Source organism: Ensifer sp. NM-2 (genome assembly GCF_003024455.1).
Taxonomy (GTDB): domain Bacteria; phylum Pseudomonadota; class Alphaproteobacteria; order Rhizobiales; family Rhizobiaceae; genus Ensifer; species Ensifer canadensis.
In genome coordinates this window covers 53,717-108,512 of record NZ_PVZR01000015.1, presented here as the reverse complement: position 1 = coordinate 108,512, position 54,796 = coordinate 53,717, and the positions used below count along the sequence as shown (strand labels likewise).

Here is a 54,796-nt window from a genome sequence, read left to right as displayed (position 1 = left end):
ATCAGGGTTGAGGTGAGCGAAGGCCGGTGCCGCGGATGCCATCAGCACGGCCGCTGCAATCAGGATGCGTCTGTTCATATCTGTCCCCATGGATCGACAGGACCTGGGAGGGAGCCCTGTCCTTGCAGTTTTTTGACCGGCTCGATCTTATTGGGCTCTGTGTCTCTGTCCATACGGCATTTGGCGGTGGCGCCGTTTACCATAGGCGCAGTGCAATCCGCTTCGCCCTTTGTCGCCCTTTCGGTTTGTTGCATTGTCTTCGCTGTCGAGTCGCATTATCTGACTTTGACAAAGAAATTCATGAGACGCCGGAGAACAACGGATGAGCGACGAGGAAGACAAGAACACCGAACTGCCCTTGGGCAAGGAAACGGAGGCGAACCTTTTCAAGTCGCGCTCGATTTTCATTTACGGCACCATCACCCAGGAGTTGGCGCAGAAGGTTTGCTCGCAGCTCGTGGCGCTTGCGTCGGCCAGCGATGACGACATCCGCCTCTTCGTCAGCTCGCCAGGCGGCCACGTCGAATCCGGCGACAGCATTCACGACATGATGAAGTTCGTGAAGCCGAAGGTCTGGACGATTGGCACCGGCTGGGTCGCGTCCGCCGGCGCGCTGATCTATGTCGGCGTTCCCAAGGAGCGTCGTCTCTGCCTGCCGAATACCCGCTTCCTGCTTCACCAACCGTCGGGCGGCACCCGCGGCATGGCTTCGGATATCGAGATCCAGGCCCGCGAAATCATCAAGATGAACGAGCGCCTGAACAAGATCTTCTCCGAAGCGACCGGCCAGACGGTCGAAAAGATCGCCAAGGATACCGAACGTGACTATTGGCTGTCGGCTGAAGAGGCCAAGAACTATGGCCTCGTCTCGCGCATCATCACCTCGGTTTCGGATATCTGAGACCGATATACCGTCGGCAACGGCGTTGAAATTGCAAAGGGCATCGGCGGCAGCGCCGGTGCCTTTTTCGTTTGGCGGGGCTCGCGCCAGAGGGATGGTCGCACTCCTCACGTTTCCGCACGGGCATGCCTTGCTCCGGTTCGGCAAGCCGTGTATAGGCTTTGTCATGACCAAGGCCAGCGCATATCGGATCGCTACGATCTCTGCCGCACACGATGACAATCGTGCGCCGCTGCACGCCTTCGCCTCGCTTCTTCTTCTCGGCCTTACTCGCGGTTGCCGGGTTCGCTGAGGAGCGCCCGGCGGCCGAAAAAGCCACGCCGGCAGATGCTCCTCGAATCCAATAGAGTTTTAGGACAAACGCGCGCCCGCCACGGCATTTGCCATCGCAATCCGATCCCCGATCGGTTATGGCAAAGCGGCCAGAGCGCTCAGTGATGAAGAGAAGCTGCAATGATCCAGAAATCCCATTCCATCAAGAACGGCATGCCGGAAGCGGCGGTGAAGTATCAGCCTTACCCGCAGATCGCGCTCGCCGACCGGACCTGGCCGTCGAAGACCATTTCCCAGGCGCCGATCTGGTGCTCGGTCGACCTGCGTGACGGCAACCAGTCGCTCGTCGACCCGATGGGCCATGACCGCAAGGCGCGCATGTTCCAGCTGCTCCTGGACATGGGCTTCAAGGAAATCGAGATTGGCTTCCCCTCGGCCTCGCAGACGGACTTCGACTTTGCCCGCTGGTGCATCGAAGAGGGCAATGTCGCCGAAGACGTGTCGCTGCAGGTGCTGGTGCAGTGCCGGCCGGAGCTGATCACCCGGACCTTCGAGGCGCTGCAGGGCGCCCATAAGCCGATCGTGCATTTCTACAACTCGACCAGTGAGTTGCAGCGCCGGGTGGTGTTTGCCAAGGATGTTGCCGGCATCAAGCAAATTGCGACCGATGCTGCCAAGATGATCACCGACATGGCCGCCAAGGCCGGTGGCGATTTTCGCTTCGAGTATTCGCCGGAGAGCTTCACCGGCACCGAGCTGGAAGTGGCGCTGGAGATCTGCAACGCGGTCACCGCGATCGTCAAGCCGACGCCGGATAACAAGCTGATCCTCAATCTGCCGTCGACCGTCGAGATGGCGACGCCGAACATCTATGCCGACCAGATCGAGTGGATGTGCCGCAACCTCGACAATCGCGAGAGCCTGATCATTTCCCTGCACCCGCACAACGACCGCGGCACGGGCATTGCGGCGACGGAGCTCGGCCTGATGGCCGGTGCCGACCGCGTCGAAGGCACGCTGTTCGGCAATGGCGAGCGCACGGGCAATGTCGACGTGGTGACGCTGGCGCTGAACATGTTCACGCAAGGCGTGGACCCGCAGCTGGACTGCTCCGACATCGAGCGGATCAAGGAAGTCTACGAATATTCCAACCAGATGGTGATCCCCGAGCGCCATCCTTACGTCGGCGAACTGGTCTACACGGCCTTCTCCGGCTCGCACCAAGATGCGATCAACAAGGGCATGAAGGCGATCAAGACCGCCAACAAGCCATTGTGGGAAGTGCCTTACCTGCCGATCGATCCGCGTGACGTCGGCCGCTCCTACGAGGCGATCATCCGGATCAACTCGCAGTCGGGGAAGGGCGGCATCGCCTATATCCTGCAGGAAGACTACGGCATCAACCTGCCGCGCAACCTGCAGGTGGAGTTCCGCGAGGACATCCAGCACATCACCGACGAAGAAGGCAAGGAGCTACCCTCCAAACGCATCCATGAACGCTTCATCGAGCGTTATGTCGAGCAGCCCGGCGCGCGCATCAAATTCGTCGATCACAACACCTATCCGGTCGGCGAGCACAAGGGCGTGCGTGTGGTTTCGGCCGAGATCACCGACAACGGCGAGCTCAAGCGCATCGAGGGCAAGGGCACCGGTCCGATCGACGGTTTCATTAACGCGCTGTCGATCTATCTCGGCGTCGATCTCTCGGTCGCCGACTATTCCGAGCATTCGCTGCAGCACGGCTCGAACGCAGCCGCCATCGCCTATGTCGAGATGGAGCACCCTGATGGTAAGCTGTTTGGCGCCGGCATCAACACCAACATCGTTGCAGCCTCGCTGGAAGCGATCGTCTCGGCTGCCAACCGCGTGTTGGAAATGAAACGTAGCTGATCATCAAAACGCCGCGCGCCCTGAGGACGCGCGGCGTTTTCGATCGGTACTTGACGCTACCCTCAATCACGGCTCGCCATGGTGGGGGCTTCAAAGTCCATTTGCGGGCTGCGGTTAAGCCTGCCGCGCCTTGCGGTTGGCGTAGCGCCGGTCGCGCTCGGCCTTGCGGGCAGCCTCGTCCTCGATCACGCGTGAAATGCGGTTCTTGTCGGCGGCTTCGCGCGCTTCGGCCTCAGCTCTTGCAGCAGCCGTGAGTGCCGCCTCGCGCTCAGCGGCCTCGGCCTGCAAGCGCTCGCGCTCCTCATTCTTTACCCGTTCGCGTTCGATGCGCCGCTCTTCGCGGGCTGCAGCGACCGCCTGACGCTCGGCCTGGCGGGCGAGTTCGGTCGGTTCTGCGGCTTCCTTTGCCGCGCGGTAGGCTTCAAGAAGCGCTTTCTTCGCATCGGCCGCGGCGCTGCGACGGTCGGTGAGTTCACTGTTTCTGATGTTTCTCAAGTCTCTATTCCAGTTGAGGTGTCACCCTGACTGAAAGTCAGGTTTTTCTGACGCGTTTCGAAGCGGGGGCGGCAGCCGCCGCCAGGCGGTCCTGCAATTCCTTCGCCAGCCGCGCTTCGCGCAGACGCAGGGTCTTCTCTTCGCGAGCCTGGACGATGGAGTCGAGTTCTTCAACGGCGCTGTCGCGGGCAAAGAACTGCGATTGCTCTTTGGCAAAGGCGATCTCGGCCCGCTGGCGCGATTTGTTGTGTGTCTCTGTCATGGGATATCCCCGACGTTGGCGCGCGTCTACGGTGTTGCACGTCACTCCCGATGCATAATGCAGTTGCGGGATCGTGCAGTCGGCGCGCGGAAATAAAAAAGGCCAGGCATGTTGCCTGACCTTGATGGGTATCATGCTCTCGACAGTGCCAGTACATCCGTGGTCAAGGGAGAGCCGATACCGATTTAGGCTGCCTGCAGATTGCAGGCAGACATCTTGCCCGACTTGTTGTCGCGCTCCATGTCGTAGGCGATCTTCTGGCCTTCGACGATTTCGCGCATTCCAGCACGCTCGACGGCGGAGATGTGGACGAATGCGTCCGGACCGCCGTTGTCAGGCTGAATGAAGCCGAAGCCCTTGGTGGAATTAAACCATTTAACTGTGCCAGTGGTCATGATGAACCCTTTCATAGCATATTGAATGACCGCCGCGCACAAGCGCTGCGGATGAAGATAGCGATTTTTGAAAGGAAGGTTCGTCAGGGCGCAGTTGCTAAATGCGCGGTAACCAAAGTTCAGCAAGCAAATATCGATTTGTCAGAGATATAGACAAAGTATTGATATGTCAACCGTTGGTTTTTTCTTGCCGGGTTTTGCCAATTTTGCGGGTGTTGCGAAACGGCAATTCGGAGCGAAATTTTTTTCGGTGCAGCATATGTATTTTAGGCCGGGAAAGCAGGTGTAACTATTTGGTTGCCTGCAAAAATTTCCGCTTGAGCTAACATCAGCCCGGCTCGGCATAGGGCCGCTCGCGCGGATGATGCAGTCTGCCGCGCTGCGGTCGATGTCTGATTTTGACGGCAACACGATCCACCCTGGCAACAGGCGCTGCCATGGTTCCGTTGCCTGGTTCAGGCGGAGGTCGCGGCTCAGATTGTCGTGGAGACCGCTTCGGCCAGATCGTGCAGACCGATGCTGGCCGACGGGCCGACGAGCACGAAAGACGCGCCGCCGCGCTGCCAGGAAACCATGCCGAGATTGTCGCGGATGCTTTCGGAGAACTTGTCTGACTGCGGGCTGTCGCTGTCCTTGAGGAAGCAGATGGCAAACACGTCGCCATCGGCATTGCGATAGATAAGTTGCGCGACGGGTTTGCTGTTGGCGACGAGCAGACGCGCACCCTCGAAGTTCAGACCCTTGCCGGTGAGGTTGGGAATGGTGAACGGGACGCCGACGCTGGAGGCGAGCCAAGTCTCGATCTTCGGCGCTTCGGAGGCCGGGACCTCGACGAGCCGTTCCTTCTGGCGGGAATAAATGCGGTGGTAGTCGGCGATGTCGTCAAGCCAGGTGCGGGCGGAGGCGACCCTTGTCGGCTCGCCGGCGTGGTTGGCCGTGCCGATGATAAACCCGGTGAAGCCACCGACCAGCACCAGCGCCACGGAAGCAGCCATCACCCGCGGCCAGATGCGCACGCTGCGCACATTGGCGGCAGCGATCGTCACGCGTTCCGCCTTGGGATTGATGCCGGAGCCCTGCTTGATCTGACGCACCAGCGCCAGCGGCACGGGATCATGAAGGAAATCCTCGAATGCCGTGTTGCCGAAGGCGCTGCCGGCCTTCAGCTTTTCAAACAACGCCTTGGCTTCCTCGTCGCGGGCGAGGAGCGTCTCGAGTTCAGTCTTTTCTGCCTCGCCGAGTTCGCCATCGATATAGGCGCACAACCGGACTTCGAGCGCGTGACCTTTTGTTTGCTGCAACGGTCATGCCCTCCTTTCGGTGTTTTCGGAGATCATCGCGGCGAGCCTCAACCGCGCGGTCGACAGCCTGCTCATCACCGTGCCGATCGGGATACCGAGGATATCGGCAGTCTCGCGGTAGCTGTGGCCTTCGACATTGACCAGCAGGAAGGTGCTTGCCAGGCCCTCAGGCATCGAGAGGATCATCTTCTGCAATTGGTTGGCGTAGACGGCTTTCTCGGCGGAGGCCTCGATGCTCAGTTCGTCCTGGTCGGACACGTCGACCGTACCGCTGCCGGTGCGGACTTTCCGTTTGCGGATCTCGTCGATCCAGAGGTTGCGCGTCATGGCGTAGATCCAGCTTTCGAGCCGGCCTTCTCCGTTCCAGAGGTGACTGCGCGTAATCGCTCTTTCGCAAGCTTCCTGGACAAGATCATCGGCATCATGTGCATTGCGCGTCAATGTCATCGCGAAGCGGCGCAATTTGGGCAGCAAGCTGACCAAGTCGCGTCTGAAGTCCTTCGTTTCTGCCGCTGGGCGCATTGCTCTTCCAAATGAAACGTGCGGGATCGTGTCTTTATTCGCCAGGTAATTCCACGGTGAATGATATGAAACATTTGACCGTTAGTCTGCAAGGGAAGTCACGGATCGGAAAGCGAAATCTGCTCTTTCTTTCGCCGTTATCCCAAAAACCCTTGCCGATCCGCATGTCGTCTCGCAGGGCGGTCGTTACCGTAAACTGCAAGGGTGGGCCGGCATTGCGTCAAAGTTCGGCCCGAATCTGATCGGCACTCATCCGCACAACTCCAGGTCGATCACAGAGGACGCGTCAATGAACGAGCATGCATGCGGCGAGAGACGAAATGACGGTCGACCTTCCACAGGGCGACCGCGTGATGGCGGGTGGCGCCCCGCTCCGAAATTCTTGCGGGTGGCCGGCTTGACCGTATCCCTGGCGGGCCTCGCCGGTTGCCAGAGTGCGTCTCTCAGCGAAACCGGTTCGCTGTCCTCCTACAAGGATTTCGTCGCAAGCGACGGGATGGTAACCAAGACCAAGTATCGGGTGGATGCCGCTTCGACCAAGACGGTCAAGACCGTGCATCTGATCCCGACGACCTTTGCCTCCAATGCCGATGTCGGCACCCTCGGCGACCCCCAGAAGAAGCTGGTGGCGACGGCGATCGACCGCTCGCTGTGCGAGGCGCTAAGCGCGCATTTCGATGTCGTTCCGGTGTCGAAGCCGGCGGATATGGCGGTGCGTTCCGTTGTAACGAAGGTGAAAGCCACCAACGCCGTCGTTGCCGGCGTGTCGAGTGTCGCTTCGAAAGTCTCGCCTGTCCCGGTTCCGCGCCTTCCGATCGGTCTCGGCAATCTATCGGTCGAAGCCGAGGCCTTCGATGCCAGAGGCAAACAGATCGCGGGTCTGACCTGGGCGCGGGGGGCAAACATCGTCACCAGCGGTTCGCGCGCGTCGACTGCCGCCGACGCCTTCGAGCTTGCCGGAGACTTTTCCGACGATTTCAGCGCGATGCTGGCAAAGTCGAACGATCCGATGAAGTCCGACTTCGAGCTGCCGTCGATGAAGAACGTCTCGAATAGCGTGTCCTATGCGGTTACCGGCAAATCGACCGATCCCGATTGCGCGGTTTTCGGGCGTGGCTCGGGGGTCACGGGCATTGTCGGCGGCGCGCTGGGCTTGCCGCCGGAATGGACCGAGAAGAAGCGCAACTGAGGAGACGCTTCAAGGATCGATGCCGCGGCTGCCTTCCCAGGTTCGGGAAGGCAGTGGGCATGCATCAATATTGCCTGACGCCGCCCAAAGACTGCAGCAGCGAGCGATAGGCCCAGGTGTCTTCGCCGCCGCGATCGCGAATCTCGACCAGTTGCACGCGGGCATCCTCTACCTGACCCTGTTCGATCAGGGCCTGGCCCATGTAGGAGCGGGCGAGGATATAGTTCTCGTCGGCTTGGAGCGCGCGCTTGTAATACTGCATGCCGAGCTCCATGCGCCCGGCCTTGCGGTTGGCATAGCCGAGATAGTTCAGCACGCGGGCGCTCTTCTGATCCTTGACGGCGCCGAGGACCTTGATGGAGTTCTCATACTGGCCGGCATAGGCAAGCTCGCGGGCGGCCTCGAAGAGGATGTCGTCGCTAAGATCGCTCTTCTTGGCATTGACGCAGGCGTTCTTCTTGGCATCCCAGATCTTGCCGTTGGTGCATTCGCTGCTCGTCTTGGTTTTCTTCGGCGGTTCGCTGGTGTCCTCGCCGGCGGCCATGGCGGTCTGCCCTGCAAAAACGGCCGCGCTGGCGGCAAACAGGGCGCATAGAATGGTCTTGCGGTTCATCATGCCTATCTCCCAACATATGCAATGGCGCCGAGCACACCATTCACGGCACAGAGGATAGATCGCTCTGCCGGTCGTGGGAACCCGAACGGGAGTGTGACGCACGAATAGGGGCATTTATTCGCCCGGCGATGGGATTTCGGCGAAAAGTCGGGCGAGCGGGCCTAGAAGCGGGTGGTTTCGACCAATGTGGCGCCGGTCGCATCGGCGTTGAGCGCGTAGCGCTCGCGGGTGAGGAACCAGTTGCCGGCCTCGCCGGCAATCGTGAACAGATTGTAGGCAGCCTGTGGCTTGTGTCCGCCCGGACCCTGCGACGCCGAGGAGATACCGACGACCGGCACCGGGCCATTCGGGCCCTGCAGCGAGTAGACCGTATTGAGGTGGGTGTGGCCGTGGATCACCAGCTCGGCGCCGCCCGACGAGATCGTTGCCGCAAACCGGCGGATGCCGAGCATGCGCTTGTGCAGCGAGGCGGCGCCGTGGATCGGCGGATGGTGGATCATCACCACGCGGAAAAGACCGGCGTCAGCGGCCTGGCGAAGCAGGTTGACGGTGGCGCGCGCCTGCCGCTGGCCGAAATAGCCGCTGGCGGCAAAGGGCGGCGTCGCGACCGCAGTCGAGCAACCGATCAGCGCCACCGGGCCGCGCACCCGCAGATAGGGGAAGCAGCGATGGCCCTCATGCCACTCGGCCGGTGCGCCATCCGCCCGCATAAAGGGATACCAGGCGCGCGTCGTCTTCTCGTAGGCGCCGGGCACATAGGCATCGTGATTGCCCGGGACGATCGAGATGTTGGCCGGGTCGCCAGCGTCCTCGAGCCAATCGGTCACCGTTGCGATCTCCCGCGACGAGGCGAGGTTCACCAGGTCTCCGGTGATCGCCATATGGTCGGGATCGCGCTTCTCGATATCGGCCATCAGGCAGTCGAGCGTGCCCGTGAACAGGTGCCGGCTGCGGTTCCGGTGCCAGTTGACGAAGCCGGTGATGCGCTTGGAGGCAAGTTCCCTCAAGGAGAGATCGGGCAGGGGGCCGAGATGGATATCGGAGATATGGGCAAGTTTGAACATCGTCCCCGTCTAGCGCATATTCCGGTTGAGGGGAATCATGTCGCCGGATTAATCCGGTCTGACAGTCAATGCGGAAGGATAGGCATCTGAAGCAGGAGCGGCCACCGGAGATGCGACGCTGGTATCTCCGCGTCCTGATGCGCCTGGTGCACGGCTATTACGCGTTGTCGCGCGGCATGACGATCGGCGTGCGTGCCGCTTGCTTCGACGTTGAAGGGCGCGTCTTCCTGGTGCGGCATTCCTACCTGCCCGGCTGGCATTTGCCGGGTGGCGGGCTCGACCGCGACGAGACCGCGCTCGAAGGGTTGCTGCGGGAGTTGCGCGAGGAGGGCAATCTGGAAACGACCGCCCCGCCGACACTGGTACAGGTCTATTACAACAGGCGCACGAGTCGCCGCGATCACGTGGTCTTCTACCGTTGCGACGGCGTGCGCCAGACCTTGCCGAAGGTGCCGGATCTGGAGATCGCCGCGAGCGGTTTCTTCGCGCTTGATGCGCTGCCTGACGATACGACGCCGGCAACGCGCCGCCGGCTTGGCGAGCTTGCGGGCAGCACGGCTTTCGACAGCTACTGGTAGGGCCGGCCGCGCGCCGCCGCACGCGTGAACGCGCGGCGGCGGCTTAAGGCTCTTTTTTTGCGCATGTCATGATCGCAAAACCGCTACACACTTTTGCGCGACATGCGTTAGGCAGCCTGCCGCCCATGCGGCGCATCCAGATCGATGATCGGGCCGACGGGTACGACGCCGGTCGGATTGATCATCGTGTGGCTGCGGTAATAGTGTTCCTTGATGTGGTTCATGTTGACCGTCTCGGCCACGCCAGGCACCTGGTAAAGGTCACGCAGATAACCCTGCAGGTTCCTGTAATCGGCGATCCGGCGGATGTTGCACTTGAAGTGCCCGACATAAACGGGATCGAAGCGCACCAGTGTCGTGAACAGCCGCCAGTCGGCCTCGGTGAGCCTGCTGCCGGTCAGGTAGCGCCGGGTGGCAAGCCGCTCCTCCAGTTCGTCGAGCATGTCGAACAATGGGGTGACGCCTTCCTCGTAAGCTTCCTGGCTCGTGGCGAAACCGGCCTTGTAGACGCCGTTGTTGACCGCGCCATAGATGCGGGTGTTCAGCTCGTCGATTTCGCCTCGCAGTTCCTCCGGGTAGAAATCGTCGTTCGAGCCTGTCAGTTCGTTGAAGGCGGAGTTGAACATGCGGATGATTTCGGCGGATTCGTTCGAGACGATCGTGTTTTTCTGCTTGTCCCACAGGACGGGCACGGTCACCCGGCCGGAATAGGTTGGGTCGGCGCGGGCGTAGACCTGCCAGAGGGCGTGGAAGCCGTAGAGGTGGTCGACAGTGCCGCCATCCTTGCCCTTGAACTCCCAGCCCTTCGTCAGCATCAGCGGATCGACGATCGAGACCGAAATCAGGTCTTCGAGCTTCTTCAGCTTGCGGAAGATCAGCGTGCGGTGCGCCCAGGGGCAGGCAAGCGAGACGTAGAGATGATAGCGCCCGGCCTCGGCCTTGAAGCCGCCCTCGCCGGATGGGCCTGCCGACCCGTCGGCGGTGATCCAGTTGCGAAACTGCGATTCGCTGCGCTTGAAATGGCCTTTCGTCGCCGCCGTGTCATACCAGACGTCCTGCCAGATGCCGTCTACAAGCCTGCCCATGGGCGATCTCCTTTGTCGTTTCGTCGTTCATAGATAGCGTCTTTGCCGGTCTTCGATAGGTATCGATTTCTGAACAGTGCGTTTTGGGCTTTGACATCGGGCAATTTTCTGGTATCGGCGATTTCAGAAAATTTCTCTGTGTCCGGAACGAACCGTACTCATGACCTTCTCGGGAAACCTGCGACGACGCTGATGCTGCCAACGCCCTCTTCGGGTGACGCCATCCCCATGTCCGTTCGTATGCCTGGTTCCTGATCCCATGAAAAAGCACGACCTCGTCTACCTGACCGAAGACGCGTCCCATGACGCAGCCATCGAAATCATCAACGAAGAAGCCTTTGGCCCCGGCCGGTTTGCCCGGGCGGCTGCGCGCATTCGCGAGCAGGGGCCGCACGATCGGTCGCTGTCCTTCATCTGCGCCGACAATGGCGGGACGATCGCCTCGGTCAGGATGACGCCTGTGATGGCCGGTTCGATCAAGGGCCACCTGCTTGGACCGCTTGCTGTCAGGCCGTCGCACAAGAACATGGGCATCGGCCGGGAACTCGTGCGCATCGCCGTGGAGGCGGCACGGCGGAAGGGGTCGCAGGCCGTCATCCTCGTCGGCGATCCGCCCTATTATCAGCCGCTCGGCTTTGAAAAGGTCCGTTACGCCGCACTGGAATTTCCGGGCCCGGTCGATCCGGCACGGGTGCTGGTGGTGCCAATGGCTGAAGGCGTTCACGCCGGCCTTGCCGGCGTCATCGGCTGGCGGGACGACGCGGCCGCCCATGACGCGGCCGAGTTGGCCGATATCGAACTGGCGCTTGCCGTTTGATGGCCTTCGGGCCTTACTGCGAAACCAGCAGCTTTTTCAGGAAGACGCGGCTGCGGCCCGGTGGAAAGTCGGGCAACTCGCCGAAGGTCTCATAGCCCTGGCGCTTGTAGGCGCGCAGCGCCTGCGGGTTGAACGTGTCGATCCAGGCGCCGTGGCAGCCGCGACGAATGGCCTCTTCCTCGGCCGCCGTCAGCAGCTTGCCCGCAAGGCCCTGTCCGCGCAGGTCTTCCGGTAGCCACAGCCATTGCACGAACAACCAGCCCCAGGCGGTGTAGCCGCTGAGGCCGCCGCGTTTGCCCGCCGCATCGGGTCCACCGACGAGCACTGCCAGCGGCCGCCGCTCGGATGGGCCGACATCGGCGGCGTTGAACGCCGTCAGCCCGTTGCCGATCGCCTCGAGTGCTTCGGCCGGCGGTGCGTCGGTGATCTCGAACATCACTGCTCCTCCTTTGCCAGCCGTTTGGCTATCGGTTCGAATTCCGGTGTCGCCGTGCGCTTGACCGGATCCGGCGTGCCGGCGTCGATCGCGTCCCAGTATTTCCAGTGGACCTTCTTCGATCCCAGTTCGTAGTCCATGCCGTCCCAGCTGTCTTCGCGGAAGCTGTAGAAGGCCCAGTGCAGGCTGTTCTTGTCGAGCGTCGTCAGCACGTCTTCGAGGTAAGCCTTGCAGCCGGTCCAGCGGCGCATGCAGCCGAACTCGCCGGCAACGACGCGATTGAGCGGTATGCCCTTGTCTTTCGCCCATTGCACCGGTTGGTCGAGATAGGATGCGACCCGCGCCTTGTCCCAGTCCTCATCGCCTTCGCCGAAGGGCACCTTGCCGGGATAGGTATAGGGCTTCTCGCGCTTCATGTTGGGTGCGCTCGTCGCGGCGTAGGGCTCATACATGTGGAAGCTGTAGACCACCTTCTGGTCGCTGAGGCCCGACGGCCAATAGGTGAAGCCGTCGGCTGCCGCGTACCATCCGGCGTCGGCCATGATCGGGGTGGCCGGATCGACCTCGCGGATTGCGGCGATGACCGTTTCGTAGAAGGCCACGAGGTCGGATGCGCTGCCTTTCTTGCCGGCATACCAGTCGAGCATCGCCTTCCTGTCGGCATGCTCGGCAAGGCCGTTTTGCTTTTCAGGCGCCGGTTCGTTGATGATGTTGTAGGCGGCAACGCCAGGATGATCCCTAAGTTCGCGCGCGAGATCGCGCCAGAAGCTTGCGGCCTCAGCCCACCAGGCCTTGTCTTGCCAGATGCGCCCATCGAACTTGTTGCCGTTGTTCTGCGACCAGCGCATGCCGGGCAGCGACAGGGGAGTGATGACGACCTTCAACCCGGCCTTGTCGGCCCGGTCGAGCGTTTCCTTCAGCATCTTAAGGTCGGCCGCAGGAATGCCCTCGTATTTGTCGGCATCGCCGATCAGATAATCGCGCTTGGCCGGCTTCCACTTGTCGTAGGAGAGCCGGACCCAAGTGGCGCCGTAACCGGACAGCGCCTTGAAATAGGCCTCGTCCGGCGGCAGCCGGTTGAAGCTGTTGCCGCCGTGCTGCGGCTTGTCCCAGAAGCCGATGAGATCGGCCGCATGAGCGGGCCCGGTGACGACAGAACCGGCTACGGTGAGAGCGAGGAGGGAGGAGACGATCAAACGCATGTACAGGGCTCCTAAAAACTATCCCTGCGATTTCGACAGTCATTGTGGCCTAAATCAGGAACGGCGCATGCTGAAGACGTCGAGCCGGCTTTCACCCACATCGTTTTCGTCGAGCTGCCAGCCGCCGCGTTGATAGAATGCTCGCTTCTCCGGCAAGGAGCAGAGATGCACGCTCTCGACGCCGGTGGCCAAAGCCGCGTCCGCGGCATGGCGAACGATGCTCGCGCCGATGCCGAGTCCACGAAAGGTCGGCTCTACCCAGACCGCCGCGACCCAGGGACGAAGTGCCGGCCGCTCGTCGAGATCGGATTCGATTACCGATGCGGTGCCGATGAAGGTCGCGCCGCGATGGGCGACGATGGCAAACGGGATGTGCTGGTCGCCAAGGCTTCCGGCAACCAGTTCGGCGATATGGCCAAGCGGAAAGCCACGCGGCTCCCACCAGGCCCGCCAGACACGGTCGGCGATATCATCGGCGAAATAGGGCACATCGCGCAGGTTGCTGATGGCGACGCTCGGATCGGTCATCGACCCTCGCGGTACCAGGTCGCCGATATCAGGAAGAGCAGGACGGCAAGGCCGAAGAGACCGGTAAACAGCGACAGCGAGTTGATGCCCCTGAGCACGGTTTCATCCGTCATGCGCAGCGACAGCCGCTGGTCGTCGGCGACACGGACGGCGCCGCGCACCGGCAGGATCGATGGCAGGTCGATGGCGCCATCGGCACTTGCCAGCCGGCGCACAAGCCCCTTGGTCTTGTCAGCCCAGGGGCGCAGCTTGTCCTCGGTCGAGATCGCCGCCCTGAACTCCGGTGCGTCGACATTGCCGACATGCACAAGCGTCGTCAGTTCGTCGTTGGCGACTTCGAACAGGCCGGTTTCCGTGGTCTTGATTTCGGCGCTGTAAAGACCCGGCTCGCGCTGGGCGAGCGTCAGCTCCTCGGTCTTGCCGGACGGGTAGGTGAGGGTCGCATGGCCGGGGTCACCTTCGATGGTCTGACGGGTGATCTCCAGCGTGCGGCCGGCGGCACGCGCGGTCAGCGCTTCTTCTTCCAGCGCCGGCTCCTGCATCAGCCAATGGGCGGTGCGGCGATAGAGCGAGACGTGCGGACCGCCGCCCTCGAAACCGCGCGCCCAGAGCCAGCCCTGGTCGGACAGCAGCATGGCGACACGGCCCTTGCCGACGCGGTTCAGCACCAGCAGCGGCTTGCCGTCAGCCGCTTCCATCACGGTCTGACCGAGCGGCCTGTCGACGTCGACGGTGCGGAACCAGCGGCCCCACTGCGGCGGTTCGCTTGCCGCACCTTCGAGGCCACGGGTGACCGGATGCTTCTTTCCCTCGTCCGACAGGCGGGGGTAAAAGCCTTTTTCATTCATCACGCCGGTCGGGTTTGCCGGCAGCACGGCCGACAGGGGCGTTGCGGCAATGGAATCGTTGCCGGCATGTTCGGGACCGGCGGCGATCAGCAGCGCACCGCCGTTCTGAACATATTGCGCGATGTTGTCGTAGTAGAGGATCGGCAGGACGCCGCGGTGCTGGTAGCGATCGAAGATGATCAGGTCGAACTCGCTGATCTTGTCCACGAACAGTTCGCGCGTCGGAAAGGCGATCAGTGACAACTCGTTGATCGGGGTCCCGTCCTGCTTTTCCGGCGGGCGCAGAATGGTGAAGTGCACGAGATCGACGGCGGCATCAGATTTCAGCAGATTGCGCCAGGCGCGCTCGCCCGCATGCGGCTCGCCGGAGACGAGCAGCACGCGCAGGTTCTCGCGGATGCCGTCGAGCACATGGACGGCACGATTGTTGGTCTCGGTGACTTCACCGGGGACGCCGTTGACCGCGAATTCGAGAATGTTGTTGCCGCCGCGCGGCACGGTGAAGCTGAAGGGCACGTCAGTGCCGGGCTCGACCACTTCGGTTGCGATCTCGTTGCCGTTGAGGCGGATGGTCACCTGCGCGGTTCCGCCCGGTGCCGCACCGTCATCAACGACGCGGAAGGACAGCTTCTGCTGTTCGCCGACGATGCCGAAACGCGGCGCGCTGACGATCTCGATGCGGCGGTCGAACTCATCCGGCTTGCCGCTGATCAGCCCATGGATCGGCGCGTCGAAGCCGAGCTTCTGGTTGATATCGGGGACGTCGTGGATCTGGCCGTCGGTGATGAAGATCGCACCGCCGACCCGTGCCGGCGGCACATCGGCAAGCACGGAGGTCAAGGCGGAGAAGAGCCGCGTCGATGGCGCTTCGCTCTCTTCGCTGTCGGCAGCCTCGACGATGCGGGTCTCGATCTGCGGGAAGCGCGACAGCCGGTCCTTGAGATCGGCAAGCGCCTTGTCGGTCTGCTCGCGCCGGCCGGCATAGTCCTGGCTCTGGCTGCGGTCGACGACAACAGCGACGATGGTCGACAGCGGCTCGCGCTCCTCCTGGAAGAGGATCGGATTGGCCAGTGCCAGGCAGAAGGCGGCAAGGGCTGCGGCACGCACCCAGGCTCCGCGCACGCCGCGCCAGATGCCAAGCGCAGCCAGAATTGCGGCTGCAACGGCAAGCACCGCCAGATAGGGCCAGGGGATGAAAGGCGAGAAGTCGGCGGTCATCGATCGGCCCTCATTGTCCGAGCCGTTCGAGCAGGGCCGGCACGTGCACCTGGTCGGCCTTGTAGTTGCCGGTCAGCATATACATCATGATGTTGACGCCGGAACGGAAGGCGTATTCGCGCTGCATTTCGTCCGGCGGCACCGTCGGCAGCAGCGCGACGCCATTGGCGTCCACCGCCCAGGCGCCGGCAAAGTCGTTGCCGGTGATCATGATCGGCGTCACGCCGTCGCCCGAGCGCGCTGGGCGGTTGCTTGGCTCTTCGCGATTGTCGAGCTGCGCCTCGATCCAGAGCGGGCTGCCGGTATAACGGCCTGGGAAGTTCGCCAGCAGGTAAAAGGCCTTGGTCAGCACGTGGTCGGTAGGAACCGGCTCCAACGGCGGGATGTCGAGGTTGGCAAGGATCGCCTGCAGCCTCTCGGTGTTGGGGCTGGTGCCACCGGATGACGCGCCGAGCGAGGAGAACTGGTCGCGCGTGTCGAACAGCACCGTGCCGCCGGCGCGCATATAGGCGTCGATGCGGCTGACGGCCTGTGGGCTCGGCATCGGCGCCGAGGCGGAGACCGGCCAGTAGATGATCGGGTAGAACGAGAGCTCGTCCTTGGTGATATCGAGGCCGACGGGCGTGCCGGGCTCCAGCGTGGTGCGATAGGTGAGGAAGTCGGTGAGCCCCGTCAGCCCGCGCTCGGACAGGCGGTCGACTTCACTCTCACCGGTCACCACATAGGCCAGATGCGTGGTGTCGAGGCGCTCGAGAATGGCGGCGTCTTCCGGTCGACTGTCATCGGCCAGACTATCCGGCGGCGAAACGAGAAAGGCGCTTGCCGCCAGCAACAGGACCGCGGTCATGGCCTTTGCTGCGCGCAGCCGCGAGAAGGCCCCGCCCATGAACAACACGATCAGCGCGTCGACGAGCAGCAGCAGCAGGGCCAGTGTGAACAACGCCGGCTTCAGCGACCAGCTCTCGGACCCGGCCAGTTGCTGGGCGGTGTGAGCGCCGGCGGCCGTCATGTCGATCGGCTGCAGCTCGGCATTGCGTGGCAGCAGGTTGAGCGCGGTGAAACCGTCTTCGGAGCCATAGAGACCCGGAGGGTTTTCCGGTGTGGCGACCGGCACCTTGCCGGGGATGACGTCGAGCGGCCGGGCGTTGCCGGTCTCGGCCACGAGCACGCCGTCGGCATTGAGCAGCCGATAGGGCGCGAGCGTCTGCTGTTGCGCCTTGCCCTCGTTGGCAACGCCGCCGCCGCGCGAAAGCTGGACGCTGCGGCGAAGCATTTCGACGAAATCGCCCGAGATCGGCAGGTTCGACCAGGTGGCCTCGGCGCTGACATGGAAAAGGATGATGCGACCGGCGCCGTGAGCTGAGGTCGTTACCAGCGGCGTGCCGTCGGCAAGGCTTGCCCAGGTGCGCTCGGCAAGATCGGAGGTCGGCTCGGCCAGCACCTGCCGCTTGACGAGAATGTCTGTCGGGCGTGCCATGCCGGCAAACGGGCTGTTTCCGGGGTAGTCGGCAAGCGGCTGCGGTTCGGACCAGGACAGCGCGCCGCCAAGCGCGCGTTCACCCTGGCGCAGCGTCACCGGCACGAGCGGATCGTCTGCGGGGGCAGCGGCAAGCCGCGGGCCGGCAAAGCGGATGAGCATGCCGCCATTATCGATCCACTTCGACAGCTTCGGATAAATCTCCTCCGGCAGCCGGCCGATATCGGCCATGATCAGTACGGACGGCTTCTGCTCCAACAGTTCCGGAATGGCGACGGCGAGATCCGTCTCGTGCGGTTCGACGAGATCCGCATAGGGGGTGAGCGCACGGTTGATGTAGTAGAGCGGCGATAGCAGCGGCTGCGACAGGTCGCGGGCCTCGCCGCTCAGCAGGGCGACGCGGCGACGGCGGAAGCCATCGTCGAGCAGATGCACGCTGCCGGCGGTCGCTGCATTCTCGATGCCGATGCGGGCAAAGTCGTTGCGCAGTTCGAAGGGCGCTTCGATGCTGCCCTTGGCAACGCCTTCGCCCGAGGCGAAGGCGATCTGTCCATCGGCGATCGCGCGCCCACGCGTATCGTAGGCGACGATCGGCAGGGTCAGCGCGCCGTCCTTGCGCAGGCGCGTTGCCGTCACCGACATGCCGGTCGAGCCGTTGCTGGTATCGGTCAGCGCTACGGTGCGGCTACCATCGGCCTCGACGACCCGCAGTTCGGCAGCTCCCACGTCAGCAAGCGCTGCCATCGTCTTTTGATCCGCAGCCTCGATGCCGTCGCTGACGAAGGCGAGCGTGCCGGGATTCGTGCCCTCAAATGCGGTTTTCAGCGCGGCTATCGCCTGGGCTCGGTCGACGGCAAGGGGAATGGGGGCGGCAGCGGCAAGCCTGTTGCGCGCGGTTGCTGCCGAGCCTGGCGTGGCGTCGTGCTGGCGATCACCGGTGAAGGCGATGGAGACTGCAAGGTCGCGCGCTTCCGCGTCGTCAATCAGCGTGCTCACGGCATCGACGCGCTGTTCCCAGTCGGTGGCGGTTGCCCAGCTGTTGTCGACGACGATCGCCAGCGGGCCGCCGGTAGCAAGTGTGTTCTGACGCGGGTTCACGACGGGATCGGCGATCGCGAGGATGACGGCGGCCGCCATCAGCATGCGCAGCAGGGTCAGCCACCACGGGCTTTTCGATGGGGTTTCCTCGCGCTTCAACACGGAGGCGAGAATGCGCAACGGCGGGAACACTTCGGCCGCCGGTTTCGGCGGCGTCATGCGCAACAGCCACCAGATCACCGGCAAAGCGATCAGGGCTGCCAAGAGTGCCGGATTGGCGAAGAGGAAGGGAAGGCCGGTCATAGCTGGCCTCCATGCGTAGCGCGTCCTGGCATGCCGGACAGATACATGTGGACGGCAACCAGCGCCTCGGAGGCGGGCCGATCGGTCCTGTGCGGCGTGAAGGTCCAGCCGAGATGGCGCAGCGTGACGCCGAGGCTTTCGCGGCGGGCGAGGTAGGCGCGCTGATAGTCCTCGCGCAGGACCTCGGCGCGGCCGGCCGTCAGTTTCTGGCCGGTTTCCGGGTCGCTGAATTCAGTCCGCCCGGCATAGGGGAAGACTTCCTCCGCCGGATCGGCAACCTCGACGACATGACCGCGCAGGCCGCGGCGGGCGAGCGGGCCCAGCCGCTCCATGATCCTGTCGGTCGGATCGAGAAAATCGCCGATCAAGACGAGATCGCTGGCGCTGCGGATCATCCCCGTCTCGGGCAGCCCTTCGGAGAGCGGGCTCAGCATGATCGCGGTTGCCAGCCGTTCGGCGGCGTTGCGGGCGGAGATCGGCTCCATCACGCCGGGGCATCCGATGCGTTCGCCGGAGCGGGCGAGGATTTCGGCGAGCGCCAGCATCAAGACCAGGGCCCGGCTTTCCTTTGACACCGAACCGAGCGTTGACTTGTACATCATCGACGGAGACAGGTCGGCCCAGAGCCAGATGGTGTGGGCCGCTTCCCATTCGCGGTCGCGCACATAGGTATGGTCGTCGCGGGCCGAACGGCGCCAGTCGATGCGCGACAGGCTTTCGCCGTCGCTATAGGGGCGAAACTGCCAGAAATTCTCGCCGATCCCGCGCTTGCGCCGCCCATGCCAGCCGGAGATCACCGTATTGGCGATGCGGCGGGCCTCGACCAGGCAGTCAGGAACGAGCATCGCGCGCTGCTGCGCACGGGAAAGAACCTCACCAGCGGGGGTACGCGCAACTATGTGCCCGATGGAGGCCATTCTTTATCCCTTGGCTTGCTTCACCAGCTCGGCGACGACATCGCGCACGGTCATGCCTTCGGCACGGGCAGCGAAGGTCAGCGCCATGCGGTGCTGGAGAACGGGCTCGGCGAGCGCCAGAATATCGTCGATCGACGGCGCCAGGCGACCGTCGTAGAGCGCACGGGCGCGGGCGCAGAGCATCAGCGCCTGTCCGGCGCGCGGACCCGGGCCCCAGGCGACGTTCTTGTCGGTGGCGGCATTGCCGTTGCCGGGGCGGGCGGAGCGCACGAGATCAAGGATGGCATCGACCACCTTCTCGCCGACCGGCATCTGCCGGATCAGGCTCTGGATCTGCTGCAGGCGGGCGGCGTCGATCACCGGCCGGGCCGAGGCCTCCGTGACGCCGGTGGTCTCAAGCAGGATCTGTCGTTCGGCGGCAAGCTCGGGATAACCGACGTCAACCTGCATCAGGAAGCGGTCGAGCTGGGCTTCCGGCAGGGGGTAGGTGCCTTCCTGCTCCAGCGGGTTCTGGGTGGCCAGCACGTGGAACGGCTGCGGCAGGTCCTTGCGGGCTCCGGCAACGGTGATGTGATACTCCTGCATCGCCTGCAGCAGCGCCGACTGCGTGCGCGGCGAGGCACGGTTGATTTCGTCGGCCATCAGCAGCTGCGTGAAGATCGGACCGGGGATGAAGCGGAAGGAGCGGTGGCCGGCGGCATCCTGGTCCATCACTTCCGAGCCGAGAATGTCCGATGGCATCAGGTCGGGCGTGAACTGCACGCGGCTGGAATCAAGGCCGAGAACGGTGCCGAGCGTCGCGACCAGCTTGGTTTTCGCAAGGCCGGGAACGCCGACGAGAAGGGCGTGGCCGCCGGACAAAACGGCAAGCAGCGTCTGCTCGACCACGTTCTCCTGACCGAAGATGACCTTGCCGACTTCGGCCCGCACGAGCGCGATCTCCGCGAGCGCGTTTTCCGCCGCGGCAACGATCGCCCTTTCGTCGGTCGCTTCCGTGGCGCCCTTCATCACACTCATGGTCGTACTCCCCGGTCGCCCGTTGTTGAACCGAATCGCCCCGCGGGGGATTTTCAGTTGCCTTATTCCAATTTAGACCCTGGCTGACGGCTGACAAGTCGCCGCAGACGCACTATCTCGTGACAGCATACACGCCGCATCTCGCGACGACATACACGCCTCCGGTGCAAAATCGGGGCCAATCGGGACGGAACGATGGCAGAAGCCGAAATTCAGCGAACCGGGGACGCGGCCGGACTGGCGGCCCTGATCGCGCGTGCGGCCGGCCAGACGGGCGACCGCAAGCGTGGCCTGCCGCCGGTGGAGCGCTGGAATCCGCCGTTCTGCGGCGATATCGACATGGAAATCCGCGCCGACGGCACCTGGTTCTATCTGGGCACGCCGATCGGCCGGCAGCCACTGGTGCGGCTGTTCTCCACAGTTTTGCGCAAGGACGAGGATGGCGTCACCTATCTGGTGACGCCTGTGGAAAAGGTGGCGATCCGCATCGTCGACGCGCCCTTCGTTGCCGTCGAAATGAGCGTGACGCAGGCGGACGGCGTGCAGGTGCTGACCTTTCGCACCAATGTCGGTGACGTTGTCGAGGCCAGGCCGGAGCATGCCCTGCGTTTTGTCATTCATGGCGAGAACCGCGAACTGAAGCCGTACCTGCACGTGCGCGGCCGGCTCGAGGCGCTGGTTTCCCGGCCCGTCATGTACGATCTCGTCGAACTCGGCGAGACCGTGGTGGTCGACGGCGTCGAGATGTTCTGCGTGCGCTCGGGTGGGTCCATCTTCCCGATCATGAAGGCTGCCGAACTGGAAGCGCTGTCGCGATGAACCGGCATCCCTATTCTGCCGACGAATTTCGCCGCCGGGCCCTGACCCAGATGGGCGGGCCAGTGGAAAGCGCGTGGCGGGAACACGGAGATTTCCTGCTCAATCCCAGTATCGTGCCGCATCTTGAAACCCTGCATCTGAAGGATGCGGCCGTGCTGGTGCCGGTGGTCGACGACGGCGAGGATGCGCATGTCATCTTCACCCAGCGGACCGCAAGCCTGCGCAAGCATTCCGGCCAGGTGGCGTTTCCCGGCGGCGCGGTCGACCCGGAGGACCGCTCGATCGAGTCCGCCGCCCTTCGCGAGGCGCAGGAGGAGATCGGTCTTGACCCGCGGTTCGTCGAGACGATCGGACGACTGCCGCACTATATGGCGTTGTCCGGTTTCAAAATCACGCCGGTTCTGGCGGTGGTGCAGCCCGGCTTCGAGCTGGTGCCCAACCCCGACGAGGTCGAAAGCGTCTTCGAAGTGCCGCTGTCCTTCCTCATGAACCCCGGAAACCATGGGCGTGGAAGCGGCCACTGGCAGGGTGAAGACCGGCATTTCTATCGCATGCCCTATGGCGACAGGAATATCTGGGGTATCACCGCCGGCATCGTCCGAATGCTTTATGAAAGGCTTTATGCATGACCTCGGTTGCCGGTGAGAGCTGGTTTTCGGCTCCATCCCTTCGTCGCGTCTTCGATCTGCTGAATGTCGAGGGCGGGGAGGTGCGCGTCGTCGGCGGCGCCGTGCGCAACAGCCTGATGGGGGTGCCGGCCGGCGATGTCGACATGGCCACCACCTGGCATCCAGACGAGGTCGTTGCCCGCGCCAAGGCAGCCGACATCAAGGTGGTACCGACAGGCATCGACCACGGCACGGTGACGCTCGTCATCGACGGTACGCCCTATGAGGTGACGACGCTGCGCCGCGATGTCGCGACCGACGGGCGCCGCGCTGAAGTTGCGTTCGGAACCGACTGGAAGGTGGATGCCGAGCGGCGCGACTTCACCATCAACGCGCTCTACGCGGACCATGAGGGCGAGGTCGTGGACGACGTCGGCGGCCTTGCCGATATTAAGACCCGCACTTTGCGCTTCATCGGCAATGCTGCCGAGCGGGTGGCCGAGGATTATCTTCGCATCCTGCGCTTCTTCCGCTTCTTCGCCCATTACGGCAACGGTCGCCCCGATGCCGATGGCCTGAGGGCCTGCGCCCAGGCGCGTTCCAAGCTGTCGACACTTTCGGCAGAGCGGGTTTGGGCCGAGACGAAGAAGCTGCTTTCAGCCGAGGACCCGGGCCGGGCGCTGCTCTGGATGCGCCAGGCGGGCGTGTTGACCGAAATCCTGCCCGAGACCGAGAAATGGGGCATCGACGCCATTCCGGAACTGGTTGCTGCCGAGAAGGCCTTTTCTTGGGCACCGGATCCACTGCTGCGCCTTGCGGCAATCGTGCCGCCGGATGAAGATCGGCTCGAAGCCATGGCCGCGCGGCTGCGCCTGTCGAAGGCCGAGGCAGCGTATTTTTCGCGCTTTGCGAATGCGCCAGCGCTACCGGCAAAGACTGTGGATGCGGCGCTCGATCGCTTGCTCTACCGCCACGGCGCTGAGGGGATTTCCGTCCGGCTTCGCCTCGCGCTCGCCTCGGCCAGACGCAAGTCCGAAAACGATCCGGCCTTGCTTGCCGAGACGGCGGCGTTCCAGCGCCTCTTGACGCGCACCGAGGCATGGAAGCGCCCGAGCTTCCCGCTGACGGGCGCCGATGTGCTGAAGGCCGGCATCCCCGCCGGGCCTCGCGTCGGCCAGATCCTCGGTGAGCTGGAGGCCCTGTGGGTAGACCGCAATTTCAGTGTCGACCGGGCAAACCTTGTCGCCCGCCTCGAGACGATGGTGCCGCGCGCGTAAAGCGCGTGGCGCGCGACCATGTTAGAGGTAGATGACCGATCTTTCCTGGCACCAACTGCCGGTATTGAGCAAGCTGTGGGCTCGTAGAGCGAGGGAGCCGAGAGGCTGTTACTTGGTCGGCCTCACCAGCGAGACGACCCGTGGCTTCGATGGGGCGTCCAGCCATTCGATCCATTTGTCCCTTTCCTCGAGCGTGTCGAAGAACCGCCAGAGCTTGTACTCTTCGTCGGTGGTCTGCAGCATCTCGCCGATGGATACGAGCTCCAGAGGCAGCATTACCTCGTTGCCGTCGAAGCGAATGAAGTAAATCCCTTCGGCAGCGAGGCGAATAACTTGACCCGTGCCGTAACTTCCATCGGGATCGTCGACCGTGAAGTACATGCCGGTCAAAGTGTCAAAAACTTTGTCGTTCATAGGTTCCGAATGCCAGTTAAAAAGAATGAGGGCATGAGACGTTGGCGCAGCCCACCGGTAAACGCAAGAGATCGCCATACAGGTAAGGACAACAGGCCACGTGCTATAGAGCGTGAGCACCGCGCGGGTCAAATCTTCCTTCGCGTCATTGCCATAGCATAGGGATCGGCGAATGCGGTGCCGTGTGCCTCAGATCCAGACCTGGATGACGGTCACGGTCAACTCGGCCTGAAAGCGGGCGGCTCGCCGGGACAGACTTGGTCCCTCGCACCGGTTCGATGCGACGCACCATCATTCGGTGTCAGGGCAAACGGCACGCGTCGCGGGCGTTGTCATTGCAAGACCCGCGCGCGTTCGGAGTAGATGTAGTTTCGTCAGGCGGCCTTGGTTTCTTCGACGATGCGGGCCTTGATGTTATCGATCATGTTTTCGCGGATCATCGTTTCACCGTGGGCCTGGCGCATGTGTTCCACCACGCGGCGGACGATTTCGGCGTCGTTATCGGCGCGGGTGTGCCATTCGCACCCCGGGACAAGAGAACCGCATTCAAACAGGCGCATGATGTTCCTCCTTCCGATGTGGGCTCAACGTGAGGCATGCGGCGCGCGCATCTCCTCCGCGTGCCATGGGCCTCAGCGTAGCATCAACCCCCGGCACGACCAAATTGTTCCAGCCATCCGTGCGGCAGAAACCGTTATAGACATGCGGGTCGATGGTGTTATGGGTTTGCGGTAACAAGAGACACAAAGGCCTTCTTTGCCCATGACCACTACCGTTCAATCGGAACTGATCGCCGCCATCCGCAACATTCCGGACTATCCGAAGCCGGGCGTCATGTTCCGCGATATCACCACCCTGCTCGGCAATCCCAGGGCGTTCCGCCGTGCGATCGACGAACTGGTGCACCCCTATGCCGGTACCAAGATCGACAAGATCGCCGGCATCGAGGCGCGCGGCTTCATTCTTGGCGGCGCGATCGCCCACCAGCTTTCCTCCGGCTTCGTGCCGATCCGCAAGAAGGGCAAGCTGCCGCACGACACGGTGCGCATCGCCTATAGCCTCGAATACGGCGTCGACGAGATGGAGATGCACAAGGACGCGATCAGCCCGGGGGAGAAGGTCATTCTGGTCGACGACCTGATCGCGACCGGCGGCACAGCGGAAGCGGCCGTCAAGCTGTTGAAGCAGATGGGCGCCGATATCGTCGCGGCCTGTTTCGTCATCGACCTGCCGGAACTCGGTGGCCGCAAGAGACTCGAGGCGCTCGGCGTCAATGTCCGCACGCTGATCGAATTCGAAGGTCACTGACACCGCTCAGGCGCGGTTGATCGTCGGCAGCATCAGTTGCACCTCGCGCTGCGTTGCCGGCGTCAGTGTTTCCACCTCTTTCCGCCAGAAGGCGTCGGCTTCCGGCGGTTCGTCTTCCCAGCTTCTGATCGAGGTTTCGTTATCGTCGATGGCCACGCGCCGGTGGCCGCCGAGGCGAAGATATTCCTCCGCCAGTTCGCGAACATGGGTCTTTTCCATCGATAGCCCTCCGTTCCTTTCTGTCGAAGTTCCCACGCGTGCTGGCCTTTCGGCCACTGGCGCGGAACTCTGAAGGTCCGAACGGATTTTACGCCCAAATCGTTCCTGATTTAAGGAATAACGGGGACGCGCGTCGTTTGGACGGGCGACGGTCGCTCAACAGAGCGTTTCCGGGTTAACCGGAGTTACGGAAACGCTCTATCTCTTTATTTCCAAGCATTTCTTGACTGAAAGCCTCTTGGCGTTTTTCCTGGAGATGCCCTGGCTAAACGAACTCGATGACCTTGCTTTCGAAACGGATGACCGCCTCGCCGTGCTGGTTTTCGCCTTCGCAGAGGATCGTGTTGATCCGCCAGCCCGGCCGCGAAGCGAGCGTGCGGCTTTCGAGGAACGTGACGGCATAGGTCACGGTATCGCCGGCATAGACCGGCTTCAGCCATTTCAGATCCCGGAAGCCGGGCGAGGGGCCGAGCCGTGGCGCGTGCAGGCCTTCGGCCGCAAGCCGCCGCTGTTCGTCCTTCCAGAACCGGACGAAACACTGCATCCATCCGGCCGCGGTGTGCCAGCCGGAGGCGCATAGACCGCCAAACAGCGAATGCCGAGCCTCTTCCGCGTCGAGGTGGAACGGCTGCGGATCGAAGTCACGGGCGAAGCGGACGATATCCTCGGCGGTAAAGGCCAGGGTGCCGATGACGGTCCTGCGACCGGTGGCGTAAAACTCCTCCATCGTCATCATTAATTCTGACCTTTGTCGCGGCAGCGGAAGAGCACGGTACATTCCGAAACCGCCACCGGTTCGCCGGTCTGGTTGACGATTTCGTTGCGGAACTTGACGATGCCGAGGCTCGGCTTGGACTTCGACCGGCGCGCTTCGAGCACCTGGCTGAAACCGGTGAGCACGTCGCCTGCTATCACCGGCTTCTTCCAGTCCATGAAATCGATGCCGGGAGAGCCTTGAGACGAAGAATGGCCCATGAAGGCGTCGAGCATCATGCGCATGCCGACGGCGCTGGTGTGCCAGCCGGAGGCAGAGAGGCCGCCAAGGATGCTGAGTTTGCCAGCTTCCTCGTCGAGATGCATCGGCTGCGGGTCGAATTCACGGGCAAAGGCGATCATGTCCGCAGGCTTCATTTCGACCGGCTTGTAGTCGAAGCGTCGCCCTTCGGAAAAATCCTCGAAATACAGCATGCTGAGTTGTCCCGTCTGATTTGCTGACGCTTTACGTACTGCATAATTTCTCAAACCGGAATCGATTTAAGCGGGAAATTAAGCAGTGGCTTTCAAACGTTAGAGCGTGCCTCATTCGTCATCTCTGACCTGTGGCGCTCTCGTGTCGGTTGATGCCACCGTATCGTGGAATTTCCAGGTTGCGCATGCCGATTGTTCATGCAACCACCTGATTTATGGGTGTATCGACCGGCTTTTGATTGAGGAATGCTCGTGACCGAACTGAACAGGGCGCTCGCAGGCGCTGCCGAAAAAGGGATCATCTCTGCCCGTCAGGTGAGCGATCTCGAAGCCTATCTCGCTGACCGTGGCATCAGCTTCGGGCCGGTGGCACCGGATGCTGCCGCCGACCGGGACGATGCGGCGTTCGATGCCCGCGCCGCCGAAGACAGCGAACAGCCGCGGTTCGTCAGGGGATTTCACGATATCCTGATCACGATCGGCGTCGTTGTCGTGCTGATCGGCCTCTGGGGCTTGGGCGGCCCATTCGTAACGCTGCCGGTCATTCTTGGGCTCGCGGAAATCCTGGTGCGGCGCCAGCGGCTGGCGCTGCCGTCGGTGGCGCTGACGGTTGCTCTCGTGCATTGGGTCGGGACGACGTCACTGTTGTTCGTGAGCGAGCATGATGATGCCTGGAAGCCGATGGTCTTTGCACTCGCCTATCTATCAGCGTTCCCGATCCCGCTTGGTCTGTTCTACTGGCGCTATCGCGTTCCGCTGGCGCTGGCCGGTCTGATGGTGTCGGTCGCACTCATCTGCGTGGTCGCGATCCTTCTTGCCTTCGAGAGGAGCTTGGGGATCGACCTCGCCAACGACGACCATTTCATGCTTCTCGCGCTCACCGTTCTTGTCGGAGCCCTGGGTCTCTTTGCGACCGCCATGCGCTACGACGTTTCCGATCCACAGCGTGTGACGGCGCGCTCCGATACGGCGTTCTGGCTGCATCTGGCCGCCGCGCCCGCATTGCTCTACTCGCTGATCGGTCTGGTCTTCGTGTCGAACGGCCGCGGCACGTGGTGGGACGGGCAGGCCGGGCTTGGCCAGGCGATTGCCGCCATTCTGATCGTTGCCCTGTTCATGCTGGTCGGATTGGTCATCGACCGCCGCGCCTTCGTCACTTCAGGGCTGTTGTCGCTCGGAGGCGCGATCTGGACGATGCTCAACCAGACCGGCGCGTCGCTTGACAACTACGTCTTCGTTGCCTTCGCGGCGGTCGGCGTCACCGTGCTTTTCATCGGCATTTTCTGGCAGAAGCTGCGGCGCATTGTCATGAACCTGTTGCCGGAAATGATTACGGCGCGGTTGCATGCCGCGCCGTAATATCGGGTAACGCGCGTTGCGATCTTTCAGATCGCTTTCTGCGCTTTAAGCTCTTGTTCTTTGCGCATGTCGTTATCGCAAAACCGCAGCACACTTTTGCGCGACATGCTTCAATGGCTGCGCGCGTGAAGCGCGCCTCATCTCATTGTCTTACGTGTTGAAGCGGAAGTGGATGACGTCGCCGTCCTGGACGACATATTCCTTGCCTTCGTCGCGGGCCTTGCCGGCTTCCTTGGCGCCGACTTCGCCGCCGAGCGCAATGTAATCGTCGAAGGCGATGGTGTTGGCACGGATGAAGCCGCGCTCGAAGTCGGTGTGGATGACGCCGGCGGCCTGCGGTGCCTTGGTGCCGCGCGGGATCGTCCAGGCGCGCGTTTCCTTCGGACCGACCGTGAAATAGGTGATGAGATCGAGCAGCTTGTAGCCGGCGCGGATCAGGCGGTCGAGACCAGCCTCCTCGAGACCGAGCGCGCTCAGGAACTCCTTGGCTTCCTCTTCCGGCAGCTGCGCCACTTCGGATTCGATCGCCGCCGAAATCACGACGCTTTCAGCGCCTTGGGTCTTTGCCATTTCGGCAACCGCGCGGGTGTGCTCGTTGCCGTCGACGGCATCGCTTTCCGCGACGTTGCAGACGTAAAGCACGGGATGGGCGGTCAGGAGATTGAGGCCCTGCAGAATGCGCAGTTCTTCGGCATCAAGCTTGGCAAGCAGCGTGCGCACCGGCTTGCCGTCCTGCAGCAGCTTCAGCGACGCGTCCATGATCGGCAGCTGTGCCACCGAATCCTTGTCCTTGCCGCCGGCGCGCTTGCGGGTCTGCTCGGTGCGGCGCTCCAGGCTGTCGAGGTCGGCGAGCATCAGCTCGGTCTCGATCGTCTCGGCATCGGCGACCGGGTTGATGCGGCCTTCGACGTGGGTGATGTCGTCATCTTCGAAGCAGCGCAGCACGTGCACCACCGCATCCACTTCGCGGATGTTGGCGAGGAACTGGTTGCCGAGGCCTTCACCCTTCGACGCGCCGCGCACCAGGCCGGCGATGTCGACGAAGGAGATGCGCGTCGGGATGATTTCCTTCGACTTGGCAATGTCGGCCAGCTTGCGCATGCGCGGATCGGGAACCGCGACTTCGCCGGTGTTCGGCTCGATCGTGCAGAACGGATAGTTGGCAGCCTGAGCCGCCGCCGTCTTGGTGAGTGCGTTGAAGAGGGTGGACTTGCCGACGTTCGGCAGCCCGACAATACCGCATTTAAAGCCCATGGCTAAAACCTGTCGTTCTCGAATTCGTTGGGCGTGGCTATGGGATAAAGGAGCCGAACGGTCAAGCCTTCGCGCGTTTCGGCGCGGTGAAGGAGCGGGCTTTTGCTTGATTGGCGGTGTCTGGCGTACGATATTGAGTGGCAGCGTCCTGGGGCCGGATGGCCAACCGCGACCGCCTTCCTGTCATCAACGGGTGGATTTCCGATGAGTGACGACGATCTTGCCGCAAAACCGAAGCTGAAGCCGAAACCGAAGCTGGAGCGGCCGAAGCTCTACAAGGTCATTCTCGTCAATGACGACTACACGCCGCGCGACTTCGTCGTCATGGTACTGAAGGCCGTGTTCCATATGAGCGAGGAGGCGGGCTACCGGGTGATGATGACGGCGCACAAAATGGGGGTTTCCGTCGTTGTCGTCTGCGTGCGCGATATCGCCGAGACCAAGGCAAAGGAGGCGACCGACCTCGCCAAGGATGCCGGCTTCCCGCTGATGTTCATGACCGAGCCGGAGGAGTGACGGTCAGGGGCGGCGGATCTGATAGCCGGTCTTGTCCTGCCGGAAGCCACAATTTTCGTAGAAACGCAGCGTCGCGGGATCCTTCGACCCCGTCAGCAGCATGACTTTGTAGCAGCCGGCGGCCCACGCATCGCCGATGGCATGCAGGATCAAAGCGCGGGCAAAGCCGCGCTTGCGAAAGGCGGCCGAAGTGACGACGTTTTCGATGAGAGCGTAGGGTGCGCCGCCCCGCGTCAGGTTCGGCACGACGACCGACGTGACCGATGCGGCGGCGACATCGCCGGCAAACCCGATGAAGACCGTCATGCCGGGTTGTGCAAGGATTGCCTGAAAGCGATCGGTGGCGAGGGTTGTGTCGAGCGAAGGGTCGTCCGGGTTCAGTTCGCCATAAAGCGCAAGAAGTCCCGGCAGATCGTCTGCCGATGCCGCACGGATCGCGAAGGGCAGGGGCGACACCTGTCAGTCGCCCTTGGGGCCGAACAGCTTCTTCAGCATGTCGGCCATCGGACCGCTCGTAGGCAGCTTCTTCGGCTGAGCCGAATTGCGCGCCTGATGAATATGGGATTGCGCGCCCTGCTTCTTTTGCGCCTGCGGCTTGTCCTCGTCCGGCTTGCCGCCGGTCGCAAGCGCGATCTTGTTCAGAAGCTGCGAGTCCTCACCGCGCACCAGCATGTCGGCATTGTCGGCGATGGCGTCGAGCAGCGGCACCAGCCAGGTCTGGTCGACCTTGGCGAAATCGCCGAGCACATGGGCGTGGACGAGGTCCTTGACGCCAGGATGGCCGATGCCGAGCCGCAGACGGCGATACTCCTTGCCGCAATGGGCGTCGATCGATTTGATGCCGTTGTGGCCGCCGTGGCCGCCGCCGACCTTGATGCGGGCTTTTGCCGCCGGCAGATCCAGCTCGTCATAGATGACGGTGATATCCTTCGGATGCAGCTTGTGGAAGCGCATGGCTTCGCCGACCGCCTCGCCGGAGAGGTTCATGAAGGTCTGCGGCTTCATCAGCAGAACCCGTTCGCCGCCGATTTCACCCTCGGCGATCTCGGACTTGAATTTCTTCGACCAGGAGGAAAAGTTATGGCGGCGATGGATGACGTCGACAGCCATGAAACCGATATTGTGGCGGTTTGAGGCATATTTCGAACCTGGATTGCCAAGTCCTGCAATGATCAGCATGTCGTTACGCTCCGTCGGGCTTTCCCCGCTTCACGAGCGCGAAACGCCATCAGAGTCAATCCTTATTTCGTTGCCTGTTCGCTTCCGCTCGGCCGAACGCCGTAACGATCGAAGATCGCATCCTGGGTGCCGTTGCCGATCAGGCGGTCGAGTTCGCGCTGCATCTTCTCGACCGTTTCCTTGTCCATGTCGCGATGGCAGGCGATGCCGTAATATTCTCCTTCCAGCATCAATGCCGCCTCGACGGGCTTGCCCTCGGCACGCATGCTTTCGAAGGTCTTCTCCGATGTCATCATCAGGTCGATGCGGCCGCCGATCAGTTTCTTCAGCGTCGAATCGAGATTGGTCGCATAGTCGATCTTCTCGAAGCCGTGTTCCGTGAGGTAGGTGGCGGAAAAATCTTCCCGCTGGGTGCCGATGGTGAACCGCTTTGCCGCATCGATCGAACCGGGGGCGGTGTCAGATCCCTTGCGCCGGACCATGATCATGTGGTCGACGAGCAGCGGCTGCACCCACTGGAACAGCTTTTCGCGCTCGGTGTTGCGGCCGGTGGTGAAGACGCAATAGGACGCATCGGTTTCTGCCAGCATGTAGGCCCGCGCCCAGGGCAGGACTTCGATCGTATAGGGAAGCTTCAGCCCCTCCATGATCGCGGTTACCTGCTCGACCGAGGCGCCGCTTGCGCCGCTCGAAGTCGAGAAGTTGTAGGGCGGGTAGTCCTCGGTGACGAATTTGATCGTCTGTGCTTCGGCGGCGGTGGAAAGGCCGAGGAACAATGCCAGGATCAGCTCTTTCACGCCTTGCTCCTTCGCGCCAGTGTCTGGCCGTTATGCCTGGATGTTGGCCTTGACTTCGGAATCGCTCTCCAGCATGGCCAGCATCTTGCCGATCGGCATGGGGCGGCTGAAAAGATAACCCTGCCCACAATCCACACCAAGCTTGCGCAGGAGTTGCCACTGCTCCTTGGTCTCGATGCCTTCCGCGACCACGGTGCAGCCCATCTGGTGCGAGATCGTGCGGATGCCCTTGATCAGCATCCGGCTCTTGCGGCGGATATCGGCGGTGCCGGAGCTGAGCGAACGGGTGAAGGACTGGTCGACCTTGACGATGTCGACCGGGAAGCGGTTGAGGTAGCTCAGCGACGAGTAGCCCGTTCCGAAATCGTCGAGCGCGATCCGGCAGCCGAACTCGTTGAGCTGCTTCAGCACCGCGTGCACTTCCGGATTGTCGAGCATCAGCACCGCCTCGGTGATTTCGATGACGATCCGGTTCGGCGAAATATGGTGCTTGAGGAGCAGGGCCGCGAGCTTGTGCGGCAGCGTAAGCTCGAACTGCAGCGGCGAGAAGTTTACCGCGAGATAGGTGTTCTGCGTGCCGTCGAGGGCGGAGATATCAGCCAGATGCCGGATAGCCTTTTCGAGAATGCAATCGCCGATGCGGGCGATCGTTCCCGTTTCCTCGGCAATGCCGATGATCTTGCCCGGCGGCATCACGCCCTTTTCCGGGTGGTTGAGGCGCATCAAGGCCTCGAAGCCGGCGATCTGGCCGTCGCTGAGGCTGACGATCGGCTGCAGCCACGCCTCGAAGTGATCGTCCTTGAGGGCCGCTTCGATGCACTGTTCGATCTCGTGGCGCTCGCGCGCGGCATCGAGCATGCTGGCGTCGAAGACCTGCAGACCGTTCTTGCCGTCGCGTTTGCGCGCATACATCGCCATGTCGGCGTTGAGCAGCAGGTCCGAAGCATTCTCGGCGTGCTCGGGATAAACGGAGATGCCGACGCTGGCGCTGACGAAAAGTTCGTTGCCGGCAATCGGCATCGGCTCGCGCAGGGCACTGACGATGCGCTCGCCGATTTCAGACGCAAGAGTGGCGACGTCCTTATCCGATACCAGGATCGCGAACTCGTCACCGCCGAGGCGTGACATGACATCGTCAGGGCGCAGGGTTGCGCGGATCAGCTCGACCGTGTGGCGCAGAACCTCGTCGCCGGCGGCATGGCCGAAATTGTCGTTGATCCACTTGAAGCGGTCGAGGTCGATGAACAGGCAGCCGACCTGGATGCCGCAGGCATCGGCGGTGACGATCGCCTCGTCGAGTGCCGCCTCGAAGCCCTGGCGGTTGAGAAGGCCGGTGAGGTGATCTGTGATCGCCTGGGCATGGTTGCGGCTTTCGGCCTGCTTCAACGCGGTGACGTCGGTCATGACGGATAGCGACAGGTCGCCATCGCCGGCCGTTTCCGTCTCCAGGATCAGCACGGTCATGAACGCGCCGTCTGCTTTGCGGAAGGGGACTGTGACCTCGCAGATGTCGTGGTCGCCGACGGCAATCGCCTTGGCGTGGCTGCGGTAGGTCTCGTGCCAGTGCGGGTCGATGAAATCGGTGAAATCCTCGCCGATCACCTGTTCGCGGTGATAGCCGGTTGCCAGCAGCCAGTAATCGCTGACGGCGCAGAGGCGGTTGTCGGTGTCGAGCGAGAACAGCATCGCCGGGGTCAGGTTGTAGATGTCGGTGGCGCGCTCATGCGCGCTCTTCAGCTCCATCGACTCACGCTCGAGCCGGTCCTGCATCTCGTTGAAATTGGCAGCCAGCGCGCCCATTTCGTCGTCCGAGGTCCAATCGACCCGGTGGCGCGAGCCCAGGCGCCGGGTCGCCTCTATGGCGGACGTCAAGCGCATCAGTGGGCGAATGACGGTGAAGCGGTTGCCGATGAGCGCGGCGGCAAAGACGGTGGCTACGGCAATCAGCAGGATGGCGAGGATAGCCAGCTCGTCCTTGCTGAACTGCGATAGCAGGCCGGGTGTCGGCGCGCGCACTTCGATGCTGCCGATTTCCTTGATGCCGTCGATCGAGTCGTAGGAAATGGGTGTTTTCAGGCTGCGGCTGTCGCTGTCGATGCCGAGGCCGCCGGAGGGCATCTGCGCGAGGATCGAGCCGGAGGTGTCGCGGATGGTGACAGCGACGATATCGGTGTCGTTCATCAGCGAGCGGGCGATGCGCTTGATGCCGTCGCTGTCGAAATCCCAGATCGGCTTGCCCAACGCTTCGGCGCTTGCGCCCATCAGAAGCTCGATGTTGTGCAGGCGCTCACGGGCGGCGCGTTCGCTGGAGATGCTGAGGAAGAGCACGAAGAGTGGGGCAACGAAAACTAGCATTGCACCGCAGACAATCGCAATAAATCGGTTCTCGACGGAATGCATCACTGGACGCATCCCCCAGGCGTTGCCACTCGTGTCATTTCGGATTCTCTTTAGACGCTTGCTTACAAATTTCCCCGGCGCAAGAACATCATCAAAACCTTAAATGTTGCTGAAATTGCTACGTGACAATTCGTGAGGAAGCCTGCTCGATTGCAGGACAGGGACAGCACGGCGGCAACCGGTGCGTTCAACGCAAAAGGCCCGCCTCGTTTGACGGGGCGGGCCTTTCAATGGGTACCGCAGGGTATCCGGCCGATGCCGGATCGCCGCTTCACCTCAAGGTGAATCAGGCTTCTGCTTCGCCTTCTTCTTCTTCCTTCAGACCGCCAGCCGGAGCAGCGATCGTGGCAACCGTGAAGTCGCGGTCGGTGATAACCGGGGTCGCGCCCTTCGGCAGCTTGATGTTGGAGATGTGGATCGCGTCGCCGACCTTGTGACCCGACAGGTCAACGGTCAGGAATTCCGGAATGTCGTCGGCAGCAACGGCCAGTTCGACTTCGTGGCGAACGATGTTGAGAACGCCGCCGGCCTTGAGGCCCGGGGACTTCTCTTCGTTGACGAAGTGAACCGGAACCTGAACGGTGACCTTGCTGTCCTTGGAGACGCGCAGGAAGTCAACGTGCATGGTGAAGTCGCGGACCGGATCCAGCTGGTAGTCCTTCGGCAGGACGCGGATCTTTTCGCCGTTGACGTCGATGACCGCAACGGTGGTCATGAAACCGCCGGCGTGGATCTTCATCGTCACGTCCTTGGTGGACAGCGCGATCGAAATGGGGGCCTGCTTGTCACCGTAGATGACAGCTGGGATAAGACCGTTGCGACGGAGTTCACGGGAGGACCCCTTACCAACCCGTTCGCGCGTCTCGGCCTTGAGCTCATAAGTTGCGTGGCTCATAGGTAGACCTTTCTATGTCTAATTCTGGAGAGTTCATCCGCAATGCGGAAAAACCGAAGCCGCATGGGCTTCATCCGCGTTGCCTCCAAGGGTGTCTACGCGGACGGGCGGTGCATAGACGAGATCACCCGCAAATGCAAGCTTTGCCGCGGTTTTAAAGCATGTGGCGCAGAGTGCACAGCGGTTTTGCGATTGACTTGCGTGAAATCAAAGTGCGAAGGCGCGTCGCGCTCAGGCCTTTTTGCGCGTGAAGCGCGCCAGCGCCAGCATCAGGCCACCGGCGATCAGCCCCCAGAAGGCGCCCGAAACGCCGCCGAAGCTGACGCCGGAGGCGGTGACCAGGAAGGTGATTGCGGCCGCCTCGCGTGTCCTGGCGTCGGTGAAGGCCGCCATGGCGGAGCCGGCAAAGGCGCCGACAAGCGCAAGACCGGCGACTGCCTCGATCAGCACCGATGGTGCGAGGCTGACGAAGGTGGTGACCGCGCCGGCGAGCAGGCCGAAGATGACATAGAAGATGCCGGCATTGATCGTCGACCAGTAGCGTCGCGCCGGATCCGGATGGCTGTCGGCGCCGGCACCCATGGCCGCCGTGATCGCCGCAAGGTTGACCGCATGGCCGCCGAAGGGCGCGCTCAGCATCGAAAACAGGCCGGTCGTCGCGAACAGCGGGCCGGGGGTGGGGTTATAGTCATTGACCTTCATGACGGCGATGCCGGGAATGTTCTGCGACGCCATTGTAACGATGAACAGCGGCAGCGCGATGCTGATCATCGCAGGCGTCGTGAAGGCGGGCATCACGAATTCCGGCCGCGGCACCAGAGCCGAAGACAGCTCGGCCAGGGCATCAGCAGGCATTTCGACGCCAAAGGCGATCACCAGCACGAAGGCGAGCAGGGCGGCCGGCACCGCATAGAGCTTGTTGACGCTGCCGACGATCGCCCAGGCCAAGAGGATCGGCAGGCCGAACAGCGGATTGAAGCCGATCGCCTTGACCGGGGCAAAGCAAAGGCTGAGCAGGACGCCGGCCAGCATGGCATTTGCCAGTGTCGCCGGAATGGACGAGACCATGCGGCCGAGCGGCTTCCAGAGGCCGGCAATAACGATGAGCAGGCCGCAGACGAGGAAGGCACCGACCGCGGCGTTGAAGCCGCCCTCGACCATGCCGGAACTGGCGAGCAGCGCGGCACCAGGCGTCGACCAGGCGACGCTGACCGGCAGCCGGGTCACGGCACTGAGGATGACGGCGCATACGCCCATCGAGATCGACAGCGCCATCAGCCCGGATGCGGCCTGTGCTTCTGTCGCACCGACGCCGCCAAGGCCGTGAAGGACGACGGCGAAGGAGCTGGCGAAGCCGACAAAGGCGATCAAGAGACCCATGAAGAGGCTCTGGAGCGAGAAGTCACGAAGCATGGCTGGCAACCGGTTGTTGTGAATGAGTGTCGGATGATGCTCGAACTCGCGTATCATATTCCGCCGGCGTGTCGATACCGCCGGCGTGATGAACGCATCAAACGCGCTGATGCGGGCATGAAGGTGGACCTTCGTCTTGCTGGACCTCTCATCCAATCGATGCCTATAGTATGGCCAAAGCAGGCTCAGCCGTTTGGGAGATCGGGTGGGACTTGCGTTGCCGGACGTGGCTTGCAGGGAGGAAACCGATGCCTGCCGTCAGGGATCATACGGAATACGTCTATCAGGTTGCGCACCGGTCCTCGGCGGCTGCAAGCTCGCCGGTGGCCGCATCCTGGCGCCGCTGCATGACGCTCCATGGCCTGGCACCTGAGGATCGGCGCACACCGGTTCGACTTTCCGATAGCGAGTTCCGATTGGCGCGGCAGCGATCGGCCGAACTGATCGCCGAGGCGGGCGGCGAACTCGACCGGCTGTTTGCGACGGTCGGCAAGGCCGGCTGCTGCCTGCTTCTGACCGACGACAAGGGCGTGGCGCTGGAGCGGCGTGGTGCGGTCGGTGACGATGCGGATTTCCGCGATGTCGGACTGTGGTCAGGAACTATCTGGAGCGAGGCCAGCGTCGGCACCAACGGCATCGGCACGGCGATCGCCGACGAGCGCGCCGTCATTATCCAGCGTGATCAGCATTTCCTCAGCAGCAATATCGGGCTTAGCTGCACGACCGCGCCGATCCGCGATCACCTCGGCCGGCTGGCGGCGGCGATCGACATCTCCACCTGCCGCGATGATGCGTCGGAGATCACCGTCTCGCTTTTGTCACAGGCCGTGCGCGATGCGGCCGCGCGTATCGAGGCGGGGCTCTTCCGTCGAGCCTTTGCCGGATCGCGGATCGTGCTCGTGCCGATCGACCGGGCAGGGCCGGCACTTCTGGCTGTCGATCGCGACGACCTCGTCAAGGGCGCGACACGCGCGGCGCGGCAATGGCTCGGACTCGACGACAAACGCATCGCCTCGGGCATTCCGGCATCCGATCTTCTCAAGGAGGATCCGTCCGGCGACGGGAGCGAGCTTCCCGATGCCGAGCGGGCCGCGCTTCGGCGCGTGCTGTCGCGCGCCAATGGCAATGTGTCGATGGCAGCCGAACTGCTCGGCATCAGCCGCGCCACGCTTTATCGCAAGATGAAACGGCTTTCGGTTAACTGAACTTTTACCTCAAATGAGGCTGCCCCCTCATCCTAACCCTCTCCCCGCTGGCGGGGAGAGGGTCCCGGCAGGGGGATGAGGGGCCGAAGCGGCTCGAATCACTCATCAACGCGCCGCTTATTGCGCTGCAGCACGCTGACCTCAGCCCAGGTGTCTCACATCTGAAACAGATCGCGTCGCTGGCGATCGTGCCTCACTATCGAACACGCACGTTCGGCTTCACCTTCCTCTCACAGCTTTGGTTGCTGTTCACAGGGAGGAATGAACATGTTGCATCAGAAGATCGTCGAGAGCCCGTTCAAGCAGAAATACGGCAACTTCATCGGCGGTGAATGGCGCGAGCCGGTGGCCGGGCGCTATTTCGACAATACGACGCCGGTGACCGGCGGCGTGCTGTGCCAGGTCGCGCGCTCGGATGCGGCCGACATCGAGCTTGCGCTCGACGCTGCCCATGCCGTCCGCGAGAAGTGGGCGCGCACGTCGGCTGCGGAGCGGTCGAACATCCTGATGAAGATCGCCAGCCGCATGGAAGACAATCTGGAGCTTCTGGCGCGCGCCGAGACCTTCGACAACGGCAAGCCGATCCGCGAAACCATGGCCGCCGACATTCCGCTGGCGATCGATCATTTCCGCTATTTCGCCGCCTGCATCCGCGCCCAGGAAGGTTCTATCGGCGAGATCGACCACGACACGGTTGCCTATCATTTTCACGAGCCGCTCGGCGTCGTCGGCCAGATCATCCCCTGGAACTTCCCGATCCTGATGGCCGCATGGAAACTCGCGCCGGCGCTGGCCGCTGGCAATTGCGTGGTGCTGAAGCCGGCCGAGCAGACGCCGGCCTCGATCCTGGTCTGGGCAGACCTCGTCGGCGACCTGTTGCCGGCCGGCGTGCTCAACATCGTTAACGGTTTCGGTCTTGAAGCCGGCAAGCCGCTGGCCACCAGCCCGCGCATCGCCAAGATCGCCTTTACCGGCGAGACGACAACCGGGCGGCTGATCATGCAATATGCCAGCCAGAACCTCATTCCGGTCACGCTCGAGCTTGGCGGCAAGTCGCCGAACATCTTCTTCGCCGACGTGCTGGCCGAGGACGACGACTATTTCGACAAGGCGCTCGAAGGTTTCGCGATGTTCGCGCTCAACCAGGGCGAAGTCTGCACCTGCCCGAGCCGCGCCCTGGTCCAGGAAAGCATCTATGATCGCTTCATGGAGCGGGCGTTGAAGCGTGTCGAGGCGATCCGACAGGGCAACCCGCTCGACAGCGCCACGATGATCGGCGCGCAGGCGTCGAGCGAGCAGCTCGAAAAGATCCTCTCCTATATCGACATCGGCAGGCAGGAGGGCGCTGAGGTGTTGACCGGCGGCGGCCGCAACGTGCTCGAAGGCGAGCTGGCGGAAGGCTTCTACGTCAAGCCGACCGTCTTCCGCGGGCACAACAAGATGCGGGTGTTCCAGGAAGAGATCTTCGGGCCGGTGGTGTCCGTCACCACCTTCAAGACCGAAGCCGAAGCGCTGGAGATCGCCAACGATACGCTCTACGGCCTTGGCGCCGGGGTCTGGAGCCGTGACGCCAACCGTTGCTACCGCTTCGGCCGCGAGATCCAGGCGGGCCGGGTGTGGACCAATTGCTACCATGCCTATCCGGCCCATGCGGCCTTCGGCGGCTACAAGCAATCGGGCATCGGTCGCGAGACCCACAAGATGATGCTCGACCATTACCAGCAGACCAAGAACATGCTGGTGAGCTACAGCCCGAAGGCGCTCGGCTTCTTCTGAGGCTTCGCCATCGTTCCCTCTCCCCTATGGGAGAGGGCCTCCCAGGTGTGGCCGAGGGCTCATCTCCAGCTCTCGCCCTCGGTCCACCCCGACTTTGAAAACGCAAGGCGCGGCGCTTGTTTCAAGGCGCTTGATTCGCGCATATCGTCATCGCAAAACCGCTGCACACTTTTGCGCGACATGCGCAAGGAGGCTCAACATGACCACCACCGAACCGCGCGTGCTGGCGACCGACGCGGCGCTCGAGTTCATCGCCGAGATCAGGCGCGATCATCCCGACATCCTGTTCCATCAATCGGGTGGCTGCTGCGACGGCTCGTCGCCGATGTGTTATCCCGCCGACGACTACATCGTCGGCGACAATGACGTGAAGCTCGGCGAGATTGGCGGCGTTCCCGTCTATATCAGCGCCAGCCAGTTCGAAGTCTGGAAGCATACGCAGTTGATCATCGACGTGGTGCCGGGCAGGGGCGGGATGTTCTCGCTCGACAATGGTCGCGAGCGACGCTTCCTGACGCGTTCGCGCCTCTTCGGTGGTGGCGAGGCCTGCCCGCTGGCGGCCACAGCCACGGCGACAAGCGCCGGCGCATGACCGCTACTTCCGCCAGCGTGAGCTGACAGCCGTGTCCTCTGTTGCGCTGCCTTCGCGACCGTTTTTCGTCCGATCCGCGCGCGTTCTACTGCAGACTGCCGTCGCCGCCGCGGTCGGCCGCCTTGAAATCGGCCATCACGCTGTTCAGGAACTCGCTTTGGGTGATCTTGCCGTCGCGGTTCACGTTGATGGCGGCAAACTGTTGGGCGTTAAGGACAGGCGCTACCTCGTCGGCGCTTAGAGTGCCGTCCTTGTTCTTGTCCAGATTTGCGAAAGCCGTTGTCATGAAGGCCTGATATTCGGACCGGCTGATCACGCCGTCGCCGTCGCGGTCGAGCCGATCCATTTGCCCCTGATACATCGCCGCAGGCTTATCCTGTGCGGCGACCGGAGCGAACTGGCAAAGCACGGATGCCATAAGGAGAGTCACTTTTCGCATCTCGTAGCCTTTCGCAATCAGCGGCAAGTCAAGGCATTACCAACCGCACCGCCAAGGGTGGCGCCGCCGCCGACAGCCCAGAGCTGACCGGTGCCTGCGCCGATGGCCGAGCCGGCGAACCCGCCAAGGATTGCGCCGCTGACGGTCCCGGCAAGGCAGCCGAAATCGCCGGTGCTCGTCCGAGAGTACGTAGCAGATTGGCAACCAGACAAGGCGAGGCCGCCTGCAAGAATGAGGGTTAGCGTACAGTTACTCATCTTTTCCTCCAAAATTATCCGGGGTGATCGGGATAGATCGGGGAGCCGCCATTTGCGTGGCGCTGCATGGAAGTAACGTTCCGATTATGTTCTTCTAAGAATCAAAAAGGCTTCTGTTCGATCAGAAGCACGTCATTGATGAACAATGCTGTCTGCAGAGAAAGGTGTCAGCAACAGCGGGCAGATGTTACCCCTTGGGATGGAAGATGACAACTCTCGGGGGCCGTTGCTACAGCGCCGCGCCTCCAACTAGACGCGCAAAGATTGCTGTAGCGCTTTGATTTACTGCATAATTCTTTCGCTAGACCGTTTTCGATTTAACGAAAGAATTATGCGCTAAGGCATGTCGCACAAGAGTGCACAGCCGTCTTGCGACAACGACATGCGTGAAATCGAGCCTTGGAAGCGCGTTGCATAGGGCTGCCTAAACGCAACGCGCTTTTCAGGAACGACAGAAAATGGGCGCCAAATCCCGCTTGACGAAGACGGATGCTTTTGCGGGCGGCCGAGCCTCTCTCAGTCGAAGAGGCTCGAAACCGATTCTTCCTGGCTGGTGCGGTTGATCGCCTCGCCGAGCAGAGTTGCCGTGGTGATGACGCGGATGTTGTGCGCCGACTGAACCGCCGTCGTCGGCTGGATCGAGTCGGTGATGACAAGTTCCTTAAGCATCGACGAGGTGACGCGGGCAACCGCGCCGCCGGAAAGCACGCCGTGGGTGATATAGGCGGTAACGCTCGTTGCGCCGTTCTTCAACAGCGCTTCGGCCGCGTTGCAGAGCGTGCCGCCGGAATCGACGATGTCGTCGATCAGCAGGCAGTCCTTGCCCTTCACGTCACCGATGACGTTCATCACTTCGGATTCACCCGGGCGGTCGCGGCGCTTGTCGACGATGGCAAGCAGACAGTCGAGACGCTTGGCGAGCGCACGGGCGCGTACCACGCCGCCGACGTCGGGCGAAACGACCATGACGTTCTTCAGGTCGTAGTTTTCCTTGACGTCGCGGGCGAGGATCGGGATCGCATAGAGGTTGTCGGTCGGAATGTCGAAGAAGCCCTGGATCTGGCCGGCGTGAAGATCGAGGGTCAGCACGCGATCGGCGCCGGCCTCGGTGATCAGGTTGGAAACCAGCTTGGCCGAGATCGGCGTGCGCGGACCGGGCTTACGGTCCTGGCGGGCGTAGCCGAAATAGGGCAGCACCGCGGTGATGCGGCGGGCCGAGGAGCGGCGCACCGCGTCGATCATGATGAGCAGTTCCATCAGGTGATCGTTGGTGGGGAACGAGGTCGACTGGATGATGAAGACATCCTCGCCGCGCACGTTTTCGCCGATCTCGACGAAAATCTCCTGATCGGCAAACCGCCTTACGGTCGCTTTTCCAAGAGGCAGGTTGAGATAGTTGCAGATCGCTTCGGCCAGCAGCCGGTTCGAATTGCCTGCGAAAACCTTCATTGACGGACCGCCTTGAGCTGGCGCGGCTACCGTCCGGGTTCATTTCCGGGAGCGGCATTTTCCGCGCAGATTCCGAGAGCCATTCCAATCGCGGACATTCATTGCGGATGGCCGCCGTTCAGAGCTGATCGGCCGCTTTTTAGCGACACTGAACTTGAATGCAAGGGGAATGCTGCGCCGCGAAGCGCATTATCCTAAAAACTTTGTATCAACCGGGTCTGGATTGCCGCCATTCGAGGTAGGCGCTGATGGTTTTGGTGGCGATTGCCTGCATGGTTTCGGCCGGAATGCCCTCCCAGAGATCGGCACCGACAGTGGCAACTGAGTCCTGCCCCTGAATGCGGTGCAGCCGATTGCCGCTGCCGTCGAGCACATCCCAGACGTAGACGATCGTGGTCTTGCCATTGTCCTTCAGGGCCGAGAAGTAGCCCTTGAGGATATGTTCGCTGCTGGCATCGGCCGAACCCTTGATCGTCAGGCCATGGCTGCGCGCCTCGGCGCCGAGCTGTTTCGACAGCGGCGTGACGGCGGCGACAGGCGCGCCGATGATCGGCAGGAAGCGGATCGTCCCGCTCGTCGCCGTGCTTGCGGAAGGCACGGAGGCAACGGCCGGCTGCTGCTGCTGAACCTCTTCGGCAACAGGTTCGGATGTTTCCACAGGCGCCGGCTCGGCGAGCATCGTCGTGTTCTGCACCGGTTCCACACCGGAAGCCAGGCGACTTGCCTGCGCCTCAAGCGAGCCGGCGGGATCGGTGTAGGTGCTGTCGCCGGTCGCATATTCCGTCGGCATGCTGGCAGGTGCCGGCTGGGAGGCGAAGGCCCGGGTCCGCTGCACCGGCGAGCTTTGCACCGGAACGACGGCGGTCTGCGTCGACATCGATTCGAGGTCGGACTGCGTCACCGGCGGCGAGCGGAACGTTCCGCCGCCGACATCGACCTGCGGTATCAGCGCGTCCGTGCTGTTACAACTTGCCAGGGCCGCTACAAGGCCAAGGCTTGCGATGGGCGTGATAAGCTTTCGCATCGTTCAAACCGTCCGTCTTTCCTTCGCGGCAGTTCTGTGAAGTCATCTCCTGTTGTCTGCCATTTCAGCGCGAGTGTAGGCGGATTTCCCTAAGCAGAAATGAAGTCCAGCCCATAACGGGAAAGAGCACGCGGCGTATCGGTGGTTGTGATGTAGGTCTGGCCGAGCGTCATGGCCGTGCCGCTGTCGGAATCCATGATGATCATGTGCACGAACAGCGACATGTCAGGCTCGATCTCCTGCGGGTTGCCGACATGGAACATCTGGTGCTCCATCCAGGACGGCGAGAAGCGCGCGCCCAGCGAATAACCGCAGGTGTTCAAGCGGTGCCGGGCCAGGCCGCGCTCGTCCATGATCTTGGCGTGCACGTCGAAGACCGTGCCGAAGGTGTTGCCGGGGCGCAGCACCATCTCGATCGCCTGGATGGTCTCACGGCAGGCGCTGTAAAGCTCGCGGTGGCGGTTGGTCGGTTCGCCGATCACGACGGTGCGCATCATGGCGGCGTGATAATGGGCGCTGACGCCCGCCCATTCCAGCGTCAGCTGATCCTGGCTGTCGAGCAACCGGCGGCCGGCCTTGTAGCGGCAGAGCAGCGCGTCGGCGCCCGACCCGATGATGAACTCGTTGGCGGGGTAGTCGCCGCCGCCGGCAAGGATCGCTCCCTGCATCGCGGCAAGGATGTCAGCTTCGTTGCCGCCGGGGCCGATCAGCGGCAGCGCGGCGTCGAGCGCGTCATCGGCAAGGCTTGCGGCCTTTTCCACATGGGCGATTTCGGCCGGGCTCTTGATCAGGCGCAGCCGGCTGACGAGCAGCGAGGCATCGACGAGCTCGCCGAAGGTCGAAAGCTGGTTGTCGACAAGGCGTGCGGTGCGGCCGGTCATGCCATGGGTGTCGTATTCGACGCCGATGCGGCTGCCGAGCAGGTCCATTTCGCTCAAGAGGTTCTTCAGGTCCATCGTCGGGTCGGCGTTGACACGGTCGACCCAGATCTCGATGCGCTCGATATTGGAGGTGTGACGGGCCTGGCGCAGGTCGGCCGAGCGCGTCAAAAGCACCATTGAACCGTCCTTCTTGACCACCAGCGTCTGGAAGAAGCAGTAGCCGAAGGTGTCGTAGCCGGTCAGCCAGTACATGCTTTCCTGGGCAAAGAGCAGAACCGCGTCGAGCTTGTCTTCGCGCATCTTCGCGGTCAGCCGCTCAAGGCGGGCGGCATATTCCTCCTGGGCAAATTGAAGCGCCATGTCAGGTCTCCCGTATGCAAATTGCGGATATCTGCCGGCCGTAGTCCGGCTCCTGCCGATGCGTGGTGCGGCGGTAGGAGAAGAAGCGATCCTCGTCTGCATAGGTGCAGATGTCGAGGTTTTCGGCGGTAACGCCGGCTGCGGTAAGGCGTGCGATGGTCAGGCCCGGCAGATCGAACATGGCGTGGCCGTCGCGTTCGGATGGGTTGAAGAATTGCGCATAGCTGCCATCGGTCGCCAGGAACCGATCGACGAACTCGGCGCCGACTTCGTAGTTGCGCCGGCTGATCGAAGGTCCGAGACAGGCGACGATGCGTTCGCGGCTGGCGCCGAGCGTCAGCATCGCCTCGATCGTGCTTTCGAGCACGCCGCCGAGCGCGCCCTTCCAACCGGCATGGGTCGCGCCGATAACACCGGCGTCGGCATCGGCAAACAGAATAGGTCCGCAATCGGCCGACAGAACGCCAAGCACGATGCCGGGCGTCGCCGTCACCAGGGCGTCGGCCGTAGGTCGGCTGCCGTCGTAGCTTGCGTCCACGACGATGGCGTCGGGGGAATGGACCTGATGGACGGTGGCAAGCTGTTCCGGAGCGGCGCCGAACCAGCGGCTGACACGAGCGCGGTTCTCACCGACCCGCTCCTTGTCGTCATTCGAGCCGAGACCAACATTCAGTCCGCGATAGATGCCTTCGGAAACGCCGCCTTGGCGGGTGAAATAACCATGTGCGATCGCCGGACCGGCCTTGTCGCTAAAGAGCGAGCTTTGCACGGGGGAAAGCGCGGCATCATGCTGCATCGGTGTTTTCGCCCTTTGCTTTGACGTGAGTTTCAATGGGGTTGGGGGCACGTGTGGCCCGGTGGCTGGCGGCTGATTTGCCAGCGCGATGTTGACCCGCGATGGCGGGGCTGTCAATTGCCGAACGACAGGGGTGCCGTTCGGCGCGGGCTTAGGGCCGATGGCGCAAGGCGCCAATCCCAAGGCTCAAGGGGCGCAGGAACACCCCAGGCCCTCTATATGATTTTCACCCTTGGCCGGCCACGCCCGAAGCAATCATGCCTTGGGTTTGCGAAACGGCGGAAGCGCGATTGGCGGGCTGCTGACGGCGAGCACCTTGAAAAGTTCGCCCATCTTGCCTTCGCCGGATCCGGCAAGCCTTTCGACGTCCTGGCGGATGCCTTCCTGGATCATTGCATCCTTCTCGCGGCCCAGCGCCGCGGCGCGCTCCAGAAGACCAAGGCCGATCAGGAAATCGCCCTGGTGAGCAAGCCCATTGATCTGCACGCCGTCGTTCTGCGCGCGCCGCGCCAGTTGCTCGAAGTCGACATGGCTGGTCAGGTCGGCGCGTCCAGGGTTGGCAAGTGGCGGATCGTACTGATGGTCGAGCAGCGCTTGCAGCGTGTCGCCGTAGTTCGTCGCCAGGTGCCCGTAGTCGATGATGACGGCGGTGCCGCCGCCGATCTTCAGCCGTTCGCAAAGGGCGGCCATGACTGCGTCGCGGGCAGGCGCGATCTCGAAGATCGTGCCTTCGGCAACTGCTTGTGCGGGCGTCGGCAACAGTGTCGGGTCGATGCCGGCAATCCCCGCGGCAAATGTCAGCTCGTCCTCAGCGTCGAGGCCGACCATGCGTTCGCGAAACCCTTGCGGCGTTCGCACGAACTGGCGGATCGGGATGGCATCGAAAAGCTCGTTGGCCGCCAGGAGCACAAAACCCTCCGGCAGCGTTTCGAAACTGGTGTGCCATTCCACCTTCTCGCCATGGGCGGCCAGTGTTTCCGCCTGGATCTTGCGCAGGCGATCACTCGTTTCGACGAGATGGACGCTGGCGGTGGCATAGAGTTCGGGGGACAGGCGCCTGACGACCCGTAGGACGTCGGACATCATCGTGCCGCGGCCGGGGCCGATCTCGACGATCACGGGCTGCTCCGGCGCGCCATGCTGCTGCCAGGCATGAACCAGGAAGATGCCGATCATCTCGCCGAAGAGCTGGCTGATTTCAGGCGCCGTGGTGAAGTCGCCCGCTTTGCCGAAGGGTTCGCGAACGCGATAGTATCCGTGCTCCGGATCCGCGAGGCAGAGCGAGAAATAGTCGGTGACGCTGATCGGTCCGTTGGTCCTGATCAGCGTCTTTATCTTGTCCGCGAGTGGTGTCGTCATGCGCCCGTCCAATTATGCAGCAGCGACGGCGGCCCGGCACGCCCGGGCGATGGCCCAGATGCCGGCAAGCGCCATCGGCAGCGAAAGCAGCATGCCCATGGTCAACCAACCGCCGGCGAGATAGCCGATCTGCGCGTCCGGTTCGCGGAAGAATTCGACGAAAATGCGGCTTGCGGCATAACCGAGCACAAAGATGCCGGTGACAAGACCCGGCGATTTCAGCGCATGGCGGCGATAAATGAACCAGGCGATGACGGTGAGCAGCACGAGACCCTCGAGTGCCGCCTCATAGAGTTGGCTCGGGTGGCGGGCAAAGGGGCCGCCGGTCGGAAACACCATTGCCCAGGGCATGGACGACAGCCGGCCCCAGAGTTCGCCATTGATGAAGTTGGCGATGCGGCCGAAGAACAGGCCGATTGGCACCACGGTCGCGACGATATCGAACATGCTCCAGATGGCGATGCCGTTCCTGCGCGCAAAGACGATCATGGCGATGGTCGTGCCGAGGAAGCCGCCGTGGAACGACATGCCGCCATTCCAGATCTCGAGCGCGCGGATCGGGTTTTCGAGAACGGAGCCCAGATCATAGAAGAGGATGTAGCCGATGCGGCCGCCAAGCACGATGCCGCCGGCGGCCCAGAGCAGGAAGTCGTCGAGCTGCGCCAGGGTTGCCGCGGGTTCGCCATTGCGCCAGAGCGACGTGTTCTGCACGAGGCGGCGCGCGTAGTACCAGCCGATGAGGATACCGGCGACATAGGCCAGTCCGTACCAGTGGACAGCGAGCGGACCGATCTGGAAGATCACGGGATCGATTTGAGGGAAGGGGAGAATGGCGAGGCGGGTCGCGATGGTTTCCAAAATGTCTTCTCGTTCCGGACCGGTTGTTTTGCCGGAACATGGCGATCGAATCCGGCGGGGTCAAGGCCGCTTGCGGCCGACGGCCAGCCACAGTTTGGTGATTTTTCTTGCATCCGTTCGCGCCTGACCCTACCTGAAAACCAGGACCGCATCGCAGTGCGAGGCGGCGGCTGAATATGGAGATCAGAACGATGAGCACAGGCGCCAACCGCATCATGGATGATTTTGCCAAGTTGATGACCGATGCCGCAGGGGCGGCCCAGGGTGTGCGTCGCGAGGTCGAGACCGCGTTTCGCGCCCAGGCCGAGCGCGCGATGAATTCGCTCGATGTCGTCAAGCGCGAGGAGTTCGAAGCCGTGAAGGAAATGGCGATCAAGGCGCGCGACGAAAACGATGCGCTTCTGGCGCGTATCGAGGCTCTGGAAGCGCGTCTCGCCGAAAGTGGCAAGTAACGCGATTCTTGCGAAATAACGGCTTTTCAACGTTTCTACTTCGCCCGCGGATCGATTCTGCGGGCGTTTTGCTGTCGTTATTCCTTGGCGGTGTGAAACGCCGCACAGGGAGGTTAATAAAACCTGAAAAGTTTTCCACCTGTGGACACTGGCAAAAAACCCTTATGCCAGAGTCGCTTAACCACCCGCGCTGAATCGAAATGGCAACACGCAAGTGGTTGTACCCGGCTATTTTTCGGCCGGGGGGCTGGCAGCCTGACTCCGCCATTATACACTGATTTTAAATGATGATTCGAAACGGACCACGCAAGCTCCAGGCAGGGTAAGTCAGCCAGGATGGATGTGAGTTCAGCAATCATAGTGTGTTCTTATTCAGTGCCAGGTTTGCAGAGTTGCGTCTTGTAAACGTGATAACGCGCGCCTGTGTCGCGCCTACTAGGGTGATGCATGAGCCTTTTGGAAATGGAAATCGAGCGTCAGTCCAACCCGGTCGATATGATCGAGTTTGTGGCCGCCACCAATGACTGGTCATTCGAACGGTCGGGCGAGGACGAGATCGCCATGACCGTGGAGGGCAAGTGGGCGGACTACCACGTTTCCTTCTCGTGGATGGAAGAGTTCGAGGCGCTGCATCTTGCCTGTGCCTTCGACATCAAGGTTCCCGACAGCCGCGTCAACGAAGTCATCCGTCTTCTGTCGCACATCAACGGTCAGGTGCTCATGGGGCATTTCGATCTGTGGCGGCAGGAAGAGGTGGTGATCTTCCGGCAGTCGCTGCTGCTCGCCGGCGGCGCCGAGCCCACCAATCAGCAGGTCGAAGTTCTGCTTTCGAGCGCGCTTGATGCCTGCGAGTCCTATTTCCAGGCGTTCCAGTTCGTCGTCTGGTCGGGCATGGATGCGCAGCGCGCCGTTGATGCGGTGCTGTTCGAAACGGTCGGGGAGGCTTGAGATGGCAGCCGTCGCTTCCGGTCCCATCGTTCTCATCGGCGCCGGCAACATGGGCGGCGCCATGCTCAGCGGTTGGCTGAAGAGCGGCGTCAAGGGCGCCGACATTCTCGTCATCGATCCCGGCCCGCCGCCGGCGATGGCAAAGCTGATCGCCGACAATGGCGTCAGTCACGCGACCTCGGCTCCCGCTGGCGTCGAGGCTGCGGTGATTTTCATCGCCGTCAAGCCGCAGGTGATGGAGGCGGTGCTGCCGCCGCTGAAGACACTCGTCGGTGCAAGCACGGTGATAGTTTCAGTCGCTGCCGGCAAGACGCTTGCCTTCATCGAAAGCCATCTGGGTGCTACCGCCACCGTGCGCGCCATGCCCAACACGCCGGCGATGATCGGGCGCGGTGTTACCGGCGCCTTTGCCAATGCCCGCGTCAGCGACGCGCAGCGCGGCCAGGTACATGATCTCCTGAAGGTCAGCGGCCCGGTCGAATGGGTCGAGACTGAAGCCGATATCGATGCCGTCACCGCCGTTTCCGGAAGCGGTCCGGCCTATGTCTTCTACCTCGTCGAGTGCATGGCGGAGGCCGGGCGCAAGGCCGGTCTCAAGGCGGACCTCGCCATGCGGCTCGCGCGGGAAACCGTCGCGGGGGCTGGTGAACTCCTTTATCAGTCCCCCGACGACGCTTCGCGGCTGCGCCAGAACGTAACCTCGCCGGGTGGCACGACCGCCGCAGCACTCGCGGTGCTGATGGCCGATGACGGGATGCAGCCACTTTTCGACAAGGCCATTGCCGCTGCCCGCCAGCGCGCCGAGGAACTGGCCGGTTAATTCAAGAGCATTGTCATGTCGGAAACGATTACTTTCGCAGATTTCGAACGCGTCGATATTCGTGTCGGCACCATCATCGAAGCCGAGGTTTTCCCCGAGGCGCGCAAGCCGGCCTACAAGCTGCAGATCGATTTCGGCCCTGAAATCGGCATAAAAAAGTCATCGGCGCAGATCACGGTGCACTACCAGCCTGAGGATCTCATCGGCCGGCAGATCATGGCAGTGGTCAATTTTCCGCCACGCCAGATCGGTCCTGTCCGTTCCGAGGTTCTTACGCTGGGCTTTGAAGACGAGGCTGGCGCAATCGTGCTGGCCGCCATCGACAAGGCGATTCCCAACGGCCGCAAACTGATGTGATCCGATGACAATCCATGTTGATCTGATACCCGAGCGCGTCAAGGTCTCCTGCCTTTGGCGCGCGGCTGATGCTGCGCGCGACTGGCGCGCCAGCCATGTTCTCTCGCTGCTCGATCCGGAATTGCCCGATACCGACGTGCCTGTTATCGCCGAGGCGAGCCACCGCGTCGTGCGCATGCGCGATCAGGAAAACGCCGGTGCGACGCAGCATTTCCCGGATCTGGTCCTTGAAGTGTTCGAAGCGATGCGGCCGGCTGCCGACGACAGGTCGAGCCGCATTCTGGTGCATTGCCATGCCGGCGTCAGCCGTTCGACCGCTTTTGCCTATGGTTTGATCGCCCACCAGCTCGGCGCCGGCCGCGAGGACGAGGCTTTTCGGGCGCTTTTGATGATCACCAGAAAGCCCTGGCCGAACCGCCGGATCATCGAGATCCTCGATGCGTCGCTTGGTCGTGAGGGCCGGTTGCTTGCACCGCTCGACGCCATGCGCGCGCGCCATCCGCGTCGCATCGATGCCTGGCACCGCTTCAACGAGCGGCGCGGCCTGATTTCCATATATTCGCGCTAGAGCATTCCAGGAAAAGTGCGAAGCGGTTTTCCGTCAAGAAATGCGTAAAAACAAAGAGATAGAGCGTTTGTGCGGTTCCGTCTAAATCGGAAACGCTCAAGAATAAACCGGCCGAAGGTGGGCAGCGCTTTCGGGGAAAACGACTTGCTTGGGGATGCTCACGCGTCCGACAGCAACGCGTCGGCGTAGCGCTTGAGCGAGCGATTGTAGCGGGGCAGATGGCGCGCCAGACGGCCGAGCGCCAGGCCCGCCGCCTCCTGCGCTCGTCCGGCATCGACGAGCGAGAGCGCCAGAAAGCCTAAGACCGCATCGTCGAGTTCGTCGGATGGCATTGTCCGTTCGGCCTCCAGCAAGGCAATGCTCTCTTCGATCTGCCCGAGATTGCGCAGCGTGCTTGCAAGCTGGATGGTGGCGCGGCGGCGGCGAATGCCGGAGAGGCCACCGGCAAGCGCCTGCCGATACAGAGGTGCTGCATTTGCTTCGTTGCCGAGGGAATCCTGGGCTGATGCACGCTCGAAGAGGCCGATCGGATCGCCGTCCGGAAGTTCGGCGGCCAGCACATCGAGCCGTGCGATAAACGCGTCCGCGTCCATATGGCCGAAATCCGCCCAGTGCAGCGCCAGCCGCTGTTCCCAATCGTCCCAGTCTAGCGTGTCGGACAAGTCCGGAGCCTCCATATTTGCAGCGCTGACCAGATCGCCCCGCTCACGCCGGCAAACGCACGGTTGCCCGCAGGCCGCCAAGCGGGCTGTCGCCAAGCGTGACGTTGCCGCCGTGGCTGCGGGCGATGTCGCGGGCGATCGCGAGGCCGAGGCCGGTTCCCGAACTGTCGAGATTGCGCGCCTCGTCGAGGCGGAAGAACGGCTTGAACACGTCCTCGCGCGAGCGCTCGGGAATGCCGGGCCCGTCGTCGTCGACCGTGATCGTCACCCATTTGGCGCTGTGGCGTGCCTCGATATTGACCCGGTTGGCGTAGCGATAGGCGTTGGATGCCAGGTTGGCGATAAGGCGGGTGAAGGCGTTCGGGCGAACACGGACCTGGTCCTCCCCCTCGACGGAGGTCGTCAGCGTCTTGCCGTGCAGTTCTGCTTCGGCGGCAAGACGCGTCATCAGGTCGCTGAGCTTCAATTGCCCGACGTCTTCCTCAGCCTCCCCACGGGCAAAGGCGAGGTAACCTTCGAGCATGTTCTGCATGTCGTCGACATCCTGATTGAGGCTTTCGAGGTCGGGGTTGTTGCCGGCGAGCGCCAGCTGCAGCCGGAAGCGGGTCAGGATGGTTCGAAGGTCATGACTGACGCCGGTGAGCATGGCCGTGCGCTGCTCGATCTGGCGCTCGATGCGCTCGCGCATCTGGATGAAGGCAAGGCCGGCGCGGCGAATTTCATCAGCGCCACGCGGTGCGAAGTCGTCGATCTTCTGGCCCTTGCCGAAACTTTCCGCTGCCTTGGTCAGCGCCAGGATCGGCCGGATCTGCCCGCGCAGGAACAGGATGGCGATCGACAGCAACACCAGCGAGGCGGCAACCATCCAGACGATGAAGATATGGGTGTTGGAGGCGTAGGCCCGGTTGCGGCGGGCATAGACCCGGAGCATGCGGCCGTCGTCGAGCTTGATGCGGATTTCGACAAGGTTGGAATTGCCGACCGTGTCGATCCAGAAGGGGCGGCGGACCTGGTCGGAGATCTCCTCGCTCAAGATTTGATCGAGGATCTCGAAGAAGGGCTTGGGCCGCGGCGGCGGCAGTTCGCCGCCCGGTTCGACGGAAATGCTGAGATTGAGCTGGTCGCGGGCGATGCGGACGATTTCCGAAATGTCGCGATCGGCGGGGAAAGTGGCGATCAGATCGACGATTGCCGCGATATCTCCGGTCACGGCTGCCGAGAGGCGCTGTGTCACCAGTTGCCAGTGCCGCTCCATGAAGATGAAGGCGACCACCGATTGCAGCAGCACCATCGGGATGATGACGATGAGCAGCGAGCGGGCATAGAGGCCCATCGGCAACCGCCGGCGCAGCCAGCGGGTGACGCGCTTCCACGGATTGTCGCTCGGGTTTGCCGCCTCGCGCCGCATACTGTCAAAGCTTGCCATCGGTTTCCGCTGCCCTCATCGGGGTCGCCACTCTAAAGCGCGTCGCGATCTCCGGGATTCGCTTCTTGCGCTTTAATTTCTTGTTTCTGCGCATGTCGCGCAAAACCGCTGCGCACTTTTGCGCGACATGCTTTAGTCCACGCTCAATCTATAGCCGATGCCGCGGACCGTCTGTAGCCAAACGGGATTGGAGGGATCGTCCTCGATCTTGCGCCTCAGGCGATTGATCTGGACATCGATGGTGCGCTCGCCGACCTCGGCATCGTCGCCGATCAGCTCGTGGCGCGGGATCGTCTCGCCGGCGCGTTGGGAGAACAGCGTCATGATTTCCTGCTCGCGGTCGGTAAGGCGGATGTGATCGGCGCCGCGTCGAAGCTCCTTGCGTACCACGGAGAAGGTGTAGGGACCGAAGATCACCTGATCGATCTTGGGCGCCTGGGCCGGCTGGTTGCGCCGCAGGATATTGCTGATGCGCAGCACCAGTTCGCGCGGCTCGAACGGCTTGGAGAGATAATCGTCGGCGCCGGCTTCGAGGCCCTCGATGCGAGAATTCGATTCCGCCAGCGCCGTCAGCATCAGGATCGGCACGGTCTTGATCTGGCGCAGGCTCTGCGTCAGGGAAATGCCGCTTTCGCCGGGCATCATCACGTCGACGATCAACAGGTCGAAATCGAGACCGACCAGCTTGCGTCGCGCTTCATCGGCGTCGGCGGCGGTCGTGACGCGAAAACCCTGTTCGACCAGATAGCGGTTGAGCAGATCGCGGATACGCCTGTCATCGTCGACGATCAGTAGATGGGCTGCATCGTCGGAGACTGTCGCTTTTGTTGTCATGCCTAGCTTTCCCCCGTCGCCCGCCGATAGCGGGCTTTCGACATTTCAGTCCCCGGCGCCGTTCTTCATGCAGGCAAGGAAGCGCTTGACGGTTTCGCGCGCGCCGGGACCCGTCTTTGCCAATGCATCGGCTATGCGGCGGGACTGTGGCTCGGCAAGCGCACGGGCAAGCGCCTGGCCTTCCTCGGTGGTATAGAGCATGCGCTGGCGCCGGTCCTCTGGCCCCGTGACCTGCCGGATATAGCCGGAATCGATCAGCTGCTTGAGCACGCGGGCCAGGCTCTGCTTGGTGATCTTCAGCGTATCGAGCAGGTCTGCCACGGTCATGCCCGGCTCGCGGTCGACAAAGTGCACGACGCGGTGATGGGCGCGGCCGAAGCCGCTCTTTTCCAGGATCGCATCCGGATCGGAGGTGAAGTCGCGATAGGCGAAGAAAAGCAGCTCGATGATTTCGAAGTCGATCGTATCATCGTCGTGCGCGACCGTGTCGCCCACATATCGGGTGTTTTCTTTGGATTGGCCGGCCACGCGGTCATTTCCTTTCAGCCAAGTTGCAACTTACGAAACAATCGGAAAAATATGTCAGCTTTATTGACATATTTTTACCGCGTTGGTAGCGTCCATGCTCGGTAAGCGAGACATTTGGCGGCGGTAATACCTCAGGAGGATATGCCGCGCCGCACTGATCGCAAATCCAAAATCTCGAAATTGAATTTTCCCACAATCAGTTTGCCGATAAACTGAAAGCGGGAAGATAATCAACAGCAAGAATGGCGCACAAGCGCCAGAGGACGACATCATGGCAGCGGTTCCTTTTGATCAGTTGGACGGCGAAATCTGGTTCAACGGCGAGTTCGTCGCGTGGAAGGACGCCAAGATCCACGTGCTGACCCACGGCCTGCACTATGCAAGTGCCGTATTCGAGGGTGAGCGCGCCTATGGCGGCCGCATTTTCAAGCTGACCGAACACAACCAGCGCCTTCACAACTCCGCCGAAATCCTCGGCTTCAAGATTCCCTATTCCGTCGAAGAACTGGACGCGGCGAGCGTCGAACTTCTGAAACGTCAGGGCTTCTCCGAAGCCTATGTCCGGCCGATCGCCTGGCGCGGCAGCGAGATGATGGGCGTTTCGGCCCAGAGCAACCGCCTCAACGTGGCGATCGCCATCTGGCAGTGGGGCAGCTATTTCAACCCGGCCGAAAAGCTGAAGGGCATTCGTCTCGATATCGCCGAATGGCGCCGCCCGGATCCGAAGACGGCGCCGTCGAAATCGAAAGCTGCCGGCCTCTACATGATCTGTACGATCTCCAAGCATGCGGCGGAAGCCAAGGGCTATGCCGACGCGATGATGCTCGACTACCGCGGCCAGGTGGCTGAAGCGACCGGCGCCAACATCTTCTTCGTTAGGGATGGCGTCATCCATACGCCGGTGCCGGATTGCTTCCTCGACGGCATCACCCGCCGCACGGTGATCGAGCTGGCGAAGCGCCGCGGCTACCAAGTGGTCGAACGGGCGATCATGCCGGAAGAACTGTCCGGTTTCAGCGAGTGCTTCCTGACCGGCTCTGCCGCCGAGGTCACGCCTGTTTCCGAGATCGGCCCCCATCGCTTCACGCCGGCAACCATCTGCGAAACGCTGATGAACGACTACATGAAGGAAGTCTATCCGGTTGCAGCGGCAGCCGAGTAACCGGATTATCCCTGAATGCAGAAAA

General features: G+C 62.4%; 60 protein-coding genes (1 of these 60 only partly in view). 20 read left to right on the top strand and 40 right to left on the bottom strand.

Going from position 1 to position 54,796, the window contains the following annotated elements; translation table 11 throughout:
* Window positions 1–78 carry the beginning of a HupE/UreJ family protein gene (locus C6558_RS25800; RefSeq protein WP_025427969.1) on the bottom strand. The gene continues 501 nt to the left of window position 1, outside the view, so only the first 78 of its 579 coding nucleotides appear in the window; its start codon is at window positions 76–78; its stop codon lies beyond the left edge, outside the window.
* A gap of 244 nt (window positions 79–322) precedes the next feature.
* Between C6558_RS25800 and C6558_RS25795 the strand changes: the two genes are divergently transcribed.
* Together C6558_RS25795 and leuA are read left to right on the top strand one after the other, a co-directional pair.
* A complete protein-coding gene (locus tag C6558_RS25795; RefSeq protein ID WP_025427968.1) occupies window positions 323–901 on the top strand; it encodes an ATP-dependent Clp protease proteolytic subunit in 579 nt (192 codons plus the stop codon).
* 453 nt (window positions 902–1,354) lie between these two features.
* A complete protein-coding gene (gene leuA, locus C6558_RS25790; protein WP_025427966.1) occupies window positions 1,355–3,064 on the top strand; it encodes a 2-isopropylmalate synthase in 1,710 nt (569 codons plus the stop codon).
* Window positions 3,065–3,178: 114 nt separating this feature from the next.
* Here leuA and C6558_RS25785 read toward each other — a convergent pair whose 3' ends face one another.
* From C6558_RS25785 to C6558_RS25760, 5 genes are all read right to left on the bottom strand, one after another.
* Entirely contained in the window at window positions 3,179–3,559 is a 381-nt protein-coding gene (locus C6558_RS25785; RefSeq protein ID WP_025427965.1) for a DUF6481 family protein, read from the bottom strand.
* A 37-nt stretch (window positions 3,560–3,596) separates the two neighbouring features.
* Window positions 3,597–3,821, bottom strand: a complete 225-nt coding sequence (locus C6558_RS25780) for a hypothetical protein (RefSeq protein ID WP_025427964.1) — start codon at window positions 3,819–3,821, stop codon at window positions 3,597–3,599.
* 185 nt (window positions 3,822–4,006) lie between these two features.
* Window positions 4,007–4,216 (bottom strand): cold-shock protein, encoded by a 210-nt coding sequence (locus C6558_RS25775; protein WP_025427963.1) that lies wholly within the window; start codon window positions 4,214–4,216, stop codon window positions 4,007–4,009.
* Between the two features lie 473 nt (window positions 4,217–4,689).
* Window positions 4,690–5,517: an anti-sigma factor gene (locus C6558_RS25765; RefSeq protein ID WP_025427962.1), complete on the bottom strand. Its 828-nt coding sequence runs from the start codon at window positions 5,515–5,517 to the stop codon at window positions 4,690–4,692.
* A gap of 3 nt (window positions 5,518–5,520) precedes the next feature.
* On the bottom strand, window positions 5,521–6,039 hold the full coding sequence (locus C6558_RS25760) for an RNA polymerase sigma factor (protein WP_025427961.1): 519 nt from the start codon (window positions 6,037–6,039) through the stop codon (window positions 5,521–5,523).
* Between the two features lie 397 nt (window positions 6,040–6,436).
* On the opposite strand from C6558_RS25760, the gene C6558_RS25755 reads away from it, so the two are divergent.
* Window positions 6,437–7,228: a DUF3313 domain-containing protein gene (locus C6558_RS25755; protein ID WP_158268960.1), complete on the top strand. Its 792-nt coding sequence runs from the start codon at window positions 6,437–6,439 to the stop codon at window positions 7,226–7,228.
* A gap of 64 nt (window positions 7,229–7,292) precedes the next feature.
* Here C6558_RS25755 and C6558_RS25750 read toward each other — a convergent pair whose 3' ends face one another.
* Together C6558_RS25750 and C6558_RS25745 are read right to left on the bottom strand one after the other, a co-directional pair.
* Window positions 7,293–7,841: a tetratricopeptide repeat protein gene (locus C6558_RS25750; protein WP_038577333.1), complete on the bottom strand. Its 549-nt coding sequence runs from the start codon at window positions 7,839–7,841 to the stop codon at window positions 7,293–7,295.
* A 164-nt stretch (window positions 7,842–8,005) separates the two neighbouring features.
* Window positions 8,006–8,908, bottom strand: coding sequence for a metallophosphoesterase (locus C6558_RS25745; RefSeq protein ID WP_025427958.1), 903 nt, complete (start codon window positions 8,906–8,908; stop codon window positions 8,006–8,008).
* Between the two features lie 110 nt (window positions 8,909–9,018).
* On the opposite strand from C6558_RS25745, the gene C6558_RS25740 reads away from it, so the two are divergent.
* Complete coding sequence (locus C6558_RS25740; protein WP_107027893.1) at window positions 9,019–9,486, top strand: NUDIX domain-containing protein; 468 nt, start codon at window positions 9,019–9,021, stop codon at window positions 9,484–9,486.
* Between the two features lie 107 nt (window positions 9,487–9,593).
* On the opposite strand, the gene C6558_RS25735 is transcribed toward C6558_RS25740, so the two are convergent.
* Entirely contained in the window at window positions 9,594–10,571 is a 978-nt protein-coding gene (locus C6558_RS25735; protein ID WP_038576325.1) for a glutathione S-transferase family protein, read from the bottom strand.
* Between the two features lie 259 nt (window positions 10,572–10,830).
* Here C6558_RS25735 and C6558_RS25730 point away from each other — a divergent pair, with 259 nt between their 5' ends.
* Complete coding sequence (locus C6558_RS25730; RefSeq protein WP_025427956.1) at window positions 10,831–11,388, top strand: GNAT family N-acetyltransferase; 558 nt, start codon at window positions 10,831–10,833, stop codon at window positions 11,386–11,388.
* 13 nt (window positions 11,389–11,401) lie between these two features.
* Here the strand turns inward: C6558_RS25730 and C6558_RS25725 are convergent, their stop codons facing one another.
* The 7 genes from C6558_RS25725 to C6558_RS25695 are packed head-to-tail and all read right to left on the bottom strand — an operon-like array spanning window position 11,402 to window position 20,372.
* Complete coding sequence (locus C6558_RS25725) at window positions 11,402–11,824, bottom strand: N-acetyltransferase (protein WP_025427955.1); 423 nt, start codon at window positions 11,822–11,824, stop codon at window positions 11,402–11,404.
* Complete coding sequence (locus C6558_RS25720; RefSeq protein WP_025427954.1) at window positions 11,824–13,026, bottom strand: glycoside hydrolase family 5 protein; 1,203 nt, start codon at window positions 13,024–13,026, stop codon at window positions 11,824–11,826. Before C6558_RS25720 ends, C6558_RS25725 begins: the two co-directional genes overlap by 1 nt.
* A gap of 54 nt (window positions 13,027–13,080) precedes the next feature.
* Window positions 13,081–13,554, bottom strand: coding sequence for a GNAT family N-acetyltransferase (locus tag C6558_RS25715; RefSeq protein ID WP_084814558.1), 474 nt, complete (start codon window positions 13,552–13,554; stop codon window positions 13,081–13,083).
* Window positions 13,551–15,620, bottom strand: a complete 2,070-nt coding sequence (locus tag C6558_RS25710; protein ID WP_025427952.1) for a membrane protein — start codon at window positions 15,618–15,620, stop codon at window positions 13,551–13,553. Before C6558_RS25710 ends, C6558_RS25715 begins: the two co-directional genes overlap by 4 nt.
* A 10-nt stretch (window positions 15,621–15,630) precedes the next feature.
* Complete coding sequence (locus C6558_RS25705; RefSeq protein ID WP_025427951.1) at window positions 15,631–18,438, bottom strand: DUF4159 domain-containing protein; 2,808 nt, start codon at window positions 18,436–18,438, stop codon at window positions 15,631–15,633.
* Window positions 18,435–19,355 (bottom strand): DUF58 domain-containing protein, encoded by a 921-nt coding sequence (locus tag C6558_RS25700; RefSeq protein WP_025427950.1) that lies wholly within the window; start codon window positions 19,353–19,355, stop codon window positions 18,435–18,437. The genes C6558_RS25705 and C6558_RS25700 overlap by 4 nt, the downstream gene beginning before the upstream one ends.
* A gap of 3 nt (window positions 19,356–19,358) precedes the next feature.
* Window positions 19,359–20,372 (bottom strand): MoxR family ATPase, encoded by a 1,014-nt coding sequence (locus C6558_RS25695; RefSeq protein ID WP_025427949.1) that lies wholly within the window; start codon window positions 20,370–20,372, stop codon window positions 19,359–19,361.
* Window positions 20,373–20,567: 195 nt separating this feature from the next.
* Between C6558_RS25695 and C6558_RS25690 the strand changes: the two genes are divergently transcribed.
* The 3 genes from C6558_RS25690 to C6558_RS25680 are packed head-to-tail and all read left to right on the top strand — an operon-like array spanning window position 20,568 to window position 23,076.
* On the top strand, window positions 20,568–21,191 hold the full coding sequence (locus C6558_RS25690) for a DUF1285 domain-containing protein (RefSeq protein WP_084814559.1): 624 nt from the start codon (window positions 20,568–20,570) through the stop codon (window positions 21,189–21,191).
* Complete coding sequence (locus tag C6558_RS25685; RefSeq protein ID WP_025427947.1) at window positions 21,188–21,820, top strand: CoA pyrophosphatase; 633 nt, start codon at window positions 21,188–21,190, stop codon at window positions 21,818–21,820. The genes C6558_RS25690 and C6558_RS25685 overlap by 4 nt, the downstream gene beginning before the upstream one ends.
* Window positions 21,817–23,076 carry a CCA tRNA nucleotidyltransferase gene (locus tag C6558_RS25680; RefSeq protein WP_025427946.1) on the top strand — a complete coding sequence of 420 codons (1,260 nt, stop codon included), beginning with the start codon at window positions 21,817–21,819 and terminating at the stop codon, window positions 23,074–23,076. The genes C6558_RS25685 and C6558_RS25680 overlap by 4 nt, the downstream gene beginning before the upstream one ends.
* A 108-nt stretch (window positions 23,077–23,184) precedes the next feature.
* Here the strand turns inward: C6558_RS25680 and C6558_RS25675 are convergent, their stop codons facing one another.
* Both C6558_RS25675 and C6558_RS25670 read right to left on the bottom strand, forming a co-directional pair.
* Window positions 23,185–23,490 (bottom strand): hypothetical protein, encoded by a 306-nt coding sequence (locus tag C6558_RS25675; RefSeq protein ID WP_025427945.1) that lies wholly within the window; start codon window positions 23,488–23,490, stop codon window positions 23,185–23,187.
* A 374-nt stretch (window positions 23,491–23,864) separates the two neighbouring features.
* Window positions 23,865–24,050 (bottom strand): DUF1059 domain-containing protein, encoded by a 186-nt coding sequence (locus tag C6558_RS25670; RefSeq protein WP_025427944.1) that lies wholly within the window; start codon window positions 24,048–24,050, stop codon window positions 23,865–23,867.
* A gap of 202 nt (window positions 24,051–24,252) precedes the next feature.
* Between C6558_RS25670 and C6558_RS25665 the strand changes: the two genes are divergently transcribed.
* On the top strand, window positions 24,253–24,798 hold the full coding sequence (locus C6558_RS25665; protein ID WP_025427943.1) for an adenine phosphoribosyltransferase: 546 nt from the start codon (window positions 24,253–24,255) through the stop codon (window positions 24,796–24,798).
* Window positions 24,799–24,804: 6 nt separating this feature from the next.
* Here the strand turns inward: C6558_RS25665 and C6558_RS25660 are convergent, their stop codons facing one another.
* From C6558_RS25660 to C6558_RS25650, 3 genes are all read right to left on the bottom strand, one after another.
* Window positions 24,805–25,017, bottom strand: coding sequence for a hypothetical protein (locus C6558_RS25660; RefSeq protein WP_025427942.1), 213 nt, complete (start codon window positions 25,015–25,017; stop codon window positions 24,805–24,807).
* Window positions 25,018–25,282: 265 nt separating this feature from the next.
* On the bottom strand, window positions 25,283–25,753 hold the full coding sequence (locus C6558_RS25655) for a MaoC family dehydratase (protein WP_025427941.1): 471 nt from the start codon (window positions 25,751–25,753) through the stop codon (window positions 25,283–25,285).
* Window positions 25,753–26,205, bottom strand: coding sequence for a MaoC family dehydratase (locus C6558_RS25650; protein ID WP_025427940.1), 453 nt, complete (start codon window positions 26,203–26,205; stop codon window positions 25,753–25,755). Before C6558_RS25650 ends, C6558_RS25655 begins: the two co-directional genes overlap by 1 nt.
* 252 nt (window positions 26,206–26,457) lie before the next feature.
* Here C6558_RS25650 and C6558_RS25645 point away from each other — a divergent pair, with 252 nt between their 5' ends.
* Window positions 26,458–27,564 (top strand): hypothetical protein, encoded by a 1,107-nt coding sequence (locus C6558_RS25645; RefSeq protein WP_025427939.1) that lies wholly within the window; start codon window positions 26,458–26,460, stop codon window positions 27,562–27,564.
* Window positions 27,565–27,714: 150 nt separating this feature from the next.
* Here C6558_RS25645 and ychF read toward each other — a convergent pair whose 3' ends face one another.
* A complete protein-coding gene (gene ychF / locus C6558_RS25640; RefSeq protein WP_057208775.1) occupies window positions 27,715–28,818 on the bottom strand; it encodes a redox-regulated ATPase YchF in 1,104 nt (367 codons plus the stop codon).
* Window positions 28,819–29,022: 204 nt separating this feature from the next.
* On the opposite strand from ychF, the gene clpS reads away from it, so the two are divergent.
* Window positions 29,023–29,334: an ATP-dependent Clp protease adapter ClpS gene (gene clpS / locus C6558_RS25635; RefSeq protein ID WP_025427937.1), complete on the top strand. Its 312-nt coding sequence runs from the start codon at window positions 29,023–29,025 to the stop codon at window positions 29,332–29,334.
* A 3-nt stretch (window positions 29,335–29,337) separates the two neighbouring features.
* Here the strand turns inward: clpS and C6558_RS25630 are convergent, their stop codons facing one another.
* The 6 genes from C6558_RS25630 to C6558_RS25605 form a co-directional block, all read right to left on the bottom strand.
* The gene (locus C6558_RS25630) at window positions 29,338–29,790 is read right to left on the bottom strand and encodes a GNAT family N-acetyltransferase (RefSeq protein WP_057208773.1); all 453 of its coding nucleotides are present in this window, start codon (window positions 29,788–29,790) and stop codon (window positions 29,338–29,340) included.
* A 3-nt stretch (window positions 29,791–29,793) separates the two neighbouring features.
* Window positions 29,794–30,513: an aminoacyl-tRNA hydrolase gene (gene pth / locus C6558_RS25625; protein ID WP_025427935.1), complete on the bottom strand. Its 720-nt coding sequence runs from the start codon at window positions 30,511–30,513 to the stop codon at window positions 29,794–29,796.
* Between the two features lie 62 nt (window positions 30,514–30,575).
* The gene (locus tag C6558_RS25620; protein ID WP_025427934.1) at window positions 30,576–31,310 is read right to left on the bottom strand and encodes an ABC transporter substrate-binding protein; all 735 of its coding nucleotides are present in this window, start codon (window positions 31,308–31,310) and stop codon (window positions 30,576–30,578) included.
* Window positions 31,311–31,340: 30 nt separating this feature from the next.
* Window positions 31,341–33,713, bottom strand: a complete 2,373-nt coding sequence (locus tag C6558_RS25615) for a bifunctional diguanylate cyclase/phosphodiesterase (protein WP_025427933.1) — start codon at window positions 33,711–33,713, stop codon at window positions 31,341–31,343.
* Window positions 33,714–33,996: 283 nt separating this feature from the next.
* Window positions 33,997–34,605, bottom strand: coding sequence for a 50S ribosomal protein L25/general stress protein Ctc (locus tag C6558_RS25610; RefSeq protein WP_025427932.1), 609 nt, complete (start codon window positions 34,603–34,605; stop codon window positions 33,997–33,999).
* 231 nt (window positions 34,606–34,836) lie between these two features.
* Window positions 34,837–36,018, bottom strand: coding sequence for a benzoate/H(+) symporter BenE family transporter (locus C6558_RS25605; RefSeq protein WP_025427931.1), 1,182 nt, complete (start codon window positions 36,016–36,018; stop codon window positions 34,837–34,839).
* 248 nt (window positions 36,019–36,266) lie between these two features.
* Between C6558_RS25605 and C6558_RS25600 the strand changes: the two genes are divergently transcribed.
* The 3 genes from C6558_RS25600 (at window position 36,267) to C6558_RS25590 (ending at window position 39,591) form a co-directional block, all read left to right on the top strand.
* A complete protein-coding gene (locus C6558_RS25600) occupies window positions 36,267–37,223 on the top strand; it encodes a helix-turn-helix domain-containing protein (RefSeq protein WP_025427930.1) in 957 nt (318 codons plus the stop codon).
* Between the two features lie 267 nt (window positions 37,224–37,490).
* Window positions 37,491–38,999 carry an aldehyde dehydrogenase gene (gene adh, locus C6558_RS25595; protein ID WP_025427929.1) on the top strand — a complete coding sequence of 503 codons (1,509 nt, stop codon included), beginning with the start codon at window positions 37,491–37,493 and terminating at the stop codon, window positions 38,997–38,999.
* A gap of 199 nt (window positions 39,000–39,198) precedes the next feature.
* Entirely contained in the window at window positions 39,199–39,591 is a 393-nt protein-coding gene (locus tag C6558_RS25590; protein WP_025427928.1) for a DUF779 domain-containing protein, read from the top strand.
* An 85-nt stretch (window positions 39,592–39,676) separates the two neighbouring features.
* Here C6558_RS25590 and C6558_RS25585 read toward each other — a convergent pair whose 3' ends face one another.
* The 8 genes from C6558_RS25585 to lgt form a co-directional block, all read right to left on the bottom strand.
* Window positions 39,677–40,030, bottom strand: a complete 354-nt coding sequence (locus tag C6558_RS25585) for an EF-hand domain-containing protein (protein ID WP_025427927.1) — start codon at window positions 40,028–40,030, stop codon at window positions 39,677–39,679.
* A gap of 17 nt (window positions 40,031–40,047) precedes the next feature.
* Window positions 40,048–40,287 carry a membrane protein gene (locus tag C6558_RS25580; RefSeq protein WP_025427926.1) on the bottom strand — a complete coding sequence of 80 codons (240 nt, stop codon included), beginning with the start codon at window positions 40,285–40,287 and terminating at the stop codon, window positions 40,048–40,050.
* Window positions 40,288–40,803: 516 nt separating this feature from the next.
* A complete protein-coding gene (locus C6558_RS25575) occupies window positions 40,804–41,736 on the bottom strand; it encodes a ribose-phosphate pyrophosphokinase (protein ID WP_025427925.1) in 933 nt (310 codons plus the stop codon).
* Window positions 41,737–41,944: 208 nt separating this feature from the next.
* Window positions 41,945–42,760, bottom strand: coding sequence for a hypothetical protein (locus C6558_RS25570; RefSeq protein ID WP_025427924.1), 816 nt, complete (start codon window positions 42,758–42,760; stop codon window positions 41,945–41,947).
* A gap of 89 nt (window positions 42,761–42,849) precedes the next feature.
* Window positions 42,850–44,001 carry a Xaa-Pro peptidase family protein gene (locus tag C6558_RS25565; protein ID WP_025427923.1) on the bottom strand — a complete coding sequence of 384 codons (1,152 nt, stop codon included), beginning with the start codon at window positions 43,999–44,001 and terminating at the stop codon, window positions 42,850–42,852.
* A 1-nt stretch (window position 44,002) separates the two neighbouring features.
* The gene (gene pgeF / locus C6558_RS25560) at window positions 44,003–44,797 is read right to left on the bottom strand and encodes a peptidoglycan editing factor PgeF (RefSeq protein WP_025427922.1); all 795 of its coding nucleotides are present in this window, start codon (window positions 44,795–44,797) and stop codon (window positions 44,003–44,005) included.
* 255 nt (window positions 44,798–45,052) lie between these two features.
* Window positions 45,053–46,156, bottom strand: coding sequence for a class I SAM-dependent methyltransferase (locus C6558_RS25555; RefSeq protein WP_025427921.1), 1,104 nt, complete (start codon window positions 46,154–46,156; stop codon window positions 45,053–45,055).
* Between the two features lie 12 nt (window positions 46,157–46,168).
* A complete protein-coding gene (gene lgt / locus C6558_RS25550) occupies window positions 46,169–47,014 on the bottom strand; it encodes a prolipoprotein diacylglyceryl transferase (RefSeq protein WP_025427920.1) in 846 nt (281 codons plus the stop codon).
* Between the two features lie 191 nt (window positions 47,015–47,205).
* Here lgt and C6558_RS25545 point away from each other — a divergent pair, with 191 nt between their 5' ends.
* The 5 genes from C6558_RS25545 (at window position 47,206) to C6558_RS25525 (ending at window position 50,159) form a co-directional block, all read left to right on the top strand.
* Complete coding sequence (locus tag C6558_RS25545; RefSeq protein ID WP_025427919.1) at window positions 47,206–47,466, top strand: accessory factor UbiK family protein; 261 nt, start codon at window positions 47,206–47,208, stop codon at window positions 47,464–47,466.
* A 447-nt stretch (window positions 47,467–47,913) separates the two neighbouring features.
* The gene (locus C6558_RS25540; RefSeq protein WP_025427918.1) at window positions 47,914–48,414 is read left to right on the top strand and encodes a YbjN domain-containing protein; all 501 of its coding nucleotides are present in this window, start codon (window positions 47,914–47,916) and stop codon (window positions 48,412–48,414) included.
* A 1-nt stretch (window position 48,415) separates the two neighbouring features.
* Entirely contained in the window at window positions 48,416–49,234 is an 819-nt protein-coding gene (proC, locus tag C6558_RS25535) for a pyrroline-5-carboxylate reductase (protein WP_025427917.1), read from the top strand.
* Window positions 49,235–49,249: 15 nt separating this feature from the next.
* Window positions 49,250–49,591: a tRNA-binding protein gene (locus C6558_RS25530; protein ID WP_025427916.1), complete on the top strand. Its 342-nt coding sequence runs from the start codon at window positions 49,250–49,252 to the stop codon at window positions 49,589–49,591.
* 4 nt (window positions 49,592–49,595) lie between these two features.
* Window positions 49,596–50,159, top strand: a complete 564-nt coding sequence (locus C6558_RS25525; RefSeq protein WP_025427915.1) for a protein-tyrosine phosphatase family protein — start codon at window positions 49,596–49,598, stop codon at window positions 50,157–50,159.
* A gap of 158 nt (window positions 50,160–50,317) precedes the next feature.
* Here the strand turns inward: C6558_RS25525 and C6558_RS25520 are convergent, their stop codons facing one another.
* From C6558_RS25520 to C6558_RS25505, 4 genes are all read right to left on the bottom strand, one after another.
* Window positions 50,318–50,821 carry a tetratricopeptide repeat protein gene (locus tag C6558_RS25520; protein ID WP_198956839.1) on the bottom strand — a complete coding sequence of 168 codons (504 nt, stop codon included), beginning with the start codon at window positions 50,819–50,821 and terminating at the stop codon, window positions 50,318–50,320.
* Between the two features lie 43 nt (window positions 50,822–50,864).
* Window positions 50,865–52,247 carry an ATP-binding protein gene (locus tag C6558_RS25515; protein WP_025427913.1) on the bottom strand — a complete coding sequence of 461 codons (1,383 nt, stop codon included), beginning with the start codon at window positions 52,245–52,247 and terminating at the stop codon, window positions 50,865–50,867.
* Between the two features lie 132 nt (window positions 52,248–52,379).
* A complete protein-coding gene (locus C6558_RS25510; protein WP_025427912.1) occupies window positions 52,380–53,081 on the bottom strand; it encodes a response regulator in 702 nt (233 codons plus the stop codon).
* A 45-nt stretch (window positions 53,082–53,126) separates the two neighbouring features.
* Complete coding sequence (locus tag C6558_RS25505) at window positions 53,127–53,609, bottom strand: MarR family winged helix-turn-helix transcriptional regulator (RefSeq protein WP_025427911.1); 483 nt, start codon at window positions 53,607–53,609, stop codon at window positions 53,127–53,129.
* Window positions 53,610–53,880: 271 nt separating this feature from the next.
* Between C6558_RS25505 and C6558_RS25500 the strand changes: the two genes are divergently transcribed.
* The gene (locus C6558_RS25500; RefSeq protein WP_107027891.1) at window positions 53,881–54,771 is read left to right on the top strand and encodes a branched-chain amino acid aminotransferase; all 891 of its coding nucleotides are present in this window, start codon (window positions 53,881–53,883) and stop codon (window positions 54,769–54,771) included.
* Window positions 54,772–54,796 lie beyond the last annotated feature (25 nt).

Excerpts from the sequence above, each read along its gene's own strand:
- C6558_RS25795 (WP_025427968.1), top strand. The coding sequence starts at position 323 with ATGAGCGACGAGGAAGACAAGAACACCGAACTGCCCTTGGGCAAGGAA.
- leuA (WP_025427966.1), top strand. The coding sequence starts at position 1,355 with ATGATCCAGAAATCCCATTCCATCAAGAACGGCATGCCGGAAGCGGCG.
- C6558_RS25780 (WP_025427964.1), bottom strand. The coding sequence starts at position 3,821 with ATGACAGAGACACACAACAAATCGCGCCAGCGGGCCGAGATCGCCTTT.
- C6558_RS25775 (WP_025427963.1), bottom strand. The coding sequence starts at position 4,216 with ATGACCACTGGCACAGTTAAATGGTTTAATTCCACCAAGGGCTTCGGC.
- C6558_RS25760 (WP_025427961.1), bottom strand. The coding sequence starts at position 6,039 with ATGCGCCCAGCGGCAGAAACGAAGGACTTCAGACGCGACTTGGTCAGC.
- C6558_RS25750 (WP_038577333.1), bottom strand. The coding sequence starts at position 7,841 with ATGAACCGCAAGACCATTCTATGCGCCCTGTTTGCCGCCAGCGCGGCC.
- C6558_RS25745 (WP_025427958.1), bottom strand. The coding sequence starts at position 8,908 with ATGTTCAAACTTGCCCATATCTCCGATATCCATCTCGGCCCCCTGCCC.
- C6558_RS25740 (WP_107027893.1), top strand. The coding sequence starts at position 9,019 with ATGCGACGCTGGTATCTCCGCGTCCTGATGCGCCTGGTGCACGGCTAT.
- C6558_RS25735 (WP_038576325.1), bottom strand. The coding sequence starts at position 10,571 with ATGGGCAGGCTTGTAGACGGCATCTGGCAGGACGTCTGGTATGACACG.
- C6558_RS25730 (WP_025427956.1), top strand. The coding sequence starts at position 10,831 with ATGAAAAAGCACGACCTCGTCTACCTGACCGAAGACGCGTCCCATGAC.
- C6558_RS25725 (WP_025427955.1), bottom strand. The coding sequence starts at position 11,824 with ATGTTCGAGATCACCGACGCACCGCCGGCCGAAGCACTCGAGGCGATC.
- C6558_RS25720 (WP_025427954.1), bottom strand. The coding sequence starts at position 13,026 with ATGCGTTTGATCGTCTCCTCCCTCCTCGCTCTCACCGTAGCCGGTTCT.
- C6558_RS25715 (WP_084814558.1), bottom strand. The coding sequence starts at position 13,554 with ATGACCGATCCGAGCGTCGCCATCAGCAACCTGCGCGATGTGCCCTAT.
- C6558_RS25710 (WP_025427952.1), bottom strand. The coding sequence starts at position 15,620 with ATGACCGCCGACTTCTCGCCTTTCATCCCCTGGCCCTATCTGGCGGTG.
- C6558_RS25705 (WP_025427951.1), bottom strand. The coding sequence starts at position 18,438 with ATGACCGGCCTTCCCTTCCTCTTCGCCAATCCGGCACTCTTGGCAGCC.
- C6558_RS25700 (WP_025427950.1), bottom strand. The coding sequence starts at position 19,355 with ATGGCCTCCATCGGGCACATAGTTGCGCGTACCCCCGCTGGTGAGGTT.
- C6558_RS25695 (WP_025427949.1), bottom strand. The coding sequence starts at position 20,372 with ATGAGTGTGATGAAGGGCGCCACGGAAGCGACCGACGAAAGGGCGATC.
- C6558_RS25690 (WP_084814559.1), top strand. The coding sequence starts at position 20,568 with ATGGCAGAAGCCGAAATTCAGCGAACCGGGGACGCGGCCGGACTGGCG.
- C6558_RS25685 (WP_025427947.1), top strand. The coding sequence starts at position 21,188 with ATGAACCGGCATCCCTATTCTGCCGACGAATTTCGCCGCCGGGCCCTG.
- C6558_RS25680 (WP_025427946.1), top strand. The coding sequence starts at position 21,817 with ATGACCTCGGTTGCCGGTGAGAGCTGGTTTTCGGCTCCATCCCTTCGT.
- C6558_RS25675 (WP_025427945.1), bottom strand. The coding sequence starts at position 23,490 with ATGAACGACAAAGTTTTTGACACTTTGACCGGCATGTACTTCACGGTC.
- C6558_RS25670 (WP_025427944.1), bottom strand. The coding sequence starts at position 24,050 with ATGCGCCTGTTTGAATGCGGTTCTCTTGTCCCGGGGTGCGAATGGCAC.
- C6558_RS25665 (WP_025427943.1), top strand. The coding sequence starts at position 24,253 with ATGACCACTACCGTTCAATCGGAACTGATCGCCGCCATCCGCAACATT.
- C6558_RS25660 (WP_025427942.1), bottom strand. The coding sequence starts at position 25,017 with ATGGAAAAGACCCATGTTCGCGAACTGGCGGAGGAATATCTTCGCCTC.
- C6558_RS25655 (WP_025427941.1), bottom strand. The coding sequence starts at position 25,753 with ATGATGACGATGGAGGAGTTTTACGCCACCGGTCGCAGGACCGTCATC.
- C6558_RS25650 (WP_025427940.1), bottom strand. The coding sequence starts at position 26,205 with ATGCTGTATTTCGAGGATTTTTCCGAAGGGCGACGCTTCGACTACAAG.
- ychF (WP_057208775.1), bottom strand. The coding sequence starts at position 28,818 with ATGGGCTTTAAATGCGGTATTGTCGGGCTGCCGAACGTCGGCAAGTCC.
- clpS (WP_025427937.1), top strand. The coding sequence starts at position 29,023 with ATGAGTGACGACGATCTTGCCGCAAAACCGAAGCTGAAGCCGAAACCG.
- pth (WP_025427935.1), bottom strand. The coding sequence starts at position 30,513 with ATGCTGATCATTGCAGGACTTGGCAATCCAGGTTCGAAATATGCCTCA.
- C6558_RS25610 (WP_025427932.1), bottom strand. The coding sequence starts at position 34,605 with ATGAGCCACGCAACTTATGAGCTCAAGGCCGAGACGCGCGAACGGGTT.
- C6558_RS25605 (WP_025427931.1), bottom strand. The coding sequence starts at position 36,018 with ATGCTTCGTGACTTCTCGCTCCAGAGCCTCTTCATGGGTCTCTTGATC.
- C6558_RS25600 (WP_025427930.1), top strand. The coding sequence starts at position 36,267 with ATGCCTGCCGTCAGGGATCATACGGAATACGTCTATCAGGTTGCGCAC.
- adh (WP_025427929.1), top strand. The coding sequence starts at position 37,491 with ATGTTGCATCAGAAGATCGTCGAGAGCCCGTTCAAGCAGAAATACGGC.
- C6558_RS25590 (WP_025427928.1), top strand. The coding sequence starts at position 39,199 with ATGACCACCACCGAACCGCGCGTGCTGGCGACCGACGCGGCGCTCGAG.
- C6558_RS25585 (WP_025427927.1), bottom strand. The coding sequence starts at position 40,030 with ATGCGAAAAGTGACTCTCCTTATGGCATCCGTGCTTTGCCAGTTCGCT.
- C6558_RS25580 (WP_025427926.1), bottom strand. The coding sequence starts at position 40,287 with ATGAGTAACTGTACGCTAACCCTCATTCTTGCAGGCGGCCTCGCCTTG.
- C6558_RS25575 (WP_025427925.1), bottom strand. The coding sequence starts at position 41,736 with ATGAAGGTTTTCGCAGGCAATTCGAACCGGCTGCTGGCCGAAGCGATC.
- C6558_RS25570 (WP_025427924.1), bottom strand. The coding sequence starts at position 42,760 with ATGCGAAAGCTTATCACGCCCATCGCAAGCCTTGGCCTTGTAGCGGCC.
- C6558_RS25565 (WP_025427923.1), bottom strand. The coding sequence starts at position 44,001 with ATGGCGCTTCAATTTGCCCAGGAGGAATATGCCGCCCGCCTTGAGCGG.
- pgeF (WP_025427922.1), bottom strand. The coding sequence starts at position 44,797 with ATGCAGCATGATGCCGCGCTTTCCCCCGTGCAAAGCTCGCTCTTTAGC.
- C6558_RS25555 (WP_025427921.1), bottom strand. The coding sequence starts at position 46,156 with ATGACGACACCACTCGCGGACAAGATAAAGACGCTGATCAGGACCAAC.
- C6558_RS25545 (WP_025427919.1), top strand. The coding sequence starts at position 47,206 with ATGAGCACAGGCGCCAACCGCATCATGGATGATTTTGCCAAGTTGATG.
- C6558_RS25540 (WP_025427918.1), top strand. The coding sequence starts at position 47,914 with ATGAGCCTTTTGGAAATGGAAATCGAGCGTCAGTCCAACCCGGTCGAT.
- proC (WP_025427917.1), top strand. The coding sequence starts at position 48,416 with ATGGCAGCCGTCGCTTCCGGTCCCATCGTTCTCATCGGCGCCGGCAAC.
- C6558_RS25530 (WP_025427916.1), top strand. The coding sequence starts at position 49,250 with ATGTCGGAAACGATTACTTTCGCAGATTTCGAACGCGTCGATATTCGT.
- C6558_RS25525 (WP_025427915.1), top strand. The coding sequence starts at position 49,596 with ATGACAATCCATGTTGATCTGATACCCGAGCGCGTCAAGGTCTCCTGC.
- C6558_RS25515 (WP_025427913.1), bottom strand. The coding sequence starts at position 52,247 with ATGGCAAGCTTTGACAGTATGCGGCGCGAGGCGGCAAACCCGAGCGAC.
- C6558_RS25510 (WP_025427912.1), bottom strand. The coding sequence starts at position 53,081 with ATGACAACAAAAGCGACAGTCTCCGACGATGCAGCCCATCTACTGATC.
- C6558_RS25500 (WP_107027891.1), top strand. The coding sequence starts at position 53,881 with ATGGCAGCGGTTCCTTTTGATCAGTTGGACGGCGAAATCTGGTTCAAC.